Source organism: Neotamlana laminarinivorans, from assembly GCF_020523925.1.
GTDB classification, from domain to species: Bacteria; Bacteroidota; Bacteroidia; order Flavobacteriales; family Flavobacteriaceae; genus Neotamlana; species Neotamlana laminarinivorans.
The window spans coordinates 1-57,671 of the sequence record NZ_JAJAPW010000008.1 but is presented as its reverse complement, the minus strand read 5'-3'; the positions used below and the strand labels follow the sequence as shown (position 1 = coordinate 57,671).

Sequence of the window (57,671 nt, the reverse complement as noted above, 5' to 3'; positions counted from 1 at the left end):
GGTAGCATAATTAAAGTTGAAAACCAAGGTGCTAAAACAGGATCGAACCCACCTTTTTTTGCACTATTTGTAGCAAAAATACCAATAAAGTGGTAGGTTAAAAATAAAAGTATTGCAACTACCATAGGTAGCCCAATACCTCCTTTTCTAATAAGTGCGCCTAAAGGTGCACCTACAAAAAACAGAATTATACAAGCAAAACCTAAAGCAAATTTTTCGTGTAGCGAAATAAAATGCCTATTTAAAAGTTCGTCTTGAATTTTTATGTTTGTTTCTTTAGATTTTATTATTTGTTGAGGGCTAGATAATGTGCGAGTGGTATTATCTATTATTTGTATTTTCTTTTTAGTATCAAAAATATCTAGCAAATTGCCTAAGTAAGTAGAGTCTTTACTAACTTTTGTGCTGTCTTTTTTAGTGTTAGATATATTTTTAGTACTTATTAAACTAGAGCGCTGGTGTAAATTTTTTGCAAATGCCCCATGGTCTGCAATACTTTTTTCAATTAAAGAATCAATAGATTTATTTAAACCAGAAACATTAAGCATGCTATACTTATCAGTTTGAGATTTTTCATCTATATCTACATCGTTAAGCTCAGATAAATCTATGTTAATTATTTTTGTTTCAAATTTACTTTTAGCAAATGGTTTTTTGTCTCGATCTTTTTTAGTTTTTGGAGACAAGTCGCTATAATAATAGCCATCGGTTAATATTAGTTTTAAAACATTAGAATCTTCTTTACTAGCTAATTCACCATCTTTAGAAATTATAGTTGTAGCATTTTCTCTGCCGTTACTACTTCTTACATGAATAGTAACATTTTTTAAATATTGACCTCGTTCACCAGTTTTTTCTGTAAACTTTATGTTATATAAACCAACCTCATTAAATTGTCCTTTTGCAAGTAACATAGCCGGTTTTAGTTTGGCAATGTTTTTACGTAGGTTATACGAGTTATATTCTGCCCAAGGGATAACATTATTTGAAAAGAAAAAGGTAATTACAGCAAGAATAACTATAAAAACGCTTAATCCAGACATGGCACGTTGCAGAGAAATTCCAGTAGATTTCATTGCAGCGAACTCATAATTTTCGGCAAAACTACCAAAAACCATAATCGAGGCTAATAAAATTGTAAGTGGTAATACTAAAGGTATTAGCTTGGGCATGAAATAGACTAAGAATTTTACTATAACAATGATGTCTAAATCTTTACCAGATAATTCTCGTATGTAAAGCCAAATAGTTTGTAAAACAAAAATCAGCATGAGAATAATAAACACGCTGAGAAATGTACGGAGGTATGTGGTTAATATGTACCTATCTAAAATTTTCACTAAAATCTTAATCTAAAGAATTGATGTAATAATCGCTGTATTTACTCGAATCAAAGGTAAATAAGGTTTTTGATAAAGGTGTATTTGTTTTAAAAGAATTTACTGTTAGTGTTGTTTTTGTTCCATTTTTACCAACCTGAATTAGGTTGTAAATGTGTTTTGTTTTAGAATCGATACCTAAATGAATGGTTTTAATTTCAGAATTAGAATCAATAGGTGTTAATTTTACGTATTGAATTTTTCTACCATTAATATTTTGTTCAATATCTAGCTTATAAGTGTAACCATCTTCATAAAATGATAACATTTTACTTGGTGTAATAGCATTGCCATCGTCTTCGTTTTCTGTAGAAATAGTAACTTCTTCATCTTCTGGACTAATGCTGTACAATTTTTTACCATCAAATAATCTTGTAACGCCTAAAATGTTTAAGCGGTATTTATCGCCTTGCATAATAACATCGCCTTTAGTTTCTTGTTTTACATTTTCTGAAGTGTTTTCCAGTGTGTATTTAAAATCTATAGATATGTTATTATAACTTTTTACTTTTTCTGATACTTCGTTTAGTAACACTTTGCCTTTGTTTTGCGCAAATGTTGTTATTGAAAGTGTAAGTAATACAAGTGTTATAAATTTTTTCATTTTTTTTATTAATTAAATTTCGTTTTCTAAATGTTGATCTAATGCAATTAAGTCTGGTATTAATACTTGGCGTGCTTTACTACCTTCAAATGGCCCTACAATACCAGCAGCTTCTAATTGATCTATAATTCTTCCAGCACGGTTATAACCTAATTTAAGTTTACGCTGTAATAATGAAGCCGAACCTTGCTGAGCGGTTACAATTACAATAGCAGCATCTTTAAATAGTTTATCGCGATCTGCTATATCTATATCAAGACTTGTGCCACTTTCTTCTCCTACATATTCTGGTAGTAAATAAGCTTCGGGGTAGGCTTTTTGTGAGCCTATGTAATCTGTAATTTTCTCAACTTCTGGTGTGTCTACAAAAGCACATTGTACACGAATAAGGTCGTTGCCTTGTGTGTAAAGTAAATCTCCACGACCAATAAGTTGGTCGGCGCCAGAACCATCTAAAATAGTACGCGAATCTATTTTAGAAGTTACCCTAAAAGCAATTCTAGCAGGGAAGTTAGCTTTAATGATACCTGTAATAACATTAACCGATGGGCGCTGTGTTGCAATAATTAAATGTATACCAATGGCACGTGCTAATTGGGCTAGACGTGCTATGGGTGTTTCTACTTCTTTACCAGCTGTCATTATTAAATCGGCAAACTCATCTACTACCAATACTATATATGGTAAAAATTGATGCCCATCGTTAGGGTTTAATTTTCTTTCTTTAAACTTATTGTTATACTCTACAATGTTACGGCACATCGCATTTTTCAGCAATTCGTAACGATTGTCCATTTCAATACATAATGAGTTTAATGTATTTATAACCTTTGTGTTATCTGTAATTATGGCTTCTTCACTATCTGGTAATTTTGCTAAGTAATGACGCTCAATTTTATTAAAAAGTGTTAATTCTACTTTTTTAGGATCTACAAGAATAAATTTAACTTCTGCAGGATGTTTTTTGTAAAGTAACGATGTTAAAATGGCATTTAAACCAACCGATTTTCCCTGTCCTGTAGCACCAGCCATAAGTAAGTGAGGCATTTTAGCCAAATCAACAACAAAGGTTTCGTTGCTAATGGTTTTACCAAGAGCTATAGGTAAATGCATTTCGGAGCTTTGAAACTTTTTTGCAGCAATAACCGAACGCATTGAAACTATAGTCGAGTTTGTGTTTGGAACCTCAATACCAATAGTTCCTTTTCCAGGAATTGGAGCAATAATACGTATACCTAGTGCAGAGAGCGAAAGTGCAATATCGTCTTCTAAGTTTTTAATTTTTGAAATTCTAACACCCGCTTCAGGAACAATTTCATAAAGTGTTACTGTTGGCCCAATGGTTGCTTTAATACTAGCAATACCTATTTTATAATTACTTAAAGTTTCAACAATACGGTTTTTGTTGGCTTCAAGCTCTTCTTGGTTTATAGTTATACCTTCTGTGTTGTATTTTTTTAATAAATCAAGCGGAGGGAATTGGTATTTTGATAGTTCTAGTGTAGGGTCGAATTCGCCAAAATCTTCAACCAATTTATTGGCTAGGTTTTTTCTTTCAGCATCTTCATCAACCACTGTTTTAACTTCCATTTCCAGTTCTGGCTCAATGTCTTCTTCTTCTTCAGCTTCAGCAACATTAACTTCTAAAGGAGCCGAAACAGGTTCAGTTTTTACAACTTTTACAGGTTCTGGAGTTGGTTCGGGTTTAGATTCGGGTTTATTATCTAAATTTATTTCGAATGCATCTTTTATGGCTTGAGCTTCTTCCGATAGGTTATTATCTATAGGAATTATGGTGTCTTTATTGGCATCGGCAAATTCATCTTTTAAATCTTTTTTTGCAGATTTAAATAAGTTTGTAATGTTCTCGAAAGTTACTTTAAATCGAATGGCTAAGTAAGTTATTAAACCAAAAACGAGTAGGAGTGAAGTGCCAATTTTTCCAATATAATCTTGAAGAAAGCTGTTTAACTCAAAACCAATAGTGCCTCCTAAAATATCTATTTTATCTTTAAAAAAACCTAATAAAATTGAACACCAAATAACAATTAATGTGCCCCAAAACCAGTGTTTACGAAGTTTTACTGTATTTAAGTTCATTAAAACATAAACACCAGATAAAAATATTAATCCGGAAAAAATAAAGGAAGCAACACCAAAGCCTCTTTGTATAAACAAATCGCTTAACCAAGCTCCAGATTTACTTAACCAATTTTTAGTGGCAACATTACGGTTTGTAAAATTTGAAAGATTACTTTGATCGGCTTCTCCGGTAAAGAAAAATGAAATGAAGGCTATACACAAAACAATACCAAAGATTATTAAAAAACTACCTAATACCAGTTTTTGCTGGTTTGATAGTTTTAAACTAGGCATTTTAATTTTTTTTCTAGGTGCTTTTTTAGTTTTGGGTTTACGTTTCGCCATTCACGGTTTTAATTTAAGCAAAAATACAAATTACTACCGTTAACGAAACTTTATTTTAAAAAATTGCATAAGGCTGAAAAGTAAAACAGACCGATAGTCTTTTATGTTTAATTATTGGTTGCAATTTATAAGTTAAAAATTTTTGGAATGTATATAATTAGACCAATAATTGAAGCAAATATAGAAGCAATAAAAACGGCTCCAGCTGCAATATCTTTTATTACACCTATTTTGCTATGATGTTCTGGATGAATAAAATTAGCAATTTCCTCGATAGCTGTATTAATGCCTTCGGTACTCATAACTAGAGCGATAGCTAGAATTTGAACAATCCATTCGTTTGTAGAGATATTAAAATAAAAACCAAAAACCGTAACAAGTATAGCAATAGAAAATTGTATTTTTATACTTGCTTCGGTTTTTAAAAGTAAAATCATACCCTTAAATGCATAACCGACACTTTTAAGTCGGTTTATAATAAAAGGTTCTTTTTTTTGCATTAAATAGGTTTATTTTAAAGCGTTTAAAGCTGCCTCGTAATTTGGCTCGTCTACAGTTTCAGCAACCTGCTCTGTGTAAATTACCTTACCAGTTTCATCTAAAACTACAACGCTTCTAGACAGTAAACCTTCTAATGGTCCATCAATAAAATTAATACCATACGTTTTTCCAAAATCACCAGTTTTAAAATCAGATAAACTAATCACTTGTTCTAAGCCTTCTGCACCACAAAAACGTGCTTGAGCAAATGGTAAATCTTTAGAAATACAAAGTACTTTTGTGTTTTCTAGTTTGTTTGCTTCTGTGTTAAATTGTCTTACAGATTGTGCACATGTTCCTGTATCTACACTAGGAAAAATGTTTAAAACTACTTTGTTTCCTTCAAAATCTTTTAAGGTTTTAGTAGATAAATCTGTATTAGTTAATGTAAAATCAGGAGCTTGAGTTCCAACTTTAGGTAAGTCTCCAGAAGTATGTATTTCGGTTCCTTTTAAGGTTACTGTTGCCATAAAACTTTGTTTTTAATTTTTTGATAAAAATAAGAATATTTAATTCCATATTAGCCTAAATTAAAGCAAAAATTCTATTTGAAATCCTACAAATTCACAAAAAAATAAGTTTTTATTAACGATTAATGTTTACAATAATGTCAGTTTTTTTTTATTTTTATAGTGCAAGTTTATAGTACTCTAGCTATTGATAAATTTTATTGATAACTAAATAAATCATAAGAATAAACTATTGATTTTTTTAAAGCTATTAGATTATACTTTTGAAACAGAAATTATAAATACATTAAAACAATATAATATGGAGAATTTATCTAACGATGCAGCAGGTTCAATACACGCTGAAAACCAAGAATTAAGTCATGGAGGTTCAAGTTCAGGAAAATGTCCTTTTATGCAAGGTTCAATTACTACTACCGAAAAATCAGTAACAGATTGGTGGCCTAATAGTTTAAATTTAGACATACTACATCAGCATGATACTAAAACAAACCCTTACAGTGAAGATTTTGATTATTTAGAGGAATTAAAAAAACTAGATGTTGATGCATTAAAAAAAGATCTTCATGAGTTTATGACGGATAGCCAAGATTGGTGGCCTGCAGACTGGGGACACTACGGAGGATTAATGATTAGAATGGCGTGGCATGCAGCAGGATCATACAGACTTGCCGATGGGCGCGGTGGTGGTGGCACAGGCAACCAACGTTTTGCGCCACTTAACTCTTGGCCAGACAATGTTAGTTTAGATAAGGCAAGACGTTTATTATGGCCAATTAAAAAGAAATATGGCAATAAAGTAAGTTGGGCCGATCTTATTATTTTGGCAGGAACAATAGCTTACGAAAGCATGGGATTAAAAACTTATGGTTTTGCATTTGGACGTAAAGATATTTGGCACCCAGAAAAAGATGTGTACTGGGGAGCAGAAAAAGAATGGTTAGCACCAAGTGATGAGAGATACGGAAATGTAGATGCGCCAGATACAATGGAAAATCCATTAGCAGCTGTACAAATGGGATTAATTTACGTAAACCCAGAAGGTGTTAATGGTAAGCCAGACCCATTAAAAACTGCAGCTCAGGTACGTGAAACTTTTAAGCGTATGGCAATGAACGATGAGGAAACGGTTGCTTTAACAGCTGGTGGACATACAGTAGGAAAAACACATGGTAATGGAGATGCGTCTATTTTAGGTCCAGATCCTGAAGCAGCGGGAGTAGAAGAACAAGGTTTAGGATGGTCTAACCCAACAAAATCTGGAAAAGGTAGATATACGGTAACCAGTGGTTTAGAAGGAGCATGGACAACAAATCCAACAAAATGGGATAACGGTTTCTTCGAAATGTTATTTAACCATGAGTGGGAACTACGTAAAAGCCCTGCAGGTGCTCATCAATGGGAGCCAATTGATATAAAAGAAGAAGACAAGCCAGTGGATGTTGAAGATTTAACGACTAGACACAACCCAATGATGACGGATGCAGACATGGCAATGAAGGTAGATCCGATTTACAGAGAAATTTCTTTAAAATACATGAACGATTTTGAAGCTTTTTCTGATGCATTCGCAAGAGCTTGGTTTAAATTAACTCACCGTGATATGGGACCTAAAGATCGTTGGTTTGGTCCAGATATTCCACAAGAAGATTTAATCTGGCAAGACCCAATACCTAAAGGAAATTATGATTACGATGTTAACGCTGTAAAAGATAAAATAGCTAGCACAGATTTAACTATTGCAGAATTAGTTTCTACAGCATGGGATAGTGCAAGAACTTACCGAGGATCAGATTTTAGAGGAGGAGCCAATGGTGCTCGTATTCGTTTAGAACCACAAAAAAACTGGGAAGGTAACGAACCAGAACAATTAAGTAAAGTTTTATCTGTTTTAGAGCCAATCGCAGAAGAATTTGGAATTAGTGTAGCTGATACAATTGTTTTAGCAGGTAATGTAGGTGTAGAAAAAGCTATTAAAAATGCAGGAATGAATGTTGAAGTGCCTTTTGCTCCAGGTAGAGGTGATGCGTCTCAGGAAATGACTGATGAAGAATCTTTCGAATCTTTAGAGCCACTAGCAGATGGTTACAGAAATTGGCAAAAAACTGAATATGTGGTAAGTCCAGAAGAAATGCTTTTAGATCGCACACAACTTTTAGGTTTAACAGCACCAGAAATGACCGTGTTAGTTGGTGGTATGCGTGTAATGGGAACAAACTATGGAGGTACAAAACATGGCGTGTTTACCGATAATGAAGGTGCTTTAACAAACGATTTCTTTGTAAACTTAACAGATATGGTTTACGAATGGAAACCTCTTGATAATGGAACCTACGAGATTAAAAACAGAAAAACAGGAGAAGTTAAGTTTACTGCAACTCGTGTTGATTTAGTATTTGGTTCAAATTCTATTTTACGTTCTTATGCCGAAGTTTATGCTCAAGATGATAACAAAGAAAAATTTGTTAAAGATTTTGTGGCTGCGTGGGTAAAAGTTATGAATGCAGGAAGATTTGATATTTAATAGTAAAAAGTTAAGTAGAGTATTAGGGCAAGTTTTTACTTGCCCTAATTAGTTAAAAAATTATCATCGTTATGACAGATAAAGATAAATTTTTTGGAGCTATACAGTCTGGAAATGTAGCTGCGGTTTCTGGTTTATTAAATCTTAATCCAGATTTAGTAAATGTAAAAGATACTAGAGGTTTTACGCCTTTAATTTTAGCGTCTTATTTTGATAAAGTTGAAATCGTAAAAACTCTTGTTAAAAATAATGCCGATTTAAATGATGTTGATGCTTCAGGAAATACAGCATTAATAGGGGTTTCATTTAAAGGAAGCCAAGAATTGGTTAATTATTTAATTGAAAATGGAGCCGATTTAAATAAACAAAACTCCAATGGAACAACAGCCTTAATATATGCAGCAATGTATAACCAATACGAGGTAGTTAAAATTTTATTAGCAAACAAAGCAGATGCATTAATAGTAGATAACGATGGTAAAACAGCGTTAGATTACGCCAAGGAGAAAAAGCTTTCTCCAATTATAGATATTTTATCAAATTAGTTTTAACGATTTTTTATGTGGCTTAATATTATTGAGTGTTTTAAATGTTATTAAGCAAGAAAAGCGCCACTTGGTTTCAAGTGGCGTTTTTATTTAATATAATCTTATTATAATAAAACAATTTACTAACTACTCTTAAGTATTGTAGTAATTAAATAATGTACAAATAAGTATGTTTTATTTAATGTTTTGCTGATAAGCTATTAGTTAATAACTCTCAATTAAATTTATTTATTAATTATATGAGTTTATATGCTTAAAATTAGAACCATTAAATATAGTCTTTATGCGTGTCTTATTTTTAAGTATAAAATGTTACAAGCGTTAAATTAGCTTTATGGAAATAAAAAAAGCCACTTTATTAAAAAGTGACTTTTTAGGGTTGTGAGAGATTTTTAGATGCTTTTATTTATCAATAGAGCCAAGTACTCGAGACATAAATGTGTTTAAGGCCTCTTTTTTAGGCTTACCATCTTTAATCATTTTATTAACTTCAATGGCACCGTACATATTAGAAATTAATTCACCTATTACATCTAACTCTTCATCTTTAAGCGATGGTACTTCGGTTAAATTTTCAAGCGTATCAATAGTTTCTAATACGTAATCTTCATCGTTCTCTTCAATAAACTGTGTTAATTGCTTAATTACTGGTAACTTCATTAACTAAATCTTTTAGAACGTCAAACTTATTAGTCTGCACTTGGTTTACAAAAGAACCTCCTTTAAACGTTGCAAAAGTTGGTAAATTATCAACGGTAGCAAGTTTTCTAGATTCTGGAAATTTTTCAGCATCAGCAATAACGAAAGTTACATTTTCGTTTTCTGTAGCAAGTTTTTTAAACTTTGGTTTCATAATTCTACAGTTTCCACACCAAGTGGCAGAATACTGCACGATTACTGTATCGTTTCCTGAAACTAAGTCAGGTAAATTATCTTGATCTAATTCTTTAATCATGACTGTTTTGTTTTATTAGTTAGCAGCAAGGTACTCGGCAACACCATCGCGGTTAGCGTTCATGGCTTCTTTACCTTCTTCCCAGTTTGCAGGACAAACTTCACCTTTTTCTTGTACGTGAGTTAAGGCATCAACTAATCTTAAGTATTCACCAACGTTTCTTCCTAATGGCATGTTGTTAATACTTTCGTGTTGTACTAACCCATCTTCATCAATAATGTAAGTGGCTCTGTAAGTTACGTTATCACCTTCAACTTGTACAGTATTGGTTTCTTCGTCAAAAGTTTCTTTAGTAATATCTAAAATACCTAAAATGCTAGATAAGTTTCTGTTGCTATCTGCAAGAATTGGGTAAGTTACACCTTCAATACCTCCGTTATCTTTAGCTGTGTTTAACCAAGCAAAGTGTACTTCTGGAGTATCGCAAGAAGCTCCAATTACAATAGTGTTACGTTTTTCAAATTCTGGTAAAGCAGCTTGAAATGCGTGTAATTCTGTTGGACAAACAAAAGTGAAATCTTTTGGATACCAAAATAATACTACTTTTTTCTTGTGGTTTACAGCTTCTTCAAGTACGTTTAATTTAAAAGTGTCGCCCATATCGTTCATGGCGTCTACGTTTAAATCTGGGAATTTTTTTCCAACTAATGACATATTTGTTTTTGTTTTAAATGTTATTCTTTTAGCAAATCTAGTACAATACAAGTCTTATTATAATAAGTTATAATTATAAAATCTTATAAGTATATAAGCTTAAAGAATGGTGTTAAAAACAGGCTGCTATTTTTATTAGTTGGATAAAAAAAGGAGTTGTAAAATATGAATATGATAAAATAACCGTTAAAAAAGCACTTTTAATCTGTTTTAGCTATTTGCTTTATTTTAATTTTTAATGCAGCAAATAACAAAGTGGTAAACGGGCTTAACCAATTAAAAAAGGCATAAACAAAATATTCGCCAACACCAACGCCTAAAACGCTACTTTGGTAAGCACCACAGGTATTCCATGGTATTAATACAGAGGTTACTGTGCCTGAATCTTCTAGAGTTCGGCTTAAGTTTTCTGGAGCTAAGCCTTTATCTTCAAATGCTTTTTTAAACATTTTCCCAGGAATTACTATGGCTAAATACTGATCGGATGCAATAGTGTTTAAACCTAAACAGCTAATTACAGTACTTGCAAATAAACCAAATATAGATGAAGCTACAGAAAGTAAAACCTTAGTAATTCTGGCTAATGCACCAATACCATCCATAACACCACCAAAAACCATGGCGCTAATAATTAAATAAATGGTCCATAGCATACCATTCATTCCGCCAGCAGAGAAAAGTTCGTTTAATTTTTCGTTTTCTGTAGTTATTTGAGTATCTGTAAAAATAGAAGTAATTACAGCATTTAATTTTGATGTGTTTAAGCTTGATAAAATTTCTGGTTGAAAAATAAATGCAAACACAGCTGCAATTATTACACCGGCACCTAAAGCAATAAGTGGTTTGGTTTTAAGTAATATTAAAGTTATTACCGTTACAGGTACTAAAAATAGCCAAGGTGTAATATTAAATGTAGCATTAATGGTATTTAATAAATTACTAACATCGGCATTACCCGTAACGTTGGAAGTAGCACTAATAATAGCAAATATTATTAAAGTTATAACTATAGATGGTATTGTGGTAATGGTCATATACCTGATATGAGTAAATAAATCTGTGCCAGCTACAGCAGGAGCAAGGTTTGTTGTATCGCTTAATGGAGACATTTTATCTCCAAAATAAGCTCCAGAAATTACAGCCCCAGCAATCATGCCAGAGTTTACACCTAACGCGTTACCAATACCAATTAATGCAATACCAACTGTTGCCGAAGTTGTCCATGAACTTCCTGTTGATATTGAAATTAAAGCACAAATTACAACGCAAGCTGGTAAAAATATAGCAGGATTCAACACCTCTAAACCGTAATATACCATAGCGGGTATTACACCACTAATTAACCAAGTTCCTGCTAATGCACCAACTAAAAGTAAAATAAGTACCGGAACAAATACACTTTTTAAATTCTCCCAAACCTCTTTTAGCATTAACGGTATAGATACTTTATTAAATAAGCCCACACCAACAGCTATAGCAGCGCCAATAAGTAAAATAAATTGATTAGAATAACCACCAAGCATTTCGCCATCGGCAAAAAATATGTTGTAAGCTAAAAGCCCCATTAGTATAATAACAGGAATTAAGGCTTCCCAAATGTTTAATTCAGAGTTTTCTATAATAGATTGCTGGTCGGTTTTAATTTCAGAAATATTTTTATCGTCTTGCATTTGGAAAGTTTTACAGATGTAATGTTACAATAAACTTCGTTTTTTTACAAATTATGAGGCTTATCTCTTTTTGTTTGGTGTGACCAAAAATTAGATTTTGTGTCGTAATAGTATAACAATCAGATAGAACAGTTAATTTAATTCCATTTTATGACTCCCTTTTTTAGCCTACTTATTTTTAGCTTGGTACTACTATTTATTTGCACCACTTATAAACAGTTTTTTGCACTTCAATTAAAACCTATTTTTATTAATTATTTTGCAAATAATATAAATAAATCAAAATCGGTTTATGTTAAAAATAGTTCAGTGAAACGAATTTGCACTACAAAAGCCCATTTAACCGAAGTTTATAATAAAAAACTAAAAGCCCATTTAAAATTATTAAATTACATACTAACTTTAGAGATGAGTACAAGTTATAAAGGTGGTGAACAACAAGTAGCTGAAATTTTAAGTATTAAAACTAAAGTGCAAAAAGATATTATTGATTTAACTCAAAAAATTAACCGATTACATTAATGTTCAAGAATATTTAATTCAACCATACATGTTTTAATCATTTGGTAAGTACGTTCAATATCATCATCTAAACCAATAGAGAAACGTATTAAACCATCACTTAAACCCATTTCTTTTTGTTCTTCTTCAGGTATTTCAGAAGATGTTGAAGTACCAGGAGCACTAAACAACGTTTTATAAAACCCTAAACTAACTGCTAAATAACCTAAATTTTTATGTTGCATAAGTTCCATGAGTTCGTTGGCTTTATCTAAAGAGCCAACATCAATAGTTAGCATACCTCCAAACCCGTAGTTTTTATTCATCATTGTTTTAAATAACTCGTGAGATGCGTGCGAATCCAAGCCTGGATAAACCGTTTTTAAACTATCAGATTCAAATTTTTTAGCTAAATACAAAGCATTTTTACTATGTTGTTGCATACGAATATGCAACGTACGTAAGTTTTTTAAAATAGAAGCAGCACGTAAACTATCCATAGTGCTACCAAAAAGCATGGCGGCACCGTTGTTTACATTTCTTAGGTTGTTTATAAACTCTTGTGTGCCACAAATTACACCACCAACAGTATCGCTAGAGCCATTAATAAATTTTGTTAAACTGTGTATAACTACATCTGCACCCAAAACAGCAGGCGATATTGATAAAGGCGAAAACGTATTATCTACAATTAATTGTAAGCCGTGTTTTTTTGTCAGTTGCGATAAGCTTTTAATGTCTGCAATTTCTAAAAGCGGATTGCTTACAGCTTCGCAGTAAATTACTTTAGTATTTGGTGTTATAGCAGCTTCAACAGCTTCAAGTTTAGTAATATCTACAAACGAGGTTTTTATATTAAATTTTGGTGTAAAGTTTTTTAAAAAAGCATAAGTACCACCGTAAATAGTTCGGCTAGAAACAATATGGTCGCCTGCATTACAGAGTTGCATTAAAACAGCTGTTATAGCGCCCATTCCAGAAGCGGTAACATTTGCTGTTTCGGTGCCTTCCATAGCTGCTAAGGCTTCGCCTAAATATAAATTAGAAGGCGATGAGTGGCGTGAGTATAAATAACAGCCATCTGCATTACCTTCAAAAGTATCGAACATGGTTTTTGCTGATAAAAAAGTATAGGTTGAAGAATCTGAAATAGAAGGGTTTACGCCTCCAAATTCACCAAAATATTGTAAGTCTTGTATATTGTTTGCTGGTTTAAAGCTCATAGAAAATATTTTTTTTGATTGATTTAATGGTTGATTGATTCTCGATACAGTTCTACTTCCTAAGAATAACTCTAACAAACACTTGTTTGTTAATTAGTAGCTTCAATTGGTGGTGCTTCGCTTGTTATACCGAGAGGCTGTTTTTATTATAACTTCAGATTATGTTATTCCGAAGTAAATCGGAACAACATAAAACTTGAAGTCAAACTAAAAATGTCATCAAAAATGAATCTATTTAGTTTAAAAATCAATATAAATAGTTTTTATTAGAAAATAAGTTTATATTTATGTTTTACAGTAAAAAATAAATCTAAATAATATGTTTTTTGGCATTTTTTTAGAATAATTATCACTTATGATTTTCGATACAACCGATAAGAAACTACTAGAACTATTACAAACCGATAGTAAACAAACTAATAAAGAGTTGTCTTTAAAGCTTAGTTTATCGGTTACAGCAGTTTACGAACGCATAAAAAAGTTAGAGCGTGCTGGTTTTATTGATGGTTACGTAGCTTTGGTTAATAAAGCAAAAATTAATAAAAACTTTGTTGTGTTTTGCCATATTAAATTAGTGCAACACACCCAAGATTATGTTATGCAATTTGAGCGTGAAGTAGCCAAAATACCTGAGGTTTTGGAGTGTTTTCACCTTAGTGGCGATTACGATTATTTATTAAAAGTTTTAGTTGAAAATATGGATGAGTTTAGAGCTTTTATGGTTAGTAAGCTTACTACAATTAGCCATATAGGCAGTACGCATAGTATGTTTGTTATTAACGAAGTTAAACACTCTACAGTTATTAAGTTTTAGTAATTAATTTTTCTTAAAATTTTTTAAAGGGTTATTTTTAGTTAGTTTTTTTAATTAAAATGCGCTTTGGTTTTTAATTATGAAGGCATTAAAGAGTTGAAAATCCTGAAAATTTTTAATATAAACTCTTAAAAAATATTAATTTTCAGATTATTAAAAAATGTAAATAAATGAACTCAAAACTATATAAAGCCTCCGAGTTTTTTATAATATTTATTTTATTGCCTGTTAGTTTTGCGTTACCGTACACAGTTTACATAAAATTAGCTTTAGGAGTTACAGGTTTTGCTTATATAATTTATGTGTTATTAAAAATTGAAAACCAAAAATTTAAAATAAATAAACACATTAATTGGCCCAAGTTTTGGCAAGCCACTTTGCTAAAATTTTTAATTATTGCAATTATAACCTCGGTTTATGTGCTTTTAACCAACCAACAGGTATTGTTTAAAGTGGTGTTGCATAAACCAAAAATCTGGCTATTTATTTTATTTGTTTATAGTTTGTTTTCGGTATATCCGCAGGAGTTATTGTATCGTACATTTTTTTTTACACGTTACACTAAGTTGTTTAAAAGCACTAAACTTTTAATTTTTATAAATGCTATTGTATTTAGTTTAGGGCATATATTTTTTAAAAATATCTTGGTAATGGTATTAACAGCTATAGGCGGTGTTTTATTTGCGTTAACCTATACAAAAACAAAATCTACACTATTAGTATCTGTAGAGCATGCCATTTACGGGTGTTGGTTGTTTACGGTAGGCATGGGAGCTATGTTGGGATTTCCTTCTTAAACAAATAATTTAATAGTTAAAAGATTTTATTACTTTTAACCTCATATTAACAATAATAACATGATATGAAAAAATTACTTTACCTTTTTTTAGGGATTATTATAGGTAGTATAGTTACCTATTATTTTTGCCCAAAAGATGCAACATCAAAAATGCCACCCATTAAAAAAATGGCAGCAAAACCACCAAAGGATACTATTTCTATTGCAGAAGCAACTAAGTATAGTCAAAATTGGGGAATATACAACCCTAAAGAAATAGACTCTACTTTTGAGGTTGAAGGCCCTAGAAAACAAACCCTTTCGGTTTGGTGGTCTATAGAAGATATAAACGAGTATTTAGCATACGCAGAATACGGTGCCGACTCTTTAGGTTACACGTTTACTGGGTTACGTGTGTATTTTGCAAATTATGGCAACGATACTGGTAGGCCAACAAAGCGCCACCGCAACACCTTATTTATTGCACCAACTGGCCAGGAAAATAAAGCTATGGCTAGTAGTTTTAATATTAGTTTACCACCTACTGACGATAATATTCCTTTACCTCCGTTAAATAATGGCGGTAATGGTACAGGAGAATACCCATGATTTTTAAATGAATGATTTTTTAAAAGATTATTATTATTTAATAACTTTTTTGATAGAATGTTTGGCAGCTGTTACGGGTTTAGTTTTATACAAAAACTATAAACTTACAGCTGCTAAGTATTTTATATGGTTTTTAGTTTATTTAACCATTTGCGATACTTTATCATTTTATCCTCTTTTTATTAAAAATGGTATTTTAAAGTTTCTACATAATACCAAGTTATCTTGGAATTACTGGTGGTCTACTTTATTTTGGAGTCTGGGAGCTATTCTATTTTTTGCTTTTTATTACCGCAAAATTTTAAAAAACATAGTTTTTAAAACTGTTTTAAAGTACGCTAGTTATCTATTTTTAGTATTCTGTATTATTTATATAATATTTAATTGGGATGATTATTTTATCAAATCTTTCCCTATTATAAGTATATTAGGAGCTGTAATAATTTTTATGTGTACTATTTTTTATTTTATAGAGGTATTACAGAGTAATAGTATATTAACCTTTTATAAAAGTTTAAACTTTTATATAAGTGCTGCAATTTTTATTTGGTGGTTAATTATAACGCCTTTAGTGTTTTACGATTTGTACCACCATAATGGCGATTGGAATTTTATTTTCTTAAAATGGCAAATTTATTTGTTTGCAAATGCTTTTATGTACTTCACTTTTACTTTTGCATTAATTTATTGTAAGCCAGAAATAGAGGTTAAGTCGTCTTAAAAAAGAATAAGATAAAAAAAACTGCAATTTTAAAATTGCAGCTTTTTTTATCTATAACGTTGTAGTTATAAAAACAATTAATGTAATTTAAATGTAATTGGCATACCGTATTTTACGTTTACAATTTTGCCATTGTGTACACCAGGTGTAAATTTTCTAAGTAAAGAAACAATACGTACAGCTTCATCTTCTAGTGTTTTGCTGTGGTTAGGTTCGTTTGCTTTAATGTCTTTTACCTTACCTGCGTTATCTATAATAAACGTAACCCAAACGCGTCCTTCTATTTTTTTTCTGTAAGCCTCTTCAGGATAAACAAAATTGCGTTTAATGTGTTTTGTTATTTTTTCGTTAAAACAAGCAACATCTTCTTTACGAGATCCAGATCGTTCGCAACCTTTAAACAAGGGAACATTATCGGCAGAATAAAATTCTATAATTTCATCAGAGTTTAATATTACAGGTTTAAAAGCGCTGGTGGTTGGCACAATTAAAATAATTAAAAGCATTACAAATAAGTAATGTTTTTTTTGTGTTAAGTAGTTTTTATTCATGTTAGTAATAATTTGGGTTTGTGATTATGTTTGTTTTGTTTAACTGCACAAAAACAAGTTAAAGTGTTAAATTTATTAAAAAAAATGAGATAAACTACAATTTTTGTCTATAAGATGTTTTTTGTTGCCTATTAAGTGTTTTTTAGTAAGTTAAATCTTATGTTTTATTTAAATATTCGTGTTTAAGGTTTTAATACATTGCTTATAACATTTTGTAAAATAATTATATTTCTGGTTTGTAATATTGCATACATGTTTAATTATGTATTTTTGAGTAGGCAAATTTTAAAATTTGCAAATAGTTTTATGTTTTATTTTAATTTTATTTTCGTTCAAAACACAGATCGTATAGCTACTACAGCTGCCGAACGTTATTTATTGGTTTATATGATAGCCGTTTTGGTTATTATTACCTCCTTAGTTATTCTGTTTTTTATTGTTTTTCAAAAACGAAAAAATAAGTTGTTACTCGAAAAAATAAAACAGAAACAAGCCTTTGAACAAGAAATTGTATTAGCGCAAACCGAAACACAGGAACAAACTTTAAAAAACATAGGTTGGGAATTGCACGATAATGTTGGCCAACTGCTCTCATTTGCTAGCATGCAATTAAGTATATTAAAAATGCAAGTTCAAGATGATGTAAAAGAAAAATTTAAAGACACTACCGAAGCCTTAAGCCAAAGCCTACACGAAGTTAGGCAACTCTCAAGAACGTTAAATAACGAGGTTGTTTTAAATATTGGTTTTGAAAAATCTATAAGCAATGAATTGAAGCGTTTACAAAAAATGAAATTCGCTTCCGCGGAATTAAAAATAATTGGTGATAAAATTGAGTTTTCAAATAAAAAGCACGAAATAATTATTTTTAGAATTTTACAAGAATTTCTATCTAACTCAGTTAAATATTCTGAAGCCGAAAACTTAAGCGTTACTCTCAATTACACCCCAGAAGATTTAATAATAACCGCAGAAGACGACGGAATAGGTTTTGATGTAAACACAGTTAAAAAAGGCGCAGGGTTATTAAATATGAATAGCAGAGCCAATTTAGTTAATGCGAGTTTTGAACTTATATCACAACCCAACGAAGGCGTTAAAATGGTTATTAAATATCCGTTTGATTAACATTTTAGGAATGTTACTTCTTTAGTTCAATGTCAGGTTGAGCGCAGTCGAAACCTAATGGAAGTAATTTATATTGTTTCAGAAATAAAAAGCACTTCGACTACGCTCAGTGAGACATTGCGTTTGTTTTAAAGTTGTTAAGTTCAAATGTCAGGTTGAGCGCAGCCAAAACCCAATGAAGTAATTTATATTGTTTCAGAAATAAAAATCACTTCGACTACGCTCAGTGAAACATTGCGTTTAGTTTAATGTTATTAAGTTCAAATGTCAGGTTGAGCGCAGTCGAAACCCTAATTACTAAAATTTATATAACAAATAAAGAGAATATGTTAACGTACCAAGGTTACATACTTAAGTGTTCTGATAGTTCATATTACACTGGTATAACTAATAATTTAGAAAGAAGATTTTTAGAACATCAAAATGGTATAAAAAGAGATTGTTATACTTATAAAAGAAGACCTCTAGAAATTGTTTTTTATGAATCCTTTAATGATGTTCTTCAAGCCATTTATTTTGAAAAGAAAATCAAAAAATGGTCAAGGTCAAAAAAAGAGGCGTTAATAAAAGGTGATTTTGATATGTTGCAAATTTTATCTGAATGTAGAAATGCTACTCATTTTAAGTATAAAGGTGATTAGTTGTAATGTTTTAAAGATAATAAGCGCTTAAACGGTAACAGTGATGTTATTTTTATTTTAATATATTTAAATTCAAATGTCAGGTTGAGCGCAGTCGAAACCCAATGAAGTAATTTATATGATTTTAGAAATGAAATCACTTCGACTGCGCTCAGTGTGACATTACGTTTAATTTTCTAGTCTTGATAAGTGTAGTAGTCAAAACCAATTTTAAATTACAAACAAGCCTTCCAAAGTGCATCATTAGGTAATGGTGCTTCAATAAACAAAGGTTCTTTTTTTACAGGATGTTCAAAGGCTAAATAGCGTGCGTGTAAATGAATACTAGCATCTTTATTACTTCTATAAAAACCATATTTTAAATCGCCTTTAATAGGGCATCCAATTGAAGCCAATTGTGTTCGTATTTGGTGATGACGACCAGTTTCTAAGTTTATTTCAAGCAGAAAATAAGAGTTTAACTTTTTTATAAGCTCGTAATGTAAAATGGCTTTTTTACTATCTTTAACTTCTTTATTATGTGGGTAAGATTTATTGTTTTTAGGATTCTTTTTCAACCAATGTATTAAAGTGTCTTTTGATTTTGGCGGTTCGTTTTTAACTACAGCCCAATACGTTTTTTTAGCATCTTTTTCGGCAAACAACTTATTTAGGCGTGGTAAAGCTTTGCTTGTTCTGGCAAAAACAACAATGCCAGTGGTTGGTCGGTCTAGCCTATGTACAACACCAAGATATACATTTCCTGGTTTATTATGCTTTTCAGCGATATATTCTTTTACAACATCACTAAGTGGTTTATCGCCTGTTTTATCGCCCTGAACAATATCGCCTGCACGCTTATTTACTATAATAAGATGATTGTCTTCGTAAAGTACGTTTAGGTTATTTTTATTGGAAAGTATTTTTTTTATCACAAATACAGAAATATTGTTGCTAATAACTAACTACTAAAATCAACTAATACTTCTCGCTATCATTAGGGAAATCTTGAGTTTTAACATCATCAACATATTGTGCGATGGCATCCGTCATATCATCAAATAAGTTTAAATAACGACGTAAAAAACGCGGATTAAATTCATGTGTCATTCCAATCATATCATGTAATACTAAAACTTGACCATCAACATCTGGTCCGGCACCAATACCAATTACAGGAATGCTAATGCTTTCTGCCACTTTTTTCGCTAAATCGGAAGGAATCTTTTCTAAAACCACACCAAAACAGCCAATACGTTCTAGCATTTTAGCATCTTCAATTAATTTTTCAGCTTCAGCTTCCTCTTTGGCACGTACGGTATAAGTCCCGAATTTATAAATAGATTGCGGTGTTAAACCTAAATGCCCCATAACAGGAATTCCGGCATTTAAAATACGTTTTATAGAGTCTTTTATTTCCTTTCCACCTTCAAGCTTTACGGCGTGTCCACCGCTTTCTTTCATAATTCTAATCGCAGAACGCAACGCTTCTTTAGGGTCGCTTTGGTAGCTTCCAAAAGGTAAATCTACAACCACTAAACTACGGCTTACAGCTCTTACAACAGAAGATGCATGGTAAATCATTTGATCTAGAGTAATAGGCAAAGTTGTTTCATGGCCTGCCATAACATTACTAGCCGAATCACCAACTAAAATAACATCTATACCTGCGCCATCTACAATTTTGGCCATGGTATAATCGTAAGCAGTTAGCATAGATATTTTTTCGCCATTGGCTTTCATATCAACCAATGTTTTAACGGTAATGCGTTTATATTCTTTTTTAGCTGTAGACATTTTGTATTATTTTTTGGAGATGCTAAAGTAATAAATTAATAGCTGAAACTTTTTTGAATTTTAAATTTTAATATGGGTTTATTAAAATATTAGCAATCGGTTAAGTTAACACCAACAGCTAAACCACCTTCGCTGGTTTCTTTATATTTAGTGTTCATGTCTTTGGCGGTTTCCCACATGGTAGAAACCACTTTGTCTAAAGGCACTTTTATGTTTTCTGGCGAGGTATCTAGTGCAAGTTCGGCTGCATTTATAGCTTTTATAGCGCCCATAGCATTGCGCTCAATACAAGGTATTTGTACTAAACCACCAATAGGATCGCAGGTTAAACCTAAATGATGTTCCATAGCAATTTCGGCGGCAATTAAAACTTGCTCTGGCGAGCCGCCTAAAAGTTCGCAAAGTGCTCCTGCAGCCATAGCAGACGATACGCCAATTTCGGCTTGACAACCACCCATGGCGGCACTAATAGTAGCCCCTTTTTTAAATATGCTACCAATTTCGCCTGCAACTAATAGGAACTTTTTAATGTCTTCGAAATTTCCGTCGTGGTTTTCTATAACTAAATAATACATTAAAACGGCAGGAATTACGCCTGCGCTTCCGTTTGTAGGTGCAGTAACCACACGACCAAGCGATGCATTAACTTCGTTAACAGCCAAAGCAAAACAACTTACCCATTTAAAAATTTGTCTGAACTTTACTTTTGTGTCTCGAATGGTGTAAATCCATTCTGTGCCATTAGTATATGGTTTGGTCCCTATAAGATTTTTATGCATATCGAACGCACGACGCCTCACGTTTAACCCGCCAGGTAATGTGCCTTCGGTGTGGCAACCCGTGTACATACATTCTAGCATAACATGCCAAATATCTTGTAGCTCTTTATCTATTTCTTTTTCTGGTCGTATAGATTTTTCGTTTTCGAAAACCACTTGAGAAATAGACATGTTTAACGATTTACAAAAATTGAGGAGTTCTGTCCCTTTATCTATTGGGTAAGGAAAGCTGCATTTTATTTCAATATTCTTTTTTGCGTTTTTGCGTTTTTTCTTTACTACAAATCCTCCACCTATAGAATAGTATTTTTTGGTTTGTTTTTTACCATTAATATGGGCTGTAAAACTCATACCATTGGCATGAAAGGGTAGAAACTCTTTATTAAAAATAATATCGGTTTCTGGATTAAAAGGCAATAGTTTTTCGTTGCCAAAATTTATAGTCTTGGTTGCTTTTATGCTATTTACAATATTATGAATGTTTTCTGGTGGAATGGTTACTGGATCTTTACCACTTAACCCGAGCATAACAGCATAATCTGTGGCATGACCTTTACCGGTAAGTGATAACGAACCGTAAAGGTTTACGGTAATTTTATCTACGTTCTGAAATGTGTTTTTTTCTTTTAGTTTGTTAATCCAACGTTCGGCAGCACGCCAAGGACCTAACGTGTGCGAACTAGAAGGCCCAATGCCAATTTTTAGCATATCGAAAACAGAGATACATTCCATAAAATAACACCTTAATTGTAATAACAAATATATACGGATTTTACAGGCGTACAATATTATTTAATGTTAATTGTGAAGCCCGCGTTAAGGATAGTAGTGGAAAGCCCACAGCGTAGCGAGGACTTGTAACGGATAGCCTGACCCTTGTGGTAACGCCCAAATAGCAGTTTTAAATAGCTTAATATGACAGTGTGTCAGTATTTTTTGGTTGGCATAATGATTGACTAATATTAACCGAAATTAAAAATGAATAAATGTTTTCCGTTAAATCGGAAATATATAAAACACAAATAAACATTATGAGTAAAATTATTGGAATTGATTTAGGAACAACAAACTCTTGCGTTTCGGTAATGGAAGGTAACGAGCCTGTTGTAATACCTAATGCAGAAGGAAAAAGAACAACACCATCTGTAATTGCTTTTGTTGAAGGCGGTGAAATTAAAGTTGGTGACCCTGCAAAAAGACAAGCGGTAACTAACCCTACAAAAACGGTTTATTCTATTAAACGTTTTATGGGTAATAAATACTCTGAGTCTAAAAACGAAGCAGAACGTGTACCTTACAAAGTTGTAAAGGGAGATAACGATACACCTCGTGTTGATATTGATGGTCGTTTATATACACCACAAGAATTAAGTGCGATGGTGCTACAAAAAATGAAAAAAACAGCTGAAGATTACTTAGGTACCGATGTAAGTCGTGCGGTAATTACAGTGCCTGCTTATTTTAACGATAGCCAACGTCAAGCTACTAAAGAAGCTGGTGAAATTGCTGGTTTAAAAGTAGAGCGTATTATTAACGAGCCTACAGCTGCAGCGTTAGCTTACGGTTTAGATAAAAAAGGATCGGACCAAAAAATTGTAGTATTTGATTTTGGTGGAGGTACACATGACGTTTCTATCCTAGAATTAGGTGATGGCGTTTTTGAAGTATTATCTACAGATGGTGATACACACTTAGGTGGTGACGATGTTGATGAAAAAATTATTAACTGGTTAGCCGATGAGTTTCAAGCTGAAGAAAACATGGACTTACGTAAAGACCCAATGTCTTTACAACGTTTAAAAGAAGCTGCTGAAAAAGCGAAGATTGAATTATCATCGTCTGCACAAACAGAAATTAACTTACCATATATTACGGCTACTGCTAGTGGGCCAAAGCACTTAGTGCGCACGTTAACACGTAGTAAATTTGAGCAATTAATTGACGATTTAGTAAAACGTACTATCGAGCCTTGTGAGTCTGCACTTAAAGCAGCAGGTTTATCGAAATCTGATATCGACGAGGTAATTTTAGTAGGTGGTTCTACACGTATTCCTGCTGTACAAGCAGCCGTAGAAAAATTCTTTGGTAAAGCGCCAAGTAAAGGTGTTAACCCAGATGAGGTTGTATCTTTAGGTGCTGGTATACAAGGTGGTGTATTAACAGGAGATGTTAAAGATGTATTACTTTTAGATGTAACACCTTTATCTCTTGGTATTGAAACTATGGGTAATGTATTTACTAAGTTAATCGAGGCAAATACAACTATTCCTACCAAAAAATCGCAAGTATTCTCAACAGCGGCCGATAATCAGCCTTCTGTAGAAATTCATGTATTACAAGGTGAAAGAGCCATGGCTGCCGATAATAAAACTATTGGACGTTTTCACTTAGATGGTATTCCACCAGCACGTCGTGGTACGCCACAAATTGAAGTAACTTTCGATATTGATGCAAACGGTATTATTAAAGTATCTGCGGAAGATAAAGCGACTGGTAAAAAACAAGATATTAGAATTGAAGCGTCTTCTGGATTAACTGAGGAAGAAATCGAGAAAATGAAAGCTGATGCTGAAGCTAACGCTGAAGCGGATAAAGCTGCTGCTGAAACGGCACAAAAGCTAAACGAAGCAGATTCTATGATTTTCCAAACAGAAAAGCAATTAGAAGAGTTTGGCGATAAATTATCTGATGATAAGAAAAAGCCAATTGAAGAAGCTTTAGAAGAACTTAAGAAAGCTTACGAAAGCAAAGATTTAGCAGTTATTACACCAGCTTTAGATAAAATTAACGAAGCTTGGAAAGTAGCTAGCGAAGAAATGTACAAAGCACAAGCTGAAGCTCAAGGTGCTGGTGCGCAACCAGGACCAGATGCAAGCGCCGGTGGCGATGCTAACGAAGGTAGCGATGTAGAAGACGTAGACTTCGAAGAAGTAAAATAATTTGTCACGCTGAACTCGTCAGCATCTCAAAAATAATAAGCTTACAGCTTGAGTTAAAAAACGCAATCATTTATTTGGTTGCGTTTTTTTATTTAAGAAAAATTTTATCAACAAATTAAAATATTTTAGATTAGCTAATTAACCCTAAAATCTTTAAAACAATGAAAAAAAATGCATTATTATTTTTATTTACCGCTTTAGTTTTTGCATGTTCTGGTAGTGATGACTCAAATACAAATGATGTAGAAGTAAATTTATTATTAGGAACTTGGATAGGTGAAGATGTTGAATACTCTGGAACTACAAGTTTTGATTATTTTGGAACAACCTTTGAAACGCCTTTTACAGGTGAGGCTTACGACGTAGATTATACATTAACGTTTACAGAAAACCCAAACGAGTTTACTTCGGAAGGCTCGTATAGCTTAGAAGTAACGACAAATTTTTTAGGAGAAACTATTACCGAAAATTCTGAAGATTTAGAATTTATGGGAAGCGGTTTGTGGTCTCAAGATGGTAACCAGTTAATAACCACAGAAAGTGGAGTAACCACTATTTTTACTATTGAAGAGCTTACAGAAACATCACTAATTTTAAGTAATACACAAACCGAAGAGTTTACAGAAAATGATATAGATTACACTACAACTATAAATATTGAAATGACTTTTATAAAAGAATAAAACATTGTATTTAATGCAAAAATATTTTATATGCATCTTTTGCGTTTTAATTTTTTCCTGTAAAAATAAAATTGAGAACCAAGTTAGTACAGATAAAGTTGCTGAATTAATTAAGTCTGATGATTTTCAATTGGTAAAATCGCCTAATGAAACTGGTTTGTTAGTATTGTTTCCTTGTTTTCCTTGCGATGCCGAAAATACGTTGAATGAGTTTAAAATAGCAGATTTAGCGACTACAAACGGTTTTTCGGTTTTAGCTTTAAACATTAATAGAAAATTATTTCTTTCTGAAAATGAAAAGGAAGAAATAACTTTGATGCTTCAAAATATAATTAAAAAGCAAAGTTTAGTTACTAAAAATGTTTATTTCGGTGGCTTTTCAAGTGGAGGTAACATGGCTTTATTAATTAGTAATCATCTTATAAAAAACAATAAAAATATACAACCCGATGGTGTTTTTGTAGTTGATTCTCCGTTAGATTTATTGGCTTTATACAAAACAGCAGAAAAGAATTTAAAACTGAATACAGCCGAAGTTTCGGTTCAAGAATCTCAGTTTTTAAAGCAAATGTTCGATGCTGAGTTTGGAAACCCTAAGGATAGTTTAGCAGTTTACGAAATGCGAGCACCTTTTACATTTCAAACAGAAAATATTTCAAATCTTTCAGCTTTAAAAAACACAAAATTGCGTTTTTATACAGAACCCGATTTACAGTGGTGGAAAGAACAACGACAAAACAATTACGAAGATTTAAATGCCTATTATTTAAAACAACTAAGTAATATCTTAAAGTCTGAATTTAAAGGAATTGATGTAGAATTAATTGAAACGGAAAACAAAGGTTATCGCGCTAATGGCGAACGTCATCCGCATTCTTGGTCTATTGTAAACACCAAAGAATTAGTTTCCTGGATGCAAAAAGGAAATTAGGTTTATAATTCTTCAATTTTAAACAGAAGCATTCTTTTATATCTTTCGTACTTTCGCAGTCTTAACGATTTTCAATGTCATTTTCAGAAAAAATAAAATCAAAATATTCATCTAAACGATTGGCTGTAAAGCTTAATGCTAAAGGCGAACAGTTCGTCTTAAAAGGCCATCCGTGGGTGTTTTCAAATAACATTACCAAAATTAACGACGATGCTAAAACAGGCGATTTAGCTATAGTTTTTAGTAAAAATAAAAATAGGGTTATAGGTTTAGGTTTGTACGATGCCAATTCGCCCATTCGTATTAAAATGCTGCATAGTGGCATGGAAAAGGTTGAAATTAATGCGGCTTTTTTTAAAAACAAAATACAACAAGCCTTTAAAAAACGAGCCTCGTTGTTAAAAACGAATACGAATAGTTACAGATTAATTTTTGGGGAAAATGATGGTTTTCCTGGTTTAATTGCCGATGTGTATGCTTCGGTTTTAGTAATAAAATTATACTCTGAAATTTGGTTGCCTTATTTAGAATCTATTTTTCAAGACTTGCAGCAAACGTCTAAAGCAGCAACAGTAGTATTACGTTTAAGTAGAGGTCTACAAAACTCAAAAGCACATCATTTTACAGATGGCGAAGTTATTTATGGCACATTAGAAAATGAAGTTGTAAAATTTGTAGAACACAGTATTAATTTTTCTGCAAATGTTATAAAAGGACATAAAACCGGTTATTTTTTAGATCATAGAGCCAACAGAAAACAAGTAGGCGAGTGGAGCACAGGTAAAACTGTTTTAGATGTTTTTAGTTATGCCGGAGGGTTTTCGGTACATGCTTTAGCTAATAATGCAAAAGAAGTAACCAGTTTAGATATTAGCAAGCAAGCCCTTGAAATTGCTGTTGAAAACGGTAAACTAAACGAATATACCGGTAAGCATAAAACCATTGCAGGTGATGCTTTTGATGAGTTAAATAAACTTATAAAAAACCGTGTCACTTTTGATGTTGTAGTTATAGATCCGCCAAGTTTTGCAAAACAAGCTTCCGAAATTGCCTTAGCACAAAAAAAGTATGCACAATTAGCTGAATTAGGTGTGAAACTTACCAGTAAAAATGGACTTTTAGTGTTAGCTTCGTGCTCATCAAGAGTAACTGCCGATGTGTTTTTTAGTATTAATGCTGAGGTTTTAAATACATCGAACAGAACCTATAAAAATATTTTAAAAACCTATCACGATACCGATCATCCTATTGGTTTTCCTGAAGGCGCTTATTTAAAATGTGGATATTATAAGTTTGATTAAAAGAGTAATTGAATTTGTTTTTATTATTCGTAAACAATAGAAACATTATGGAATAAAACGTAGTTATCGCCTTGAACTTCCTCAATACTATTATAATTATGCCAATCCTTATGGTTTTCAAATGTAGCAGGAAAGTAATCAATATCACCTTCGTCTTCAAAACTAGAACGATAAGCGCTGCTACCATTTTCATATACTGAAATTCCAGAAGCAATTAAATACTCTAGTTTTGTTTTATCACCTTTCCCATAAAGATATTTATTATCATCAGTATCAATTAAGAATAGATAACCATTTTCAAAAGCATAATTAACTGTAAAAGTTTCACCGTTTTCTTTTAACTCAAGTTCTGTATCACTCAAAAACATAAAATAATCATTGCCATAATCAGCTTCCAAATTTTCTATAGAAATTGCAACATCCGTATTATAATAATAGTCTAATACATCTGTGGGAACGTCAGTTTCATTTCCATTTTGATAAAATAAAAAGCTGTCTTCAACTCTATTATAATTAAGGGTTATTGGGTATTCTGAGTTATCATCAGAATCAGAACTACAAGAAATTATAGTAATGCAAGAAATAAAAAGTACTAAGGTTTTAAATAGTTTCATAATATTATTTTTTGTGTAAAAAAAGGCCATTTTTATATTCAATAGTCTTTTTTACTCCAAAAATATCGATAAAGTCTTAAACTATGCATTATATCGATTTTTTCTCATAAAATCTATTTGTTATGCATGCATAATATTTATTATATTTGTTTATCAACAAAAACTAAAAATTATGTCTACTAAGCTTACTACTTTATTAAAAATTAATCATCCTATAATTATGGCGCCTATGTTTTTGGTGTCTAACGTTAGTATGGTTCGAGAAGCTATGGATTGTGGAATTGCAGGTTGTATACCAGCTTTAAATTACAGAACCATAGATGAGCTTAAAGTTGCTTTGCGCGAATTAAAAGCTGCAAAGCCAAAAGGTGGCGCCTTTGGTTTTAATTTAATTGTAAATAAATCGAATATAAAATATCGCGACCAACTTAATGCAATTTGCGAAATAGGTTGCGATTTTATAATAACATCTCTAGGAAACCCGAAAGAAACTATAGAAAAAGCACACAAAGTAGGCATAAAAGTGTTGTGTGATGTTACCGATTTAAAATTTGCCCAAAAAGTTCAAGATTTAGGAGCCGATGCAATTATAGCTGTAAACAATGAAGCTGGTGGTCATAGAGGAAATATATCACCAGGAGAATTAATAAAGCAATTAAAAAGTAACTGTAGTATTCCGGTTATTTCTGCCGGGGGTGTTGGTGTAAAAGAAGATTTAGATATTATGTTGGCTTACGGAGCCGATGGTGTTTCTGTTGGAAGCCCGTTTATAGCCTCGGTTGAAGCTGGGGTTACCGACGAGTACAAACAAGCATGTGTAGATTATGGCGCTGATGATATTGTTATGACTGAACGAATTTCTGGAACACCATGTACTGTTATAAATACGCCTTATGTTAAAAAAATAGGAACAAAAGCCACTTGGATTGAAAATTTATTGAACAAAAACCGAAAACTTAAAAAATGGGTAAAAATGATTCGGTTTTCAATTGGTATGAAAGCTACAGAAAATGCAGCTACTAAAGCCACTTATAAAACGGTTTGGGTTGCAGGCCCAAGTATTGAACATACTACAGAAATACTTCCTGTAAAAGAAATAGTAAAAAAACTAGTTGTTTAATGCAACGTGTTTATTTTTCTTTTTCTTTTCAAATAAATTGAAGGTAACAGTTAATCCTCCAAAACTAGTTGCTAAAGCTTCATTAGTATCTAAAGGGGTATGAAATTTTTCACTATCTCTTAATTCTTTAGCAAAACCAGCTATAATGGAAGCACCCATGCTGTACCAAAATGCTTTCTTTTTGTTTTTTGTTAAAGAATAAATTGTAGCATATGTTCCGTTAGAAATTACAACGCCAGCACCAAAGTGTTTAAATTGATCTTCGGTTATATTTTGGCTAAAACAAAAATTAGCGTAGGTTAAAAAGGATATAAAAATTATAAAAGCTTTCAAAATGATAATTTACAGCGTTTCGGGGAACTGTCTGTTACAAAGTTAGTTATAATTTATTTGTTGAAATGAATAAAAGCTAAAAAATATAATTTTTAAATTTTGGTTGCTAGATTTCCTTTTATTGTTGGCCATTCATTATTTAAAATACCATACACACAAGTATTTCGTTTAAAACCATCTGGCATAAGTACATCTTTTCTTAATAAACCTTCTAGAGTAGCACCTAGTTTTTCAACGGCTTTTCTTGAGCGTAAATTTCGTTCATCAACAGTAAAAACGACCTTGTCAAATTTTAAAGTTTCAAAAGTGTATTCTAACATTAAAAACTTCATATTTGTGTTTAATCCTGTACCTTGAAAATCTCGTCCAATCCAAGTCCAACCTAAATAAATCACTTTATTTTTCCAATTTATATTACCTAAACGCGTAGAACCCGCAAAAGCATTCTTTTTTTTATCAAAAATAATAAAGGGAATGGCATTGTTTTTCTCTTGTTGTTCAATTGTCGCTTCTACATATTCCTTTAAATCCTTAGGCGTATTAATAATTGATGGCGAATATTGCACCAACTTATCTTCTTTAGCAATAGCAATTAGATCGGTATAATTACTTAAGGTTAAAGGCAATAATTTTACACGATTATTTTCTAGAGTTGGCACGCTTAGTTTTTCCATTTTTTAAGAATGAATTCTGAATGTTTTACTTAGGTGTTTTGTACTTTTGTAATCTTAAATAAAATTACGGTATTCTATGCAATTATCTAAAGAAGAAGTTTTAAAACAAGCAAATTTGGCTTGTAAAAATACATTAATGGAAACGTTGAATATTGAAATGATAGATTATGGCGAAGATTTTTTAGTTGCCAGAATGCCCGTAAATTCTAGAGTACATCAGCCAGATGGTGTTTTACATGGCGGAGCAACAGCAGCTTTAGCCGAAAGTGTTGGTAGTTTTGCAACACACGTGTTTGTAGATACTAAAAATTTATTTGTTCGCGGTTTAGAAATTACAGCCAACCATTTAAAAAGTGTAAAGGAAGGTTTTGTTTATGCCAAAGCCACTTTTATTCATAAAGGAAGAACGACCCAATTGTTAGATATTAGAGTGACAGATGAAGCCGATAATTTAATATCGGTATGTAAATTATCTACTATTTCGTTGCCTAAAAAATAAAGATGACCTCAAACGAATTTTTTAAGCGTATTGAAACTCAATACCAAAATAATTTACCTTTTGTTGTTTATAGAAAACCTAATGAAGCTTCAGTTTTTGCGATGCTTCAAAAGGATGATAAATTACATTTTACATCAAATTTTACAGAGAAAGGTTTTGTGTTTTCGCCGTTTGAAAATTTAAATGAATCGGTGCTAATTCCAACCGATGCTTCAGAATATTTAGAAAGCGAAACCGATTTTCCAGATTTAAATTCAGTTGAAAATTCTATTGATAGCAGCAATACTTCCGAAGAAAATCATCATCTAAAATTAGTAGAAAAAAGCGTAAAAGCTATTAAAAGTGGTGCTTTTAAAAAAGTGGTGGTGTCGCGTGCTGAAGCTATACAACTGGACGAACCAAACCCGTTTTTAATATTTAAACGTTTAGTACATAAATATAAATCGGCGTTTGCGTATTGTTGGTTTCACCCAAAAGTAGGGTTGTGGTTGGGCGCTACGCCAGAAACCCTTATGAAAATTGAAGGCGCAAATTTTTCAATTATGGCATTGGCGGGCACGCAAGAGTACAAACGCGAGGGGAAAGTAGTTTGGCAAGATAAAGAAAAAGAAGAGCAGCAATTTGTAACCGATTTTATTGTAGAGCAATTAAAACCATGGGTTTCAAACTGTAAAATATCGGATGTAGAAACTGTAAAAGCTGGAAATTTACTGCATTTAAAAACCATGATTAATGCACGCTTAAAACCAGAAATTCCATTAAAAAATATTATTGAAAGTATTCACCCAACACCAGCAGTTTGCGGTTTGCCAAAAGCTAAAACCAAAACTTTTATTTTAGAAAACGAAAATTACAACCGCGCGTTTTACACCGGGTTTTTAGGCGAATTAAATTTTGAAACCATCGCAAAACCACGATCAGGAAAAAGAAATATTGAAAATAGAGCTTACGCGATTCCTAAAAAAAGTACGCAACTATACGTTAATTTACGTTGTATGCAAATACAGAATAATAAGGCAATAGTCTATGTTGGTGGTGGAATTACCGAAACTTCGGTGCCAGAAAACGAATGGCAAGAAACGGTTTTTAAATCGAAAGTTATTAAAAATGTGCTTTCCTAAAAAATTGCCGTCGATAGAAAGTTGATTTCCGTCGAGACAATCACCCAGAACTTCCATTACCTTATAATATAAGAAGTAATTGTTTCAATTTTGAAGTGTAAAATTAAATACTTTAAAAATGAAACCATTTATATACATCTGTTTTTTTGCTCTTAGCAGCTTGGGTGTTTTTGCTCAAGAAAGCCAAGTTAAGCAATGGACGTTCCAAGAGTGTTTGGAGTATGCTGTAGAACATAATATTAGTATAAAAAATATTGAATATTCTGCAGAAACTGCCAATGTAACGCTTCAGCAATCTAAAGATAGTCGTTTGCCAATTGTAAACGGAAGCGCATCTCAGGCTTTTAGAAATGGGCAGTCTATCGACCCAATTACCAGCGAGTTTGTCGATCAGCAAATTAACACCACTAGTTTTGGTGTAAATGCATCGGTTAATTTGTTTCAAGGCAATCAAATTAAAAATAGAATTAAGCAGAACACGTTATTAGCCGACCAAAACAGTTTATATGTTGAAGAAGCTAAAAACAGTATTAAGTTAAGCGTAGCCGAAGCTTATTTGCAAGCGTTGTATGCTAAAGAAGGTATTGTTGTAGCAGAAAAAACATTAGAAGCTTCAACTAAAGAAGCCCAACAAGCGAAAGCCAGATTAGATGCTGGAAGTATTGCTATGCAAGATTATACAGATGCTATTTCACAAGAAGCAACAAACCGATACGATTTAATTGAAGCTAAAAATAATTACGAGCAGCAAGTTATTGTTTTAAAACAATTATTAGAGTTAGAGCCCGAAGTAGAATTTGATATTGTAACGCCTAATAATGACATTTATTCAGCGCCTATTTTACCAAATAAAATAGCCGTTTATCAAGCAGCTTTAGGTATGTTGCCAGAATACGAAGCTGTAAAATTGGATGTCGATGTTACCGAAAAAGACTTAGATATTGCCAAAGGCGATTATTTACCAACATTGGCTTTAACAAGTAGTTTGGGTACTGGTTATACAAGTTCTCAGGACATGAATTTTTCAAATCAATTAAATGGTAATTTTAATCAAACCGTAGGTTTATCGTTAACTATTCCCATTTTTAACGGATTTCAAACAAAAGCCGAAGTGCAAAAGGCTAAAATAGCAATCGATCAATCTAAACTAGAAGTTGTTAGTCTTCAAAAGGAAATTTATAAAAATGTAGCAACCGCTTATCAAAATGCGCTGTCGTCTCAAGAACAACTAGAAGCAGCAAAAGCAGCTAATAAAGCGGCAGAGGAATCGTATAAACTGGCTCAAAAAAAATACGATTTAGGCGCTTTAAGTACCACAGATTTAGTAGTAAGCCAAAACACTTTTACCAACGCACAATTAAACTATTTACAAGCTAAATACTTAAATATTCTTTACAACCAATTATTACAATATTATCAAGGAAACGCGATAACACTTTAATATCAACATCATGAAAAATAAAAACAAAAAACTAATTATAGCAGGAATAATTACTGCCATTATTGCATTGGTACTTTACAATATTTTTAAGCCTAGTCAGGATGCAGTTGTAGAAGTTAAAACTATAGCAGCAAAAAAAGGAGATGTTACCACTGTAGTAACATCAACAGGAACCATAGAACCTATAACACAAGTTGATGTTGGTACACAAGTATCTGGTGTTGTAGAAAAAATTTATGTAGACTACAATAGCGAAGTGAAAGCAGGTCAGCTAATTGCAGAGTTAGATAAAACAAATTTAAAAGCGGCAGTAGTACAAGCACAAGCCAGTTATAACAACGCTGTTAGCCAAAAAAGTTATACAGAAACCATTTACAAAAGGCAAAAAACGTTATACGATAATCAAGTTATAAGTAAATCAGATTTCGATGATGCTAATTACGATTATCAAATAGCAAAAGGAACGGTTTCTCAACGTTTATCAGAACTAAAAACAGCACAAACAAATTTAGAATATGCCAATATTTATTCACCAATAAATGGTGTGGTTTTATCGCGAGATATAGACGAAGGACAAACCGTTGCGGCAAGTTATAGCACGCCAACATTATTTACCATTGCTCAAGATTTAAAAGAAATGCAAGTGGAAGCCGATGTAGATGAAGCCGATATTGGTAATGTAAAAGAAGGACAACGTGTAACCTTTACTGTTGATGCTTTTATAGGTGAAACCTTTGAAGGTGAAGTAACTCAAGTGCGTTTAGATTATACCGAAACATCAAATGTAATAACCTATACTGTTGTAATTAAAGCCGATAATCCTGATTTAAAATTAAAACCAGGGTTAACAGCAACTGTTTCTATTTACACTTTAGAATTAAACGATGTATTAACGGCCGAAGCTAAAGCTATAAACTTTAAGCCAGAACCCGATGTAATGATGCAATATATGCAACAGGAAAATATAACACCACGAAACGGGAAACCAGAAGCAAATAATGATGCTACAGTACTTTGGGTTTTAAATAACGATAAGTCTATTACACCAAAACCAGTAAAATTAGGTGCTAGCGATGGGGTTAATGTACAAGTTTTAGAAGGATTAAATGAAGGTGATAAATTGGTTTATAGCTTAAAAAGTTCTAATCCTAACGCAATAAACGGCCCACAAGACGGTGGTTCAAGCGAGAGTCCATTTATGCCAAAACCACCAGGAAAAAAATAGAAATCATGGCAAAAGAAATTATAAAAATAGAAAACCTTAAGCGAGAGTTTACCATGGGATCGGAAACTGTACATGCTTTAAAAGGTATTTCTTATAGCATTACAGAAGGCGAATTTGTAACCATTATGGGATCTAGTGGATCTGGTAAAAGTACCATGCTAAATATTTTAGGTTGTTTAGATCAGCCAACGTCTGGAACTTACGAGATTGATGGCGTTAAAATGAAAGATTTAAGTAAAAACGAACTCGCTACCATTAGAAACGAAAAAATAGGGTTTATTTTTCAATCGTATAACTTGTTGGCAAGAACAACAGCTATTGAAAACGTAGAATTGCCCTTATTGTATAACAGTAAAGTAACTTCTGAAGAGCGAAGGGAACGCGCAATTAAAGCCTTAGAGATGGTTGGTTTAGGTGAACGATTGCATCATACTCCTTCTCAGCTTTCAGGAGGGCAGCAACAACGTGTTGCTATTGCGAGATCGTTGGTAAATAATCCGGTAATGATTCTTGCTGATGAAGCCACAGGTAACTTAGATACCCGAACATCGTACGAAATAATGGCACTTTTTCAAGAATTAAATAAACAAGGTATAACTATTACGTTTGTTACCCACGAGCCAGATATAGCCACATTTAGTAGTAGAACTATTGTGTTAAAAGATGGCGATATTATTCAAGATTATAAAAATCACAACGTACAATCGGCAGCAGAACAATTAGCAAAATTACCGAAAGAAAATCATTAGTTATGAGAATTTTAAACTTAGTAAAAATTGCATTTAAAGCCATTGTTCTTAATAAAATGAGAACATTACTCACCATGCTTGGTATTATAATAGGTGTTGCATCTGTAATTGCTATGTTGGCTATTGGTGAAGGCTCTAAAGAAAGTATTCGTACTACAATTTCTAGCATGGGCTCGAATATGATTAATATTCGTCCTGGTGAAGATACACGTGGCGGTGTTAGGCAGGAAGCCAGCGCCATGGAAACCTTAACTCTAGACGATTATTACGCTATAAAAGAACAAGCCGATTTATTAACCTATACGACACCAATGGTTAATGGTAGCGGACAAGTAATTAATGGATCGAACAACTGGCCATCTTCTATTTATGGTGTAAATCCTGAGTATTTAAATATTAAGGTTTTAGATTTACAAAGCGGAAGTATGTTTACAGATGCCGAAGTTAAATCGGCTTCAAAAGTGGTATTGTTAGGGCAAACTGTGGTCGATAATATTTTTCCAGATGGCGAAGATCCTGTTGGTGCTACCATTCGTTTTGGTAATATTCCGTTTAAAGTTATTGGTGTTTTATCAGAAAAAGGAGAAAATACTTTTGGGCAAGATCAAGATGATGTTGTTATTGCACCATACACCACTGTGCAAAAACGTATTTTAGCTATAGATTATTTAAACCAAATAATGGCTTCGGCAGCAAGCGAAGAGCAAGCGCCAGATGCTGTAACTCAAGTAACAGAAATTTTAAGAACTCAGCATAAGTTGGCAGATAATGAAGATGATGATTTTAATGTGCGTTCTATGGAAGAATTAATTTCAACATTTAGTTCAACCAGTGAGATGTTAACCGTATTATTAGTTGCCGTTGCAGGAATATCACTTTTAATTGGAGGTATTGGTATTATGAATATTATGTATGTGTCTGTTAAAGAACGTACCAAAGAAATTGGTTTACGTATGGCTGTAGGTGGTAAAGGTTCAGACATTTTAATGCAGTTTTTAATTGAAGCTATTTTAATAAGTGTAACCGGTGGCGTTTTAGGAGTGGCATTAGGCTTAGGTGCAACCTTTTTTATCGAGAAATTTTTGCATTGGCCAACAAGTGTAGCTCTTTATTCTATAGTGGTTTCTTTTGCTGTTTGTGCTGTAACTGGTATATTTTTTGGATGGTATCCGGCTAGAAAAGCTTCAGCCTTAGATCCAATAACAGCTTTACGTTACGAATAATTCAATGGCTTTAAAATTATTAGAGTTGAATAAATGGTGATTTAGAATATTAAATTTTAATAATTCTTACTTCTCCCTATTAAATCTGGTTTAAATGAATCCATTAAAATCAACATCTCAGCAATTATTGTGTTTCGTAAAAGGAAATTCAATTGCAGATACAAAACAAACCAAAAAACAGGGAGAAGTATATTCACTCAAAGACGATAGTATTTTAAAACTACTATTAATTTTTGTTGGTCCTGCAGTTTTAGGTATGCTAATTAATGCACTTTACAATTTTGTGGATCGTATTTTTGTTGGGCAGTATGTTGGTGTAGAAGGATTATCTGCAGTTACGATGGTGTTTCCTGTTACACTTTTACAATTTGGATTAGTGTTATTGTTTGGTAGTGGTTCTGGAATTTTAATTGCTAAACATTTAGGGGAATCTCAACCCGAAAAAGCCAGTAACGTTTTAGGAAATGCTATAGCTGGTATATTTATAGTTATGCTGATTTTTACAAGCCTCGGGCTTATATATTACAGACCTTTACTGGAGCTATTTGGTGCAAGTGGAACCTTATTAAACTTGTCTGCAGAATATTTATTAGTTATAATATTAGGTTTTCCTCTTAGTTTTTTTTTAGCCTTAGAATTTACATGTAGAGCAGAAGGAAATCCAAAATTACCAGCAAAATTAATAGTGCTTTCTTGTGTAATAAATCTATGCTTAGATTATGTTTTTATGAAAATATTTAATCTAGGTATTCGTGGTGCTGCATTAGCGACTATAATTGCTCAAGCTACAAATGCTTTACTATTAATTAGATATTATGCAAATGGACAAAGCTTAGTAAAATTAAAACGGAAGCAAATAAGGCTACAAAAATCAATTATTTTCCCTATATTATTAGTGGGATTAGCACCTTTTTTAATGGATTTAGCCATTAGTTTTCAGAATATTTTTGCTAATAATTTATTATTAAATTCTGGAGGAACAGACGGTGTTGCCGCTATGGGAATTCTATTTGGAGTAAATGTTTTTTTCATGATGATTGCTTTAGGTACAGGCGATGGTATGCAGCCTATTGTAAGTTTTAATTACGGTGCAAAACGTTTCGATAGAGCCAGTAAAACATTAGAGATAGCAATTAAAATAGTAAGTGTAATAACCATTTTTGGTCTTTTAGTTTTGGAATTGTTTCCAACACAGATTTCAAGTGTTTTTATAGAAAGTGATGGTAACCAAAATGTAATCTCCATCTCAAAAAAAGCATTGCAAATTTTTGCGATTTCGATTCCTTTTTATGCTATTCAAATATTAATTACTAGACATTTTCAAGCGCTTCAGAAAAACAAAACAGCAATGTTTTTAGCCTTACTAAGACCTATAATTTTATTTTTTCCAATAGCATATTTACTTAATAATTGTTATGGTTTAACAGGTGTTTGGCTCGCCTTTCCTGTTAGCGATGGTATTGCTGCTGTGGTATCATTGCTATTAGTTAAAAAATATGCAGTAAATACTTTAACCGTTACAAAATAAAATACTACTTCGGCTGCTTAGGTACAACAAATAAAAATGAATGTGTTTTTATATAAAAAAACCGTCGATAAAATCAACCTAAAGTTAGATGTGTTTAGCAAGTTCTTCTATTTGTTTTGAGAACTATTTATAAAAAAGAGACTTTTACAATAACAAAAAATCACCTAATAATCATATGAAACATCAAATAAATAATTTTAGAATTACATGTATTGGGCTTGTTGTAGCTTTTATTACACTATCATGTAATAACGAAAAGAAGCCTGAACAGAGAAATGGCGTAGCCGATTACGAAGTACTTACCGTTTCTTCAAAAGACATAGAAATCTTCAGAGAATTTCCAGTAACTATTGAAGGTACAGAAAACATAGAGATTTACCCTAAAATTGAAGGTTTTATAGAAAAGGTACATGTAGATGAGGGCGAATATGTAAAAAAGGGGCAACTCCTTTTTTCATTGAATGCACCCGAATATCAGCAAGACCTTTTAAGTACAAAGGCTGCAATTAGCAGTGCAAAAGCAGATGTTAGTTCTGCTCAGGTTGATGTGGAAAAAGCAAAGCCTTTAGTGGAAAGAGAAATCATTAGCAAGTTTGAGCTAACCTCTGCCGAAAACTCACTTACCGCGGCAAATGCAGCTTTAGAACAGGCGCAAGCCAATTATTCCAACGCACTTACCAGTTATAACTACACCAAAATTACAGCTCCGGTTTCGGGCTATATTGGCTCTCTACCCTATAAATTAGGGAGTTTGGTAAGTAGTAGCATTTCTGAACCTTTGACTACGGTGTCTAATATTAAACAGGTGTACGCTTATTTTTCAATCAATGAAAAAACGTATTTAGAATTTGCAAAGGCAGGTTTGCTGAAGAGTTTAGATGAAGTTTCTCTTTTACTTCCAGATTATACCGCTTTTGACCAAAAAGGAAAAATCCAAACCGTTAGTGGTCAAGTAGACGAAGAAACAGGCTCGTTTAATGTACGTGCTATTTTTGACAATCCAGATAATTTATTGAGAACAGGAAATAGTGCAACGATACAAATTCCGAGAACTATTGAAGCTGCTTTTCTTATTCCGCAATCGGCTACCTACGAAATTCAAGGAGGTATCTACGTGTATTTGGTAAACGAACAATCGCAAGTACAATCTACTAAAATTACAGTAACCGCCACAAATTCGGGTCAGGCCTATATTGTTACAGAAGGACTCAAAGAAGGCGACCAGGTGGTTCTTGAAGGCATTTCAGGATTATCCAGCGGTAAAGTAATAAAGCCGGTTCCAGTAAAAGAAAGTGCGATAAAGGCGCTACAGCAAATCACAGAAAAAGTAACAACTACCAACTAATAAATAGTAGAAATTATGTTTAATAAATTTATAAAACGACCGGTTCTTTCGGCTGTAATTTCTATTATCATTTTGATTTTAGGGATTATAGGAATAACCACATTACCAATATCTCAATATCCAGATATTGCACCACCTACAGTACAGGTTTCAGCCTCTTATGATGGTGCAAATGCAGAAGCCGTATTAAATAGTGTTATTGTTCCATTAGAAGAAGCAATTAATGGTGTTGAAGGCATGACCTACATGACCTCAACTGCAACTAGTGGTTCGGCTAGTATAACTGTTTATTTCGAATTAGGTACCGATCCTGATATCGCAGCAGTAAATGTTCAAAATAGTGTATCTACAGCGTCAAACTTATTGCCTTCAGAGGTTACGCAATCGGGTGTTACTACACAAAAACAGCAAAGTAGTAATGTTTTTATTTTTGGGTTGTATAGTGAAGATGGCAGATATGACGAGGAATTTATTCAGAATTACGCTGAAATTAATTTAATACCTGTTCTAAAAAGGATAGATGGTGTTGGTAGTGCATCGGCATTTAGTTCTAGAGAATATAGTATGCGTATTTGGCTAAAGGCGAATATCATGGCGAATTACGGGTTAATTCCTTCTGATATTACCACAGCGCTTGATGATCAAAACTTAGAAGCTGCACCAGGAGAATTAGGTTTACAAGGGGCACAAGCGTATCAATATACCTTAAAATACAAAGGTAAATTACAAAATGCTGAAGAATTTGAAGATATCATCATTAAAACTACAGATGATGGGCGTATTCTACGTTTAAAAGATGTAGCTAGAGTAGAATTAGGGTCACAATCCTATAGTACAATAACCACCATTAAAGGTCAGCCTGGTACTGGTGTTGCCATTGCACAATCTGCGGGATCAAATGCCCAAGAGGTAGTGGCACAATCCATTGCAACCTTAGAAGAAGCTTCTAAAAACTTTCCTGAAGGTTTAGAATATGCAGAAATGGTAAATGCCAATGACTTTTTAGATGCATCTATCGAAAAGGTAATTAGTACATTAATCGAAGCATTTTTATTGGTTTTTATTGTCGTATTTATCTTCTTACAAGATTGGCGTTCTACATTGATCCCGGCTATTTCGGTACCTGTGGCTATTGTAGGAACCTTCTTTTTCTTAAGCGTATTTGGGTTTACTATTAACTTATTAACCTTATTTGCATTAATGCTTGCCATTGGCATTGTGGTAGATGATGCCATTGTGGTAGTAGAGGCAGTACACGCCAAACTGGATTCGGGTTATAAATCTGCCCGAAAGGCGAGTTTAGATGCCATGAGCGAGATTTCTGGGGCTATTATTTCTATCACCTTGGTGATGTCTGCCGTGTTTATTCCGGTAACATTTATTAGTGGATCATCTGGAGTGTTTTACCAACAATTTGGTATTACCCTAGCCATTGCCATTATATTATCGGCTGTAAATGCATTGACGTTGAGTCCGGCGTTATGTGCCTTATTATTAAAACCACACGAAGAGCATAAATCAAAAAGTTTTGTGCAACGTTTTTATGTCGCTTTTAACGTAGGGTTTGAGAAAACAACCTCAAAATATAAGAATGCGTTAAACTTTTTAATTCGCAAAAAAGCAATTGCGCTTGGTGTCATCATTGTATTTATTGGTGTATTCGTTTATCTAATGAATACAACAGCAACAGGCTTTGTACCCGATGAAGATCAAGGTATTGTTTTTGCCGATGTTAGTTTACCTGCTGCATCTTCTATGGAAAGAACGGATGAAGTTTTAGATGAACTACAAAAAATTATTGAAGATATCCCAGAAGTAAACGCCTATTTAAGATCTACTGGTCGTGGATTTATAAGTGGTACAGGGTCTAATTATGGTATGTTTATTTTAAAACTGAAACCTTGGGATGAGCGTAGTGGAGAGGGACAAAGTGTACAAGAAATCATTGGTCAGTTGTTCGCAAGAACGGCATCTATAAAAGATGCTAATATGATATTTTTTGCTCCGCCAACGGTTACAGGGTTTGGTTTAAGTAACGGTTTTGAAGTGCAATTACAAGACCAAAGCGGTGGTACCGTTGACGCGCTTTATGATGTAAGTCAAGATTTTATTGAAGCATTAAGTCAACGACCAGAAATACAATATGCCAGCACAACGTTTGATCCAACTTTTCCACAATATGAAGTGGTGGTAGATGTTGCTAAAACCAAGCTTGCAGGTTTAGATGTAGAAGGTGTTTTAAGTGTAATGCAAGGCTATTTAAGTGGTGTGTATGCTTCTAATTTCAATAAATTTGGAAAGCAATATCGTGTGTATTATCAAGGCGAACCAAACTTTAGAGCCAACCTTGAGAGTTTAAATGCTATAAAAGTTAAAAATGGCAACGGTGTTATGGCACCTATTACCGAATTTGTAACCTTAAAAAGGGTTTATGGCCCACAAAGTTTAACGCGTTTTAATTTATTTACAGCGGCAAAAATAAGTGGCGCTCCCAACTCAGGTTATAGTTCTGGTGATGCCATTAACGCTATTGAAGAAGTAGCGGCAGAAACCTTACCAACAGGGTACGGATATGAATATTCTGGAATTACTAGAGAAGAGATTTCCGCAGGTAGCCAAACCGTTTATATTTTTATGCTGTGCTTCATATTCGTGTATTTCCTATTGTGCGCACAGTACGAGAGCTTTATACTTCCTATTGCCGTTTTATTATCGGTACCGGCAGGACTGTCAGGAGTATTAATCTTTGCAAACTTATTTGGTATTAGTAACAACATTTATATACAGATTACCTTGGTGATGCTGATTGGGTTGCTGGCTAAAAATGCCATTTTAATTGTGGAGTTTGCCATACAACGAAGACGAGAAGGAGAAACAATACTACAGTCGGCATTAGATGGAGCCATAGCACGTTTTAGACCAATTTTAATGACATCGTTTGCCTTTATTTTCGGATTATTTCCGTTAATGATATCAACTGGTGCTGGTGCTGTTGGAAACAGAGCTATTGGTACAGGAGCCATTGGCGGTATGCTGGTTGGTACCCTATTAGGTGTAATGGTGATACCGGTATTGTTTATCATATTCCAGAACCTTCAAGAAAAAATAGTAGGTGACACCAATCACGATTGGGGAGATGAAGATGATATTGATACTAAAAAAGAACAATTAAATTAAAGCGAATACAGATATGAAATCTAATACTATAACATACATCATTCCTATCGCTGTACTTGTTTTACTGATGAATTCTTGTGGAGTGATCAATAAAAGATATACCACGCCAGATAGTGAATTTGCAGAACAATACAGAGATACCTTGGTTAATGATACAACATCCATGGCAACAATGCCTTGGAAAGAAATAATTTCCGACAGTATTTTGCAAAATTTGATAGAAGAAGGTTTGCAAAACAACCTCGATTTAAAAGTTGCTATTGAAAACATATATCAGGCGAAGGCGAGTTTGGTTGAAGCAAAATTAGCGGTGTTGCCAAGTTTAGAAGGAAGCGCCAGTGTTACGCGTTCAAAAACATCGGAGTCCTCTCTAAATTTAGGAAGTGTAAGTGGCATAAATTTAAACACCACTTCTTATATAGGGCAATTAAGTAGTAGTTGGGAGCTAGATGTTTGGGGAAAGTTACGCAGTAACAAACGGGCTGTTTTGGCTTCATTTTTAGAAACCGAAGCAGCAACGAGAGCGGTCCATACCCAGTTAATTTCGGACATAGCCACAGCATATTATAATTTACTGACTTTAGATGAACAATTAGAGATCACTAAAAAAACTTTAGAAAATAGAATTGGTGACCAAGAGACGATGAAGTATTTGAAAGAATCGGCTGTGGTTGATGGTGCAGCAGTGGTTCAAAGTGAGGCGAGTAGGTATGAGATAGAAACCTCAATACCAGATATTGAAATATCCATTTTAGAACAGGAAAATGCCTTGGCGATTCTATTGGGCAGATTACCTGGCACTATTGAAAGAACATCTTTAAAAGAACAGGAGGCATACGCCGATTTAAAAATAGGAGTACCATCTTCATTGTTAAGAAATAGACCGGACATTCAAGAAGCGGAAATGGCTTTCAGAAGTGCTTTTGAAGATGTAAATATGGCTAAAACCTATTTTTATCCATCCTTGACCATTACGGCAAGTGGAGGTTTGTCTTCCTTAGATTTATCCAATTTTTTCGACAACTCCATTTTCTATAATCTAATTGGGGGCTTAACACAGCCTATTTTTGCGAACGGAGAAAATAAGGCAAGACTGAAAATTAATAAATCGGTTCAACAACAGTCGTTTTATGATTATAAAGCAGCATGGTTAAATGCCGGTTCAGAAATATCGAAGGCCTTATATTCCTACAATAAGACTAAGGAAAAGCAAGAGTCTAGAGCACATCAAATAAATGCGCTTGAAAAATCTGTAGAATTTACCGAAGCTTTATTGGAATATTCATCAAGCACCAATTATACCGATGTATTAACTACTAAAAACAGTTTATTATCCGCACAGTTAGATAGTGTTGAAGATAAAAAAGATGAGTTACAAGCTATTATAGAATTGTACCGCGCCCTTGGTGGTGGTTGGATGAATTAATGTTTTTATAAAAGACAACGAAGATCACGATTTTCCATCGGTAAAAATAATACTATTGGTATAGCTAATACTTGTAAACGTCTATTTTAGATTGAAAAAAGCAAAAGTAACCTTATATTAGAGAGTTATTAAATTTATAAAAATGAAAAAAAACTCAGATTTAGGACTATTGATTTTAAGAATTACAGTCGCAGGTTTAATGTTATTTCATGGTGTAGCCAAATTAAGTAATTTAAACGGTATTAAAAGTATGTTATCGTCTAATGGCTTGCCAGAACTTATGGCTTATGGGTCGTATATTACAGAGATAATTGCCCCAATTTTAATAATTATAGGTTTTAGAACGCGTTTAGCATCGATAACCTTTTTCTTCGGAATGCTTATGGCTTTATTTTTAGCGCATTCAGAAAATATGTTTGCATTAAGTAAAACAGGAGGATTAGAAATAGAATTGATTTTGTTGTATGCCTTCGGAGCCTTAGCTTTGTTTTTTACAGGAGCAGGAAAATATGCTTTATCTCATAAAAATACTTGGGATTAAATCTTGAACGTATACATGTCCAAAAATAATAAAATAACTTTATTCGCTCATTTATTAGCTTGGTTGGTATTATTTAGTATACCATACATTTTATCGTATGGGCAAGAACAAAATATTAATAGAATTATAGCGCATTTCTGGATTCCTATTCTGTTTTATGCTGTTATATTTTATTCAAATTATTTTGTTTTAGTAGATCGGTTTTTATTTAAGAAAGAAACCTTGTTGTTTATTCTTATTAACGTTTTAATAATCACGATTTGTATAACTATAAAAGAGCAGATTGAAAGTGCGGTTTTCCCCGATATTAGTCGTCCAATAATTAGGGATGGAGATGGCCCATCGTTAAAAATGATGATTTACGTACAAATGTTTTCATATTTGGCGCCGTTATTATTTTCAATAGCTATAAAAACAACAAAACGCTGGGTAAAAACAGAAGCCGAACGTAAGGAAGCTGCTAACTTTAAGTTACAATCCGAACTACAACATCTACATTATCAGTTACAGCCGCATTTCTTTTTTAATTCATTAAACAACATTTACGCACTGGTAGATATTTCTCCGGTTGAAGCAAAAAGCTCGATTCATAGCTTAAGTAAGTTAATGCGTTATATGCTTTACGAAACTAATGTGGATAAGGTTTTTTTATCGAAAGAAATAGAATTTCTACAAAAATATATCGAGTTAATGAAGCTTCGCTTATCCGATAAAACAAAGGTGAATTACACATTTCCTTCAACTGAAACAGGCATTAAAATAGCACCTTTACTTTTTATTTCATTAATTGAAAACGCTTTTAAACACGGCGTGTCGGCAAGTAATGTAAGCCATATTAACATGGAAATGATTTGTGAAAACACAGCAGTAATTTTCAAAATAAATAATAATAATTACCCGAAACAAACAACCGATAAAAGTGGTTCTGGTATTGGTTTGCAAAATTTAGAAAAACGTTTGCAATTATTATATCCTAACAAATTTGAATTTAATAATACTTTAGAAAATAATATTTTCTCGGTCATTTTAAAAATAGAAACTAGTTAAAAATGAGTGTTTTAAAAATATCTTGTATTGTAGTTGATGATGAGCCAATGGCGCTAAATCTGGTTGAAAGTTATGTTGAAAAAACGCCTTTTTTAGAGTTAAAAGGAAAGTTTAGTAATGCCATTGAAGCTATGGATTTTATAAAAGAAAATCCGGTGGATTTATTGTTTCTAGACATACAAATGCCTGATTTAACTGGTGTAGAATTTTCGAAAATGTTACCAAAAGGCACTCGTGTTATTTTTACAACAGCCTTTAACGAATATGCACTTGAAGGCTTTAAAGTAGATGCTATCGATTACTTATTAAAACCTTTTGATTATGCCGAATTTTTAACCGCTGCAAATAAAGCGCAGCAATGGTTTAATTTAGTGAAAAATAAAGAAAACCAAACCACTAAACCTTTAAACGAAAAAGAGTTTTTATTTGTAAAATCTGAATACAAACAGCTTCGTGTTAGGTTAGCAGATGTATTGTATTTTGAGGGGTTAAAAGATTATATTAAAATTTGGTTAAAAGATACACCAAAACCCATTTTAACGTTATTAAGTTTAAAGGCACTAGAAAAAGAATTACCAGAAACTAAATTTATGCGTGTACATCGGTCGTTTATTGTAGCATTAAATAATATTGATGTAATAGAACGAAGCCAAATAATAATAAATAAACAAAGAATTACCATCTCAGAACAATACAAAGCTAAATTTATAGAGTTTCTAGATCGTAATTCACTTTAAATAGAGCAAAACTTATTATGAAACTGCTTCACAAATTTAGAAGAAACCTTATTTTTTCAGGTAAATTTAAATCGTATATTGTTTATGCGCTAGGCGAAATTGTACTTATTGTAATTGGTGTCACTATCGCATGGAAAATTAACGATTTAAACGATATTAGAAAAAGTAAAATATTAACTCATAAAATAGAGGTTAATTTAAATGAAGAATTAAGTGCTAATTTGCGTTTACTAAAGCGTAAAATAGATATTGATTCCGAGATGGTTGCATATTTACAAAATACCTTAAAATATGTTGGCAAAAACGATGCAGAATTAAGTCAAGGAGCTAAAGATACCATCACAAACATTGCCCACGTTGAGGTTCAGTTATTGGAAAGCACACTAAATTCGGTATTAACAACCAGTAAATTAGAGCAAATAAGTAACGTTAAGCTAAAAGATTTACTGTCGTTGTATTATCATAAAATCGAAAAATTTAAAAATCAAGAAAAGGTAATTGAAGCTATTATTTCAGAGAAACTAAAACCTGTTTTAGAAGAATTTGTGTCACTAACCGAAATTTTACCAGAAGGTGAAAAATACAAGCATATTAAACAATATGGGAATAAATCAAATTATTCTACATTGTTAAATAACAAAAAATACCAAAATAGTATAATAGATAGGTTATTAGAAACTCAGAAACAACTAGAAAACAGTAAAATATTATTAAGCAAAACAAAGATATTAATAGCCACTTTAAATAATGATATTTGAAGCAGTTTTAATAATCTAGTATCATTTTATACAAAAACAGCTAATATTCGTTAATTTTGTATTTCTATTTAAATAGCTAAATGAAATACCCAAAAATTCCATTGGCACAAACTGTAATTCAGCTTTGCAAAGCCAAAAATATAAAACATATTATTTTATCTCCAGGAAGTCGAAATGCGCCATTAACCATTGGATTTACTCACGATGATTTTTTTAATTGTTATAGTATTGTAGACGAGCGCGCTGCTGCCTTTTTTGCTTTAGGGATAGCACAACAATTACAAGAACCTACAGCTGTTGTGTGTACATCGGGTAGTGCGGTTTTAAATTATTATCCGGCTGTAGCCGAAGCTTTTTATAGTAATATTCCTTTAGTGGTTTTATCGGCAGACAGACCAAAACACTTGGTTGGTATAGGAGATGGGCAAACTATAAATCAAAAAAACGTTTTTGAGAATCATATATTATATTCAGCAAATTTAAAGCTAGATTTAAAAGACGAACATAATATTCCAGAGCATGAAGATATTCCTATAATTAAAAATTTAGAAAATAAATTTGAGCGTTTTTTAGGCTTACAAAAAGATATACAACAGTACAACGAAGAAGAAATTAACGTAGCTATAAATTCAGCAATTATAAAAAAAGGGCCTGTACATATTAACATTCCTTTTGATGAACCTTTGTACGATATTGTAGATACACTTAGTGTAACTCCAAAAGTTATTGAACCCGTTTTAAAACCAGCAAAGGTTGAAGATTATGTTATACAGTCGTGTTTAGAGGATTGGAACAATGCTACAAAAAAAATGATTTTAGTGGGTGTAAATTATCCTAACGAAATTGATGAGCAGTGGTTAGAAGAAATATCGAAAGATGATAGTATTGTGGTATTTACAGAAACTACATCAAACCTACATCATAAAAGTTTTTTTCCTAGAATAGATCAAATTATAGCACCTTTAAATGACGAAGAATTAAAAAAACTGCAACCAGATATATTAGTAACTTTTGGAGGTTTAATAGTTTCAAAAAAAATAAAACAGTTCTTACGAAAGTATAAACCTAAGCAGCATTGGCATATCGATGCAAAAATGGCGAACGATACCTTTTTTAGCCTTAACAATCATATTAAGCTTCAGCCAAATGTGTTTTTTAATATGTTTTTACCAAAAGTAAAACATTACGTAAAAAGCGACTATTTACCATTTTTAACAGCTGTAAAAAAACATCGTATAAAAAAACATAAAGATTATTTAGCAGAAATACCGTTTTCAGATTTTACAGTATTTCATAAAGTTTTAAAATCTATTCCAAAGCAGTCTATATTGCAAGTAAGTAATAGTTCTGCAATTCGCTACACGCAATTGTTTAATATAAATAAATCAATAAAAGTGTTTTGTAATAGAGGTACAAGTGGTATAGATGGTAGTACTTCTACAGCTATTGGGTGTGCCGTAGCAAATAGTGAACCTACGGTTTTTATTACAGGCGATTTAAGCTTTTTTTACGATAGTAATGCGCTATGGAACAATTATATGCCTAATAATTTTAGAATTATTGTTGTAAATAATGCTGGTGGAGGTATTTTTAGAATTTTACCAGGACATAAAAACACCGAAAATTTTAATACTTATTTTGAAACTAACCATAATTTAAATGCAGAGTATTTATGTAAAATGTATGGTTTTTCGTATTCATCAGCTTCAGATGATGACAGTTTAGCTGAAGCTTTAAACAATTTTTACAGCGAAGATAACCAACCAAAATTACTAGAAATATTTTCACCAAAACAAGTAAACGACGAGATACTTTTAAATTATTTTAAATTTATAAGCTAAAAAATGTGACTATTTTACCATGTGTAGTGTCTAAAAAATAGTATCTTTAAAGAGAGATATTAGTTAAATTATTAATCAATTTTAAACACAAATAACATCATGAGTAAACGTGACGAACTTATTGCAAAATACGCAGTAGATTTAAAAGAAAAATGTGGAGTAGAAGCAGATATGGATTTATTAAAAAAAGTAACCATTGGTTGCGGTCCATCAATTTATAATGCAGATGCTTCAACTGTTTCAGGATCAGATGCATCTGAGTTAGCTACAGTAAAAAACAATTTTTTAATTAAAAAACTAGGTCTTAGTGAAAGCGACGATTTAGATGGTGCAATTGCTAGCGTAATAGAGCAATATGGTAAGTCTAACAGAACTAAATACAGAGCTGTTGTATATTACTTATTAACTAAACATTTTGGTAAAGAATCTATTTACTAGAATAAATAATAAATAAATTATTAAGGAAGCACTGCAATATTGTAGTGCTTTTTTATTTTATCAAAAACTAATATCATTACCTTTGCGGCATGGAATTAGGAAAAATAAATACACTAGAAATACTTCGCGAAACAGATCATGGCATTTATTTAATTGATGTAAATGATGAAGAAGTATTATTGCCAAACAGATATGTGCCAGCAGAATTTAAAATTTGGGACAAAATTGATGTTTTTGTGTATTTAGATAACGAAGAACGTCCTGTAGCAACAACCGATAAGCCCTACATTACCCGTAATAATTTTGCCTTATTACGTTGTAACCAAGTTACAGAATATGGTGCTTTTTTAGATTGGGGCTTAGTTAAAGAATTATTTTGTCCGTTTCAAGAACAAGCCTTTAAAATGAAACCAGGCGGTTGGTATCTAGTTTATTGTTATTTAGATGAAAAAAGTAATAGATTAGTTGCGTCAAGCAAAACGAATAGATTTTTAGATAATAAAGATTTAACCGTTAATGAGTTTGATGAGGTAGATTTAATTGTATCGCATCCATCAGAAATAGGTATGAATGTTATAGTAAACAATAAACACCATGGTTTAATTTTTAAAGATACTATTTTTAAAGATTTAAGTGTGGGCGATAAATTAAAAGGTGTAGTAAAAAAAATACGTCCAGGAAATAAAATAGATATTGTTTTAGGGCAGATAGGTTACAGAAACATAGAGCCTAATGCACAACGTATTTTAAATGAATTAGAAGATAATAGTGGGTTTATAAAACTAACAGATAAATCATCTCCAGAAGCTATAAAAGAGCAGCTTCAAATGAGTAAAAAAAGTTTTAAAAAAGCAATAGGAACATTGTATAAGCAACGCCAAATAGAAATAAAAACAGATGGTATTTATTTAGTTAACTAGCCTTAAGGCGTTTTTTTACTTTGTTATTAACGCTAAAAATTGCTTCGTAAATATTGTCGTGACCCACATCATCAGATAAACAAAAATTACTTTCAATAGCTGCATTCATAATACTCGCAGGATCGTGGCCAACAACAGCATATCCACTCAAGTTTTTTAATTGATTTCTAAAGGCGGGAATATCTAAAAGTTTAACAGAGTAAGAGTTTACCCTATTGGCAACAACACCAAATGGCTTATTTTCTCCAAAATATTTTTTTAATTGTTTAAAAAGCGATTTTGTGTTTTTTAGGTCAACATGTACGCCTTCATCAAATTCAATAATTACAATATTATTAAGAAAATACATATAACCAAGGTTATTTTTACAAGACATAGTTATAAGGTGTTTTAAATCGGAATCTTTTATACTCATAACAACACAAAATTTTTAGGGATTTTAAGGCATTAATTAATTTGCTTTATTAAGACACGATTTTTTTAAATAAGTCACAATGAGTTTGTTATGGTTTGTTGTTTTTTTTTAATTAAAATATATAAAGCCTTATTTTTTCTATTTTTGCAAAATGATTTACAACGATACTATAGTTGCATTAGCAACAGCTTCAGGAGCAGGAGCAGTAGCCATAATAAGATTGTCAGGAAAAGATGCAATAGAAATGGCTTCGAAAAATTTTAAATCGGTTACCGAAAATAAAACCCTAAATAAAGTAAACACACACACAATACATTTAGGGCATATTGTTGATGGACAAAGAGTTATAGATCAAGTTTTAGTGTCTGTTTTTAAGAACCCGAATTCTTATACAGGTGAAGATGTGGTTGAGGTGTCTTGCCATGGTTCGGTTTATATACAGCAAGAAATTATTCAGTTATTTTTACGCAAAGGCTGCCGAATGGCAAATCCGGGAGAATTTACTCTACGTGCTTTTTTAAACGGAAAATTAGATTTAAGTCAAGCAGAAGCCGTTGCCGATTTAATAGCCAGTGATAATGAAGCGTCTCACCAAATTGCTATGCAACAAATGCGTGGTGGGTTTTCTAGTGAAATAGCAAAGCTACGTGAAGAGCTACTTAACTTTGCTTCTTTAATAGAACTTGAACTCGATTTTGCAGAAGAAGATGTAGAATTTGCCGATCGCTCTCAGTTTAAAGAATTAGTAGAACGTATAACTTTTGTTTTAAAACGTTTAATAGACAGTTTTGCTGTTGGTAACGTAATAAAAAACGGTATACCAGTAGCCATTGTGGGAGAACCTAATGTTGGTAAATCTACATTATTAAATGCACTTTTAAATGAAGAACGCGCTATAGTTAGTGATATTGCAGGAACCACACGCGATACTATTGAAGATGAATTAGTAATAAATGGAATAGGGTTTAGGTTTATTGATACGGCAGGAATTCGCGATACTAATGATGTGGTAGAGAGTATAGGTATTAAAAAAACTTTTGAAAAAATAGAACAAGCCCAAGTTGTAGTTTATTTATTCGATGCAGATGTTATTTCGCACGATGATAAGAAATCTGAAAATATTATAATTGAAATAGAAAAAATTAAGAACAAATACCCATTAAAACCGCTCCTAATCATCGCGAATAAAACTGATAAATTAACTGAAGATAAAAAACAAAGTTTAAACAGTATTTTGAGCAAAGTTGAAGGTTCTCAATATTTATCGATATCTGCAAAGAGTGGTAAAGGTGTAGAAGATTTAAAAACTCAACTATTAAATTTTGTAAATACAGGCGCTCTAAAAAACAACGAAACTATTATAACAAACACCAGGCATTATGATTCGCTATTAAAAGCTTTTCAAGAAATTCAAAAAGTAAAATATGGTTTAGAAACGGGATTGTCAGGCGATTTAATGGCGATTGATATTCGTCAGGCATTATATCATTTTGGAGAAATAACAGGAGAGATTACTAGTGATGATTTACTTGGTAATATTTTTGCTAATTTCTGTATTGGTAAGTAATGGTCATAGAAGATTTAATAGGTGAATTCTCTGTAATAGGTAATAATCAAAATGAAGAACAAACTATATACAAAGGCATATTAACTCTCTCGTTAAACACCAATAAACAAATAAAGGTACAATGGTTAATAAGTGGAACACAAATACAAAAAGGAACTGGCTTTTTCAAAAATAATATTTTGGTAATTAACTTTAATTATGCTGATGAAGAAAACAACATATATAAAGGTGTTGTTGTTTACAAATGTTTAAGTAAAGATATTTTTGAAGGTTTTTGGTCTGAGAAACATGGTAATCCATTATTTTTAGGAGAAGAATGTTGTTTTCGAATTAATAATAATCAACCAAGTAATTAAATTATTCAAAGTCTAATCGATTAAAATTAATTTATTTAAAAGTTTATACTAGTTTTTAACCATATCTCTTTTTTATCTAATTTAAAGGTTTATTTTAGCATTGTTTTTTGTGAGTTTATTAGTATTATGATTAAAAAATTAACTCTCAAATTAAAATAAATCGATAAAACGCTTGTTTTTTGCGTTAAATTACATAAATTTGCATCAGAACCCTAAATTTTATAAAATGAAAACCAAAATTTTATTTCTTTTTTTAACTGTATTTTTTACTATTGCTAAAGTTTCCGCTCAAAAATCTTCGGGAGCTAAAAGTATTATTTCTCCCAATGTTGCTATAAAAAAATACCATAATAAAAGTGAATTAGAAAGTATGCAGAAGGGGCAATTACTAACTTTGTACATTGAGCGTTTAGAAAGTCTAGCTAAAACACTGCCATATATTGCTTTTGCTACAAAACCAGGAATAACTATGACTACGCTTGGGATTCCTAATACGAGTGACAATCGAAAAAAATTAGATACTCAGTTTGAAGAAACAAATGCTTATATTATGAGTACAAAAGAATTTGAAAATACGTTTCTACCATATTCAGATACCAGAAATTTAATAGCTGCTATATTATTTTACGAAGAAATTATGAAATCGCTACATCAATATAACGAATTCCGTTAAATTTATAGCTTAGCTATTTATTTATTGTTAAGTAAATGAATTCTATTTTATAGAAGCTAAAAAAATTAAATCAATTTAAGTTTGTTTACAAAAAAAAATATTAAAAAAAAAGAAGACAATCTCATTTCATATATATTATCGATGAAATGATTTAAAAAAGCATTAAATCAATGTGTTTAATCGAAAAAATTGGTATTTCGTGGATTTTATTATATTTTTGATTAATTATTACACAAACTCAATCTACTATTAACTTAAATTTATGACTATGAAAAACTCTATTTATACCTTGTGCATAATATGCGTTTGTATTTCAGTTGGTTATGCTCAGCAAGAAAAAGGAATTATAGGTGCATCCAATTGGCTGAATTATTGGACAGAGTTTAATGCTAGTACTCATGATTATGGAGAGCCTAATAAAATATTGTCGGGTTATATAACTGAGGATACTAAGTTAAACAAGCGTGATATTTATTTATTAGTAGGTAATGTATTTGTAAAAGATAGTGCAACATTAACTATAGAAGCAGGAACAGTAATAGTTGGAGATTACGAAACTAAAGCTTCTTTAACAATATCAAAAGGTTCTAAAATTATAGCTGATGGTTATGAAACAGATCCTATTGTTTTTACTTCAGAGAAAATTTCAAAGCGTCCAGGCGACTGGGGTGGTTTAGTGATACTAGGTGATGCTCCTTCTAATAGGTTTGGTAATGGTTCTGTTGCTCAGTATTATAAGGACTTAGATCCAAGTGCATACGTAAATGCTAGTTTTGGTGGAAATAATATTGAAGATAATTCAGGAATATTAAAATACGTTCGGATAGAATTTGCTGGGAATCGTTTGAGTAATAATACTTACATGAATGGTTTGTTTTTAGCAGGGGTAGGGAGTCAAACTGTTTTAGATCATGTCATGGTAAGCCACAGTGCAGGAGATTCGTTTAAAGCTTGGGGTGGAGCACCTCATTATAAAAGAGCGGTATCATATAAGGCTAGTGGGAATGATTTTAAATTAACCTTTGGTGCTCAAGTTAATTTAGAAAACTCGATAGCTATTCGTTCTCCGTATGCATCAAATAGTGAAGTGGCTAGATGTTTACAGGTAAAGTCTTATGATGATATTCAAGGTGTAGATTTTTCAAAGAAAAATACTTTTGTTACAGCAGTAAATTTAACTTTTGTTACAGAAAGTAAAGATATTAATTCAGATATCGATAAAGGTTTAGTTAATGAGGCTATTTATGTAGGTGAAAATGCATCTTTAGACATATCAAAAAGTGTTATATCTGGTTTTAACCCTGCAGTTATCTTTCAAAATTCAATAAAAATTAATCAGGAGAATCTAGATAAAATTAAGTTTTCTGAGATGTATTTTAACAATTGTAAAGGGAATATTTTTGTTGAAAACAATAATAATAATGAGGATTTAGAAAACTGGTATGGAAATTCTGCATTTTTCAATGTGTATTCAAAAGGTGATGATACTGAAACATTTATAGATTCTAATAACCCAAAGAAACCAGATTATAGATTGCGAATTAATAAAATAATGGCAACAAATATAGTAACAGATTAGCAAAATAATCCCTACGCAAAATAACGACTCTCAATTTCATTCATTTTAATTTAAAAATGTGCGCTTTTTATTATATTTAAAGGTGTAGAAGGAAGTGAGTGCTTTAAAATTAGAATTACATGAAGAATTTAGCTGTTACTTTCGCATTTTTGCTCACCTTATTCTTTCCCAAATTATTGCATGGACAAATTATTATAGGTAAACCTTCTTTAGGCTTTACTCAAGCATGTGCTAGTGCTTCATTTAATCAATATAATGTAACATTTACTTTTTCTCCAGATTCTAGTTTGTTACCAACTAATCAATTTATCTTAGAATTATCTGATGCAGATGGAGATTTTACTAATTCAGAAGTTATTTACACATCAGCAGAAAACGAATTTACTTCATCACCTGCAACAATAACGTTTTCATTTCCAGAGACAATAGCTGGAGAGGCATATAAAATTAGAGTAAAAAGTAGTAGTCCTGTTGCCACAAGTACCTCATCCAATTCATTTGCTGCTTATTTTAAAATTCAAGATACACCATTTACAATAAACAATTTAGAGGAAACAGCTTTGTTTTGTTCAGGAGGAAGTTATTTGTTAACCATAGATAATCCAGGTAGTGATACTAACGATTCTCCTTTACAATATCCTAGCTTAACATTTAATTGGTTCAAAGCTACTTCAGATACAACTTCAGAATATGTTTCAACTGGACTAACTCTAGAAGTTACAGAACCGGGTATATATTATGCAGAAACAGATTATGGTTCTTGTACCTCTAATTCGCATTCAAATAGAGTAGAAGTTATTGAATCTTCTTCGGCTGCTGATGCAGAAATAACTTCAAGTTTAGGAAATCCATTTTGTTCGGGTGATGGTGAAACAACTCTTAGTACTATTAATGCTAGTACTTATCAGTGGTACAAAGATGGTGAGTTGATTGAAGAAGCTACAAATCAAGAATATTTAACAGATGAACCTGGTACTTATTCAGTAGATATAGATTTAGGAGGTTGCAATACAACGGCATCAATTACTTTAGAAACTTTAGATTTTTCAAGCAGTATAAATGTAGAAGAAGATTTTACTATAAACAGTGGAGAAACAATAGAGGTAATAATTACAACTGATGCAGATTCTCCTGTTTTTCAATGGTATTTAGATGATGTTTTATTAAGTTCCGAAACATCAAATACTTTAAATGTTGCCCAAACTGGGACATATATAGTAAATGTTACAGAAACTATAGGTTGTGAAGCATCACAATCTTTTCAATTTGTGGTAACAGATCCGTTTCCAAGTGTAGAAAATATACCAAATGTAATTAGCCCTAACAATGATGGGGTGAATGATACTTGGGTAATTCCGCAAAAATATGTGAGTGGTACAAATACAGAAATTAAAATTTTAACTGCTCAAGGGAAAATAGTCTATCAAACTAACGATTATTTAAATAATTGGCCAGAAACAGAAATTAATTTTACCAGTATTAATCCAGTTTATTATTACATAATTACAAACGATAGCGAAACTAAAAAAGGTTCCATTACAGTAATAAAATAGAATGAAAAAGTTAATGCCATACATGTTTTTTACAATTTTTTTTGTGCAACATATAGTTGCTCAAAATGAAGATGGCGTTGTGGCTTTTCAGTTACCAGTAAGAAATGGCTTAAGATTTAATAAATTTAATATTAACCCTACTTTTAGCTTTGTTAGAGAACAAAATAAATATATAAGCATAACAAATAAGCGTGAATGGGTTGGTTTTACAGATGCCCCACAAACATATTTGTTTAGTTATAATGGTCGATTTAAAGAAAACATAGGTGCAGGAGTTAGTTTGTTTCAACAAAATTATGGTGTAATGACTACTTTTGGAGGTGTTTTAAACATGGCGTATAATGCTGTAATAAGTCGCAATCAAAATTTAACATTTGGTATTAATCTAGGGGCATATAGTAGTGGACTTAACGAAGGTAATGTTGTTATTAATTTTGATGATCCTTCTCTACAAAATATACAATCAAATACTGTAATATCAATTAATCCGGGTATTAACTATGGTACAACATTCTTAGATTTTGGTGTATCATTAAATAATATAGTAGCTTATAATTTTACAACATCTAAAATGTTGGAAGATAACCCAGAGCAATCCATACAAGGTCATATTATGTATACGGGCTACATGGATAGTCGAGGTTTTTTCGATGAGAGTAAATTTACTGCTTTTGCACGTACAGAATTAAAAAAAGAAACCACGGTTGTTTCTGGAATAGTCATGCTTACTGTTCCAAAAGGTATTTGGGGTCAGGTAGGTTATAATACTTTGTATGGAGCTTCAGGAGGAATTGGTTTTAATATAACAAATACTATAGCTGTAGAATACAATTATGAAAAAGCTATTGGTGATTTAGCTAGTTTTGGTAGTTCCCATGAGTTAACACTAGCTTATAAATTTAAAGACAATAATAGATTTCTTTACAGTGGAGATGATGATGAAGAAGCTTTATTAAAATCAAATAAAAGAAAAAGTAGTTCTAGTAATAGAAAACCAAAAGCAAAAACAGCTGCTCAAATTGAAGCAGAAAGAGCAAAACGTATAGAAGCAGCGGCTCAAAGAAAAGCAGAAGCTGAAGCGAAAGCAGAACAAAGGCGTATAGCAGCAGCTAAAGCAAAAGAAGAAGCGGAAGCTAAACGATTAGAATTAGAAGCACAACAAAAAAGAAAAGTTGAACAAACTTCTAAAGCAGAACAAGAACGTTTAGCAGCAGAAGCAAAATCAAAAGCAGAAGCAGAAGCAGAAGCTAAGCGTTTAGCACAAGAAAGAGCAGAAGCAGAGGCTGCAGCAGCGAAAGCAGAACAAGAACGTTTAGCAGCAGAAGCAAAATCAAAAGCAGAAGCAGAAGCAGAAGCTAAGCGTTTAGCACAAGAAAGAGCAGAAGCAGAAGCTGCAGCAGCGAAAGCAGAACAAGAACGTTTAGCAGCAGAAGCAAAATCAAAAGCAGAAGCAGAAGCAGAAGCTAAGCGTTTAGCACAAGAAAGAGCAGAAGCAGAAGCTGCAGCAGCGAAAGCAGAACAAGAACGTTTAGCAGCAGAAGCAAAATCAAAAGCAGAAGCAGAAGCAGAAGCTAAGCGTTTAGCACAAGAAAGAGCAGAAGCAGAGGCTGCAGCAGCGAAAGCAG

At 32.3% G+C, this 57,671-nt stretch carries 55 protein-coding genes (1 of these 55 running past the window's edge); 37 read left to right on the top strand and 18 right to left on the bottom strand.

Going from position 1 to position 57,671, the window contains the following annotated elements; all coding sequences use genetic code 11:
• The 5 genes from LG649_RS14635 to tpx all read right to left on the bottom strand — a co-directional run.
• A protein-coding gene (locus tag LG649_RS14635; protein WP_226544567.1) for an LptF/LptG family permease crosses the window boundary here: on the bottom strand, nt 1–1,340 show its 5' portion. The gene continues 646 nt to the left of window position 1, outside the view; the window shows 1,340 of its 1,986 coding nt (coding positions 1–1,340); the start codon lies at nt 1,338–1,340; its stop codon lies beyond the left edge, outside the window.
• 7 nt (nt 1,341–1,347) lie between these two features.
• Nucleotides 1,348–1,983, bottom strand: a complete 636-nt coding sequence (locus tag LG649_RS14630) for a LolA family protein (protein ID WP_226544566.1) — start codon at nt 1,981–1,983, stop codon at nt 1,348–1,350.
• A 12-nt stretch (nt 1,984–1,995) separates the two neighbouring features.
• The gene (locus LG649_RS14625) at nt 1,996–4,410 is read right to left on the bottom strand and encodes a DNA translocase FtsK (RefSeq protein WP_226544565.1); all 2,415 of its coding nucleotides are present in this window, start codon (nt 4,408–4,410) and stop codon (nt 1,996–1,998) included.
• 125 nt (nt 4,411–4,535) lie between these two features.
• Nucleotides 4,536–4,910: a diacylglycerol kinase gene (locus LG649_RS14620; protein WP_226544564.1), complete on the bottom strand. Its 375-nt coding sequence runs from the start codon at nt 4,908–4,910 to the stop codon at nt 4,536–4,538.
• Nucleotides 4,911–4,919: 9 nt separating this feature from the next.
• Nucleotides 4,920–5,420 (bottom strand): thiol peroxidase, encoded by a 501-nt coding sequence (tpx, locus tag LG649_RS14615; RefSeq protein WP_226544563.1) that lies wholly within the window; start codon nt 5,418–5,420, stop codon nt 4,920–4,922.
• Between the two features lie 301 nt (nt 5,421–5,721).
• Here tpx and katG point away from each other — a divergent pair, with 301 nt between their 5' ends.
• Both katG and LG649_RS14605 read left to right on the top strand, forming a co-directional pair.
• Nucleotides 5,722–7,944, top strand: coding sequence for a catalase/peroxidase HPI (gene katG, locus LG649_RS14610; RefSeq protein ID WP_226544602.1), 2,223 nt, complete (start codon nt 5,722–5,724; stop codon nt 7,942–7,944).
• A gap of 71 nt (nt 7,945–8,015) precedes the next feature.
• On the top strand, nt 8,016–8,489 hold the full coding sequence (locus LG649_RS14605; RefSeq protein WP_226544562.1) for an ankyrin repeat domain-containing protein: 474 nt from the start codon (nt 8,016–8,018) through the stop codon (nt 8,487–8,489).
• A 405-nt stretch (nt 8,490–8,894) separates the two neighbouring features.
• Here the strand turns inward: LG649_RS14605 and LG649_RS14600 are convergent, their stop codons facing one another.
• From LG649_RS14600 to LG649_RS14585, 4 genes are all read right to left on the bottom strand, one after another.
• Nucleotides 8,895–9,152, bottom strand: a complete 258-nt coding sequence (locus tag LG649_RS14600) for a DUF6952 family protein (RefSeq protein WP_226544561.1) — start codon at nt 9,150–9,152, stop codon at nt 8,895–8,897.
• Entirely contained in the window at nt 9,133–9,447 is a 315-nt protein-coding gene (locus LG649_RS14595) for a thioredoxin family protein (protein ID WP_044633523.1), read from the bottom strand. Before LG649_RS14595 ends, LG649_RS14600 begins: the two co-directional genes overlap by 20 nt.
• A gap of 15 nt (nt 9,448–9,462) precedes the next feature.
• A complete protein-coding gene (locus tag LG649_RS14590) occupies nt 9,463–10,101 on the bottom strand; it encodes a peroxiredoxin (RefSeq protein WP_226544560.1) in 639 nt (212 codons plus the stop codon).
• A gap of 200 nt (nt 10,102–10,301) precedes the next feature.
• A complete protein-coding gene (locus tag LG649_RS14585) occupies nt 10,302–11,771 on the bottom strand; it encodes a Na+/H+ antiporter NhaC family protein (protein ID WP_226544559.1) in 1,470 nt (489 codons plus the stop codon).
• Between the two features lie 309 nt (nt 11,772–12,080).
• Here LG649_RS14585 and LG649_RS14580 point away from each other — a divergent pair, with 309 nt between their 5' ends.
• Complete coding sequence (locus tag LG649_RS14580) at nt 12,081–12,293, top strand: hypothetical protein (protein ID WP_226544558.1); 213 nt, start codon at nt 12,081–12,083, stop codon at nt 12,291–12,293.
• On the opposite strand, the gene LG649_RS14575 is transcribed toward LG649_RS14580, so the two are convergent.
• Nucleotides 12,290–13,495: an aminotransferase class I/II-fold pyridoxal phosphate-dependent enzyme gene (locus LG649_RS14575; protein WP_226544601.1), complete on the bottom strand. Its 1,206-nt coding sequence runs from the start codon at nt 13,493–13,495 to the stop codon at nt 12,290–12,292. The genes LG649_RS14580 and LG649_RS14575 overlap by 4 nt on opposite strands.
• Before the next feature lie 355 nt (nt 13,496–13,850).
• Between LG649_RS14575 and LG649_RS14570 the strand changes: the two genes are divergently transcribed.
• The 4 genes from LG649_RS14570 (at nt 13,851) to LG649_RS14555 (ending at nt 16,417) form a co-directional block, all read left to right on the top strand.
• A complete protein-coding gene (locus tag LG649_RS14570; RefSeq protein WP_226544557.1) occupies nt 13,851–14,309 on the top strand; it encodes an Lrp/AsnC family transcriptional regulator in 459 nt (152 codons plus the stop codon).
• A gap of 170 nt (nt 14,310–14,479) precedes the next feature.
• Complete coding sequence (locus tag LG649_RS14565; protein WP_226544556.1) at nt 14,480–15,106, top strand: CPBP family intramembrane glutamic endopeptidase; 627 nt, start codon at nt 14,480–14,482, stop codon at nt 15,104–15,106.
• 65 nt (nt 15,107–15,171) lie between these two features.
• A complete protein-coding gene (locus tag LG649_RS14560; RefSeq protein ID WP_226544555.1) occupies nt 15,172–15,696 on the top strand; it encodes a hypothetical protein in 525 nt (174 codons plus the stop codon).
• Between the two features lie 7 nt (nt 15,697–15,703).
• Entirely contained in the window at nt 15,704–16,417 is a 714-nt protein-coding gene (locus tag LG649_RS14555; protein ID WP_226544554.1) for a hypothetical protein, read from the top strand.
• 77 nt (nt 16,418–16,494) lie between these two features.
• Here LG649_RS14555 and LG649_RS14550 read toward each other — a convergent pair whose 3' ends face one another.
• Complete coding sequence (locus LG649_RS14550; RefSeq protein WP_226544553.1) at nt 16,495–16,968, bottom strand: energy transducer TonB; 474 nt, start codon at nt 16,966–16,968, stop codon at nt 16,495–16,497.
• Nucleotides 16,969–17,274: 306 nt separating this feature from the next.
• On the opposite strand from LG649_RS14550, the gene LG649_RS14545 reads away from it, so the two are divergent.
• Nucleotides 17,275–18,096 (top strand): sensor histidine kinase, encoded by an 822-nt coding sequence (locus tag LG649_RS14545; protein WP_226544552.1) that lies wholly within the window; start codon nt 17,275–17,277, stop codon nt 18,094–18,096.
• Between the two features lie 326 nt (nt 18,097–18,422).
• Complete coding sequence (locus LG649_RS14540) at nt 18,423–18,737, top strand: GIY-YIG nuclease family protein (RefSeq protein ID WP_226544551.1); 315 nt, start codon at nt 18,423–18,425, stop codon at nt 18,735–18,737.
• Nucleotides 18,738–18,952: 215 nt separating this feature from the next.
• On the opposite strand, the gene LG649_RS14535 is transcribed toward LG649_RS14540, so the two are convergent.
• The 3 genes from LG649_RS14535 to LG649_RS14525 all read right to left on the bottom strand — a co-directional run bounded on the left by LG649_RS14535 (nt 18,953) and on the right by LG649_RS14525 (nt 22,024).
• Nucleotides 18,953–19,648, bottom strand: coding sequence for an RluA family pseudouridine synthase (locus LG649_RS14535; RefSeq protein ID WP_226544600.1), 696 nt, complete (start codon nt 19,646–19,648; stop codon nt 18,953–18,955).
• Between the two features lie 46 nt (nt 19,649–19,694).
• Entirely contained in the window at nt 19,695–20,513 is an 819-nt protein-coding gene (gene panB / locus LG649_RS14530) for a 3-methyl-2-oxobutanoate hydroxymethyltransferase (RefSeq protein ID WP_226544550.1), read from the bottom strand.
• Nucleotides 20,514–20,602: 89 nt separating this feature from the next.
• The gene (locus LG649_RS14525) at nt 20,603–22,024 is read right to left on the bottom strand and encodes an L-serine ammonia-lyase (RefSeq protein WP_226544549.1); all 1,422 of its coding nucleotides are present in this window, start codon (nt 22,022–22,024) and stop codon (nt 20,603–20,605) included.
• Nucleotides 22,025–22,323: 299 nt separating this feature from the next.
• On the opposite strand from LG649_RS14525, the gene dnaK reads away from it, so the two are divergent.
• The 4 genes from dnaK (at nt 22,324) to LG649_RS14505 (ending at nt 27,146) form a co-directional block, all read left to right on the top strand.
• Nucleotides 22,324–24,231, top strand: a complete 1,908-nt coding sequence (dnaK, locus tag LG649_RS14520; RefSeq protein ID WP_226544548.1) for a molecular chaperone DnaK — start codon at nt 22,324–22,326, stop codon at nt 24,229–24,231.
• A 161-nt stretch (nt 24,232–24,392) separates the two neighbouring features.
• Nucleotides 24,393–24,914, top strand: a complete 522-nt coding sequence (locus LG649_RS14515) for a hypothetical protein (protein WP_226544547.1) — start codon at nt 24,393–24,395, stop codon at nt 24,912–24,914.
• 13 nt (nt 24,915–24,927) lie between these two features.
• Nucleotides 24,928–25,845 carry a hypothetical protein gene (locus LG649_RS14510; protein ID WP_226544546.1) on the top strand — a complete coding sequence of 306 codons (918 nt, stop codon included), beginning with the start codon at nt 24,928–24,930 and terminating at the stop codon, nt 25,843–25,845.
• Nucleotides 25,846–25,919: 74 nt separating this feature from the next.
• A complete protein-coding gene (locus tag LG649_RS14505) occupies nt 25,920–27,146 on the top strand; it encodes a class I SAM-dependent rRNA methyltransferase (protein WP_226544545.1) in 1,227 nt (408 codons plus the stop codon).
• A gap of 23 nt (nt 27,147–27,169) precedes the next feature.
• On the opposite strand, the gene LG649_RS14500 is transcribed toward LG649_RS14505, so the two are convergent.
• Nucleotides 27,170–27,760 (bottom strand): hypothetical protein, encoded by a 591-nt coding sequence (locus LG649_RS14500; RefSeq protein ID WP_226544544.1) that lies wholly within the window; start codon nt 27,758–27,760, stop codon nt 27,170–27,172.
• Between the two features lie 172 nt (nt 27,761–27,932).
• Here LG649_RS14500 and LG649_RS14495 point away from each other — a divergent pair, with 172 nt between their 5' ends.
• Nucleotides 27,933–28,880 carry an NAD(P)H-dependent flavin oxidoreductase gene (locus tag LG649_RS14495; RefSeq protein ID WP_226544543.1) on the top strand — a complete coding sequence of 316 codons (948 nt, stop codon included), beginning with the start codon at nt 27,933–27,935 and terminating at the stop codon, nt 28,878–28,880.
• On the opposite strand, the gene LG649_RS14490 is transcribed toward LG649_RS14495, so the two are convergent.
• Together LG649_RS14490 and LG649_RS14485 are read right to left on the bottom strand one after the other, a co-directional pair.
• Nucleotides 28,869–29,213, bottom strand: coding sequence for a hypothetical protein (locus tag LG649_RS14490; RefSeq protein WP_226544542.1), 345 nt, complete (start codon nt 29,211–29,213; stop codon nt 28,869–28,871). The two genes, LG649_RS14495 and LG649_RS14490, sit on opposite strands and share 12 nt — an antisense overlap.
• A 92-nt stretch (nt 29,214–29,305) precedes the next feature.
• Nucleotides 29,306–29,887 (bottom strand): GNAT family N-acetyltransferase, encoded by a 582-nt coding sequence (locus LG649_RS14485; RefSeq protein ID WP_226544541.1) that lies wholly within the window; start codon nt 29,885–29,887, stop codon nt 29,306–29,308.
• A 76-nt stretch (nt 29,888–29,963) separates the two neighbouring features.
• Here LG649_RS14485 and LG649_RS14480 point away from each other — a divergent pair, with 76 nt between their 5' ends.
• The 17 genes from LG649_RS14480 (at nt 29,964) to LG649_RS14400 (ending at nt 49,903) form a co-directional block, all read left to right on the top strand.
• On the top strand, nt 29,964–30,386 hold the full coding sequence (locus LG649_RS14480) for a PaaI family thioesterase (protein WP_226544540.1): 423 nt from the start codon (nt 29,964–29,966) through the stop codon (nt 30,384–30,386).
• A gap of 2 nt (nt 30,387–30,388) precedes the next feature.
• Entirely contained in the window at nt 30,389–31,507 is a 1,119-nt protein-coding gene (locus LG649_RS14475; RefSeq protein ID WP_226544539.1) for a chorismate-binding protein, read from the top strand.
• Nucleotides 31,508–31,625: 118 nt separating this feature from the next.
• Nucleotides 31,626–32,948, top strand: a complete 1,323-nt coding sequence (locus LG649_RS14470; RefSeq protein WP_226544538.1) for a TolC family protein — start codon at nt 31,626–31,628, stop codon at nt 32,946–32,948.
• Between the two features lie 10 nt (nt 32,949–32,958).
• Nucleotides 32,959–34,173 carry an efflux RND transporter periplasmic adaptor subunit gene (locus tag LG649_RS14465; protein ID WP_226544537.1) on the top strand — a complete coding sequence of 405 codons (1,215 nt, stop codon included), beginning with the start codon at nt 32,959–32,961 and terminating at the stop codon, nt 34,171–34,173.
• Between the two features lie 5 nt (nt 34,174–34,178).
• Nucleotides 34,179–34,922: an ABC transporter ATP-binding protein gene (locus LG649_RS14460; RefSeq protein ID WP_226544536.1), complete on the top strand. Its 744-nt coding sequence runs from the start codon at nt 34,179–34,181 to the stop codon at nt 34,920–34,922.
• A gap of 2 nt (nt 34,923–34,924) precedes the next feature.
• Entirely contained in the window at nt 34,925–36,145 is a 1,221-nt protein-coding gene (locus tag LG649_RS14455) for an ABC transporter permease (protein WP_226544535.1), read from the top strand.
• 94 nt (nt 36,146–36,239) lie between these two features.
• Nucleotides 36,240–37,673, top strand: coding sequence for an MATE family efflux transporter (locus LG649_RS14450; protein ID WP_226544534.1), 1,434 nt, complete (start codon nt 36,240–36,242; stop codon nt 37,671–37,673).
• Between the two features lie 175 nt (nt 37,674–37,848).
• Complete coding sequence (locus LG649_RS14445; protein ID WP_226544533.1) at nt 37,849–39,018, top strand: efflux RND transporter periplasmic adaptor subunit; 1,170 nt, start codon at nt 37,849–37,851, stop codon at nt 39,016–39,018.
• A 15-nt stretch (nt 39,019–39,033) separates the two neighbouring features.
• Nucleotides 39,034–42,195 carry an efflux RND transporter permease subunit gene (locus tag LG649_RS14440; protein WP_226544532.1) on the top strand — a complete coding sequence of 1,054 codons (3,162 nt, stop codon included), beginning with the start codon at nt 39,034–39,036 and terminating at the stop codon, nt 42,193–42,195.
• A gap of 13 nt (nt 42,196–42,208) precedes the next feature.
• Nucleotides 42,209–43,621: an efflux transporter outer membrane subunit gene (locus tag LG649_RS14435; RefSeq protein WP_226544531.1), complete on the top strand. Its 1,413-nt coding sequence runs from the start codon at nt 42,209–42,211 to the stop codon at nt 43,619–43,621.
• A 142-nt stretch (nt 43,622–43,763) separates the two neighbouring features.
• A complete protein-coding gene (locus LG649_RS14430) occupies nt 43,764–44,162 on the top strand; it encodes a DoxX family protein (protein WP_226544530.1) in 399 nt (132 codons plus the stop codon).
• 15 nt (nt 44,163–44,177) lie between these two features.
• A complete protein-coding gene (locus LG649_RS14425; RefSeq protein ID WP_226544529.1) occupies nt 44,178–45,209 on the top strand; it encodes a sensor histidine kinase in 1,032 nt (343 codons plus the stop codon).
• A gap of 2 nt (nt 45,210–45,211) precedes the next feature.
• Complete coding sequence (locus LG649_RS14420; RefSeq protein ID WP_226544528.1) at nt 45,212–45,946, top strand: LytR/AlgR family response regulator transcription factor; 735 nt, start codon at nt 45,212–45,214, stop codon at nt 45,944–45,946.
• A 17-nt stretch (nt 45,947–45,963) separates the two neighbouring features.
• Nucleotides 45,964–46,704: a hypothetical protein gene (locus tag LG649_RS14415; protein ID WP_226544527.1), complete on the top strand. Its 741-nt coding sequence runs from the start codon at nt 45,964–45,966 to the stop codon at nt 46,702–46,704.
• A gap of 80 nt (nt 46,705–46,784) precedes the next feature.
• Nucleotides 46,785–48,545, top strand: a complete 1,761-nt coding sequence (gene menD / locus LG649_RS14410; protein ID WP_226544526.1) for a 2-succinyl-5-enolpyruvyl-6-hydroxy-3-cyclohexene-1-carboxylate synthase — start codon at nt 46,785–46,787, stop codon at nt 48,543–48,545.
• A gap of 99 nt (nt 48,546–48,644) precedes the next feature.
• Nucleotides 48,645–48,983, top strand: a complete 339-nt coding sequence (locus tag LG649_RS14405) for a DUF2853 family protein (RefSeq protein WP_044633494.1) — start codon at nt 48,645–48,647, stop codon at nt 48,981–48,983.
• Nucleotides 48,984–49,072: 89 nt separating this feature from the next.
• A complete protein-coding gene (locus LG649_RS14400) occupies nt 49,073–49,903 on the top strand; it encodes a CvfB family protein (RefSeq protein WP_226544525.1) in 831 nt (276 codons plus the stop codon).
• On the opposite strand, the gene LG649_RS14395 is transcribed toward LG649_RS14400, so the two are convergent.
• A complete protein-coding gene (locus tag LG649_RS14395; protein ID WP_226544524.1) occupies nt 49,896–50,318 on the bottom strand; it encodes a hypothetical protein in 423 nt (140 codons plus the stop codon). The genes LG649_RS14400 and LG649_RS14395 overlap by 8 nt on opposite strands.
• A 151-nt stretch (nt 50,319–50,469) precedes the next feature.
• On the opposite strand from LG649_RS14395, the gene mnmE reads away from it, so the two are divergent.
• The 6 genes from mnmE to LG649_RS14365 all read left to right on the top strand — a co-directional run.
• Nucleotides 50,470–51,885 (top strand): tRNA uridine-5-carboxymethylaminomethyl(34) synthesis GTPase MnmE, encoded by a 1,416-nt coding sequence (mnmE, locus tag LG649_RS14390; RefSeq protein ID WP_226544523.1) that lies wholly within the window; start codon nt 50,470–50,472, stop codon nt 51,883–51,885.
• A complete protein-coding gene (locus tag LG649_RS14385) occupies nt 51,885–52,241 on the top strand; it encodes a hypothetical protein (protein ID WP_226544522.1) in 357 nt (118 codons plus the stop codon). Before mnmE ends, LG649_RS14385 begins: the two co-directional genes overlap by 1 nt.
• 226 nt (nt 52,242–52,467) lie before the next feature.
• Nucleotides 52,468–52,914 (top strand): hypothetical protein, encoded by a 447-nt coding sequence (locus tag LG649_RS14380; RefSeq protein WP_226544521.1) that lies wholly within the window; start codon nt 52,468–52,470, stop codon nt 52,912–52,914.
• 268 nt (nt 52,915–53,182) lie between these two features.
• A complete protein-coding gene (locus LG649_RS14375; RefSeq protein WP_226544520.1) occupies nt 53,183–54,493 on the top strand; it encodes a hypothetical protein in 1,311 nt (436 codons plus the stop codon).
• Nucleotides 54,494–54,612: 119 nt separating this feature from the next.
• On the top strand, nt 54,613–56,046 hold the full coding sequence (locus LG649_RS14370) for a T9SS type B sorting domain-containing protein (protein ID WP_226544519.1): 1,434 nt from the start codon (nt 54,613–54,615) through the stop codon (nt 56,044–56,046).
• Between the two features lies 1 nt (nt 56,047).
• On the top strand, nt 56,048–57,671 hold a 1,624-nt coding region (locus LG649_RS14365; RefSeq protein WP_226544518.1), incomplete at its 3' end, for a PorP/SprF family type IX secretion system membrane protein.

Bases quoted from the DNA above. Each gene is read 5' to 3' on its own strand.
- LG649_RS14555 (WP_226544554.1), top strand. From the start codon at position 15,704: ATGAATGATTTTTTAAAAGATTATTATTATTTAATAACTTTTTTGATA.
- LG649_RS14605 (WP_226544562.1), top strand. From the start codon at position 8,016: ATGACAGATAAAGATAAATTTTTTGGAGCTATACAGTCTGGAAATGTA.
- LG649_RS14420 (WP_226544528.1), top strand. From the start codon at position 45,212: ATGAGTGTTTTAAAAATATCTTGTATTGTAGTTGATGATGAGCCAATG.
- LG649_RS14485 (WP_226544541.1), bottom strand. From the start codon at position 29,887: ATGGAAAAACTAAGCGTGCCAACTCTAGAAAATAATCGTGTAAAATTA.
- LG649_RS14395 (WP_226544524.1), bottom strand. From the start codon at position 50,318: ATGAGTATAAAAGATTCCGATTTAAAACACCTTATAACTATGTCTTGT.
- LG649_RS14545 (WP_226544552.1), top strand. From the start codon at position 17,275: ATGTTTTATTTTAATTTTATTTTCGTTCAAAACACAGATCGTATAGCT.
- LG649_RS14370 (WP_226544519.1), top strand. From the start codon at position 54,613: ATGAAGAATTTAGCTGTTACTTTCGCATTTTTGCTCACCTTATTCTTT.
- LG649_RS14415 (WP_226544527.1), top strand. From the start codon at position 45,964: ATGAAACTGCTTCACAAATTTAGAAGAAACCTTATTTTTTCAGGTAAA.
- LG649_RS14585 (WP_226544559.1), bottom strand. From the start codon at position 11,771: ATGCAAGACGATAAAAATATTTCTGAAATTAAAACCGACCAGCAATCT.
- LG649_RS14400 (WP_226544525.1), top strand. From the start codon at position 49,073: ATGGAATTAGGAAAAATAAATACACTAGAAATACTTCGCGAAACAGAT.
- tpx (WP_226544563.1), bottom strand. From the start codon at position 5,420: ATGGCAACAGTAACCTTAAAAGGAACCGAAATACATACTTCTGGAGAC.
- LG649_RS14475 (WP_226544539.1), top strand. From the start codon at position 30,389: ATGACCTCAAACGAATTTTTTAAGCGTATTGAAACTCAATACCAAAAT.
- LG649_RS14480 (WP_226544540.1), top strand. From the start codon at position 29,964: ATGCAATTATCTAAAGAAGAAGTTTTAAAACAAGCAAATTTGGCTTGT.
- LG649_RS14440 (WP_226544532.1), top strand. From the start codon at position 39,034: ATGTTTAATAAATTTATAAAACGACCGGTTCTTTCGGCTGTAATTTCT.
- menD (WP_226544526.1), top strand. From the start codon at position 46,785: ATGAAATACCCAAAAATTCCATTGGCACAAACTGTAATTCAGCTTTGC.
- dnaK (WP_226544548.1), top strand. From the start codon at position 22,324: ATGAGTAAAATTATTGGAATTGATTTAGGAACAACAAACTCTTGCGTT.
- LG649_RS14525 (WP_226544549.1), bottom strand. From the start codon at position 22,024: ATGGAATGTATCTCTGTTTTCGATATGCTAAAAATTGGCATTGGGCCT.
- LG649_RS14380 (WP_226544521.1), top strand. From the start codon at position 52,468: ATGAAAACCAAAATTTTATTTCTTTTTTTAACTGTATTTTTTACTATT.
- LG649_RS14575 (WP_226544601.1), bottom strand. From the start codon at position 13,495: ATGAGCTTTAAACCAGCAAACAATATACAAGACTTACAATATTTTGGT.
- LG649_RS14470 (WP_226544538.1), top strand. From the start codon at position 31,626: ATGAAACCATTTATATACATCTGTTTTTTTGCTCTTAGCAGCTTGGGT.
- LG649_RS14515 (WP_226544547.1), top strand. From the start codon at position 24,393: ATGAAAAAAAATGCATTATTATTTTTATTTACCGCTTTAGTTTTTGCA.
- LG649_RS14445 (WP_226544533.1), top strand. From the start codon at position 37,849: ATGAAACATCAAATAAATAATTTTAGAATTACATGTATTGGGCTTGTT.
- LG649_RS14465 (WP_226544537.1), top strand. From the start codon at position 32,959: ATGAAAAATAAAAACAAAAAACTAATTATAGCAGGAATAATTACTGCC.
- LG649_RS14505 (WP_226544545.1), top strand. From the start codon at position 25,920: ATGTCATTTTCAGAAAAAATAAAATCAAAATATTCATCTAAACGATTG.
- LG649_RS14550 (WP_226544553.1), bottom strand. From the start codon at position 16,968: ATGAATAAAAACTACTTAACACAAAAAAAACATTACTTATTTGTAATG.
- mnmE (WP_226544523.1), top strand. From the start codon at position 50,470: ATGATTTACAACGATACTATAGTTGCATTAGCAACAGCTTCAGGAGCA.
- LG649_RS14540 (WP_226544551.1), top strand. From the start codon at position 18,423: ATGTTAACGTACCAAGGTTACATACTTAAGTGTTCTGATAGTTCATAT.
- LG649_RS14430 (WP_226544530.1), top strand. From the start codon at position 43,764: ATGAAAAAAAACTCAGATTTAGGACTATTGATTTTAAGAATTACAGTC.
- LG649_RS14450 (WP_226544534.1), top strand. From the start codon at position 36,240: ATGAATCCATTAAAATCAACATCTCAGCAATTATTGTGTTTCGTAAAA.
- LG649_RS14625 (WP_226544565.1), bottom strand. From the start codon at position 4,410: ATGGCGAAACGTAAACCCAAAACTAAAAAAGCACCTAGAAAAAAAATT.
- LG649_RS14630 (WP_226544566.1), bottom strand. From the start codon at position 1,983: ATGAAAAAATTTATAACACTTGTATTACTTACACTTTCAATAACAACA.
- katG (WP_226544602.1), top strand. From the start codon at position 5,722: ATGGAGAATTTATCTAACGATGCAGCAGGTTCAATACACGCTGAAAAC.
- panB (WP_226544550.1), bottom strand. From the start codon at position 20,513: ATGTCTACAGCTAAAAAAGAATATAAACGCATTACCGTTAAAACATTG.
- LG649_RS14375 (WP_226544520.1), top strand. From the start codon at position 53,183: ATGAAAAACTCTATTTATACCTTGTGCATAATATGCGTTTGTATTTCA.
- LG649_RS14600 (WP_226544561.1), bottom strand. From the start codon at position 9,152: ATGAAGTTACCAGTAATTAAGCAATTAACACAGTTTATTGAAGAGAAC.
- LG649_RS14425 (WP_226544529.1), top strand. From the start codon at position 44,178: ATGTCCAAAAATAATAAAATAACTTTATTCGCTCATTTATTAGCTTGG.
- LG649_RS14455 (WP_226544535.1), top strand. From the start codon at position 34,925: ATGAGAATTTTAAACTTAGTAAAAATTGCATTTAAAGCCATTGTTCTT.
- LG649_RS14560 (WP_226544555.1), top strand. From the start codon at position 15,172: ATGAAAAAATTACTTTACCTTTTTTTAGGGATTATTATAGGTAGTATA.
- LG649_RS14405 (WP_044633494.1), top strand. From the start codon at position 48,645: ATGAGTAAACGTGACGAACTTATTGCAAAATACGCAGTAGATTTAAAA.
- LG649_RS14590 (WP_226544560.1), bottom strand. From the start codon at position 10,101: ATGTCATTAGTTGGAAAAAAATTCCCAGATTTAAACGTAGACGCCATG.
- LG649_RS14460 (WP_226544536.1), top strand. From the start codon at position 34,179: ATGGCAAAAGAAATTATAAAAATAGAAAACCTTAAGCGAGAGTTTACC.
- LG649_RS14570 (WP_226544557.1), top strand. From the start codon at position 13,851: ATGATTTTCGATACAACCGATAAGAAACTACTAGAACTATTACAAACC.
- LG649_RS14435 (WP_226544531.1), top strand. From the start codon at position 42,209: ATGAAATCTAATACTATAACATACATCATTCCTATCGCTGTACTTGTT.
- LG649_RS14500 (WP_226544544.1), bottom strand. From the start codon at position 27,760: ATGAAACTATTTAAAACCTTAGTACTTTTTATTTCTTGCATTACTATA.
- LG649_RS14620 (WP_226544564.1), bottom strand. From the start codon at position 4,910: ATGCAAAAAAAAGAACCTTTTATTATAAACCGACTTAAAAGTGTCGGT.
- LG649_RS14385 (WP_226544522.1), top strand. From the start codon at position 51,885: ATGGTCATAGAAGATTTAATAGGTGAATTCTCTGTAATAGGTAATAAT.
- LG649_RS14495 (WP_226544543.1), top strand. From the start codon at position 27,933: ATGTCTACTAAGCTTACTACTTTATTAAAAATTAATCATCCTATAATT.
- LG649_RS14595 (WP_044633523.1), bottom strand. From the start codon at position 9,447: ATGATTAAAGAATTAGATCAAGATAATTTACCTGACTTAGTTTCAGGA.
- LG649_RS14510 (WP_226544546.1), top strand. From the start codon at position 24,928: ATGCAAAAATATTTTATATGCATCTTTTGCGTTTTAATTTTTTCCTGT.
- LG649_RS14565 (WP_226544556.1), top strand. From the start codon at position 14,480: ATGAACTCAAAACTATATAAAGCCTCCGAGTTTTTTATAATATTTATT.